Below are 55,343 nucleotides of genomic sequence, written 5' to 3'. Positions count from 1 at the left end.
GCCTTCAAATGCCAGATACCGCACCTCTACCGCTTCGAACTCATGGGGACGCCTGAAGACGTCCGCCTGGTAAACCAAGGATTGGACAAGTTTTGGACACTACTGTCGCAGACACAGAAGTAACCATGCCTGAGGGTCAGGGTCCCCGCGCGGGGGCCGCCGTCGAGAAGACCGCAGAGAAGCCCGCGCTGCCCGCCGCCTACAAGGGGCTGGGCTACCACGAACTGAACGCGATGCTGAACCTGTACGGACCGAACGGGGAGATCCAGTTCGAGGCGGACCGCGAGGCCGCGCACCAGTACTTCCTGCAGCACGTGAACAACAACACCGTGTTCTTCCACGACCTGGAAGAGAAGCTCGACTACCTGGTGAAGAACCAGTACTACGAGCGCGAGACCCTCGACCAGTACACGATGAACTTCATCCGTGAACTCTTCAACCGCGCCTACAAGAAGAAGTTCCGCTTTGAAACCTTCCTGGGCGCGTTCAAGTTCTACACGTCCTACACGCTGAAGACGTTTGACGGCAAGCGCTTCCTGGAGCGCTACGAGGACCGCGTCTGCATGGTTGCCCTGCACCTGGCCCGCGGCGACGAGCAGCTTGCCCTGCAGATGGTGGATGAGATCATTGAGGGCCGCTTCCAGCCGGCCACCCCCACGTTCCTGAACGCCGGCAAGAAGCAGCGCGGCGAGCTGGTCTCCTGCTTCCTGCTCCGCATCGAAGACAACATGGAGTCGATCGGCCGTTCCATCAACTCCGCCCTGCAGCTGTCCAAGCGCGGCGGCGGCGTGGCGTTCGCGCTGACCAACATCCGCGAAGTCGGCGCGCCGATCAAGCAGATCGAAAACCAGTCCTCGGGCGTCATCCCCGTGATGAAGCTCCTCGAGGACAGCTTCTCCTACGCCAACCAGCTCGGTGCCCGCCAGGGTGCCGGCGCGGTGTACCTGCACGCCCACCACCCGGACATCTACCGGTTCCTGGACACCAAGCGGGAAAACGCGGACGAAAAGATCCGCATTAAGACCCTCTCACTCGGCGTCGTGATCCCGGACATCACTTTCGAGCTGGCCAAGCGGGACGAGGACATGTACCTGTTCTCCCCGTACGACGTCGAACGCGTCTACGGCATGCCGTTCTCCGATGTCTCGGTCACCGAGAAGTACTACGAGATGGTGGACGATTCCCGGATCAAGAAGACCAAGATCAAGGCCCGCGAGTTCTTCCAGACCCTCGCCGAGATCCAGTTCGAATCCGGCTACCCGTACATCATGTTCGAGGACACCGTGAACCGGGAAAACCCGATCGACGGCAAGATCATCATGTCCAACCTGTGCTCCGAGATCCTCCAGGTTTCGCAGCCCACCACGTACCACGATGACCTGTCCTACGACCAGACCGGCAAGGACATCTCCTGCAACCTGGGCTCGCTGAACATCGCGAAGACCATGGATTCGCCGGACTTCGGCCTGACCATCGAGACGGCCATCCGCTCGCTCTCGGCCGTGTCGGACATGTCCAACATCACCTCGGTGCCGTCCATCGCCCGCGGCAACGACCAGAGCCACGCCATCGGCCTGGGCCAGATGAACCTGCACGGCTACCTGGCACGTGAGCGGGTGCACTACGGTTCCGAAGAGGGCCTGGACTTCACCAACATCTACTTCTACTCGGTGGTGTACCACGCGGTCCGCGCCTCCAATAAGCTGGCCATCCAGACCGGCCAGACCTTCGGCGGCTTCGAGAAGTCCAAGTACGCCTCGGGCGAGTTCTTCGACAAGTACACGGAGCAGGAGTGGGTGCCGCAGACCGAGAAGGTCGCGGAGCTGTTCAAGAACATCCACATCCCCACCCAGGATGACTGGCGCGAGCTGAAGGCGTCCGTCATGGAGAACGGCATCTACAACCAGAACCTGCAGGCCGTTCCGCCGACGGGCTCGATCAGCTACATCAACAACTCCACCTCCTCGATCCACCCGGTGGCGTCCAAGATCGAAATCCGCAAGGAAGGCAAGCTGGGCCGCGTGTACTACCCGGCGCCGTACCTGACGAACGACAACCTGGAGTACTACCAGGATGCGTACGAGATCGGCTACGAGAAGGTCATCGACACCTACGCCGCTGCCACGCAACACGTGGACCAGGGCCTGTCCCTGACGCTGTTCTTCAAGGACACCGCCACCACGCGCGACATCAACCGGGCCCAGATCTACGCCTGGAAGAAGGGCATCAAGACCATCTACTACATCCGTCTCCGCCAGCTCGCGCTGGAAGGGACCGAGGTGGAGGGCTGCGTCAGCTGCATGCTGTAACCCCGGTGGTCGAGCCTGTCGAGACCATAGCTTGAGTACGACGGCGGGCGCCCGCCCGCCGTCGTACGCTTTAACTTAGAGAAACCACCCAACGTTTAGGGGATGACATGACCGAGAAGGTCAAGCTGCTTAGCCACGTCGAGGCCATCAACTGGAACCGCATCCAGGACGACAAGGACGTGGATGTCTGGAACCGCCTGGTCAACAACTTCTGGCTGCCGGAGAAGGTGCCGCTGTCCAACGACGTCCAGTCGTGGGCGACGCTGACGCCGGACGAGCAGCAGCTCACCATGCGCGTATTCACCGGCCTGACCCTGCTGGACACCATCCAGGGCACCGTCGGCGCGGTCTCGCTGATCCCGGACGCGATCACCCCGCATGAAGAAGCCGTGTACACGAACATCGCCTTCATGGAATCCGTGCACGCGAAGAGCTACTCATCCATCTTCTCCACGCTGGCCTCCACCAAGGAGATCGACGAGGCGTTCCGCTGGTCCACCGAGAACGCGAACCTTCAGAAGAAGGCGCAGATCGTCATGGACTACTACCAGGGTGACGACCCCCTGAAGCGCAAGGTGGCTTCCACGCTGCTGGAGAGCTTCCTGTTCTACTCGGGCTTCTACCTGCCGATGTACTGGTCCTCACGGGCCAAGCTGACGAACACGGCAGACCTGATCCGCCTGATCATCCGCGATGAGGCCGTGCACGGCTACTACATCGGCTACAAGTTCCAGAAGGGCCTGGAAAAGGTCTCCGAGGAAAAGCGCCAGGAGATCAAGGACTACACCTTCGAACTGCTCTTCGAGCTGTACGAAAACGAAGTCCAGTACACGCACGACCTCTACGACTCCGTCGGCCTGGCCGAGGACGTCAAGAAGTTCCTGCACTACAACGCCAACAAGGCGCTGATGAACCTGGGCTACGAAGCCATGTTCCCGGCTTCCGTCACCGACGTGAACCCGGCCATCCTCTCGGCCCTGTCTCCGAACGCTGACGAGAACCACGACTTCTTCTCGGGTTCGGGTTCGTCTTATGTGATCGGCAAGGCTGTCAACACCGAGGATGAGGACTGGGACTTCTAAGTCTTCTTGTTCGGGGTTCAGCCGACCTCCCTTGAAAGCCGCGCCGCATCCTGTGGCGCGGCTTTCTTGCGCGACCGCACACCACAACGTGTCGAGGAGAGCATCCTTTTCGGGTCGCCGCCCACGCGCGTCTCCTGTTCCCGAGTCTCTCTTGTCGCTTGCCGGACTGGCCTTCGTTGCGTAAGCCGTGGTCTTCCTTGACATCAGCCATTTGCACATTGCGCTCAGCGGCTTCATCGCTGCGACCGGAGTGGCCATCGCGGGCATGTCCTGGTACGGGGTGCGCCGAGGTGAACGGTGGGCCTTCGCAACAGCCGTTATGGTCCCGACCGTCGGGATCGCAGTGGCCCTCCCCGCCCATTACCCGTGGGGTCTGGCCACGCTTGGGCACCTAGCCCGGTCTAACCTCACTGTCCTGATTTTCCTGGCTGGGGCCGGGGAGGCCTACAGGGGAATGCGAAGCCCTGCGATGAACACGACTGAGGGTCCGAACCGGGCTGCCGGCGATGGTGGAGGTGAGCCAGACATGACTGAACGGGCCTACCCGCAGGGCGTCCCATGTTGGATCGATACCGGGCAACCTGACGTCGAGGCCGCCGCAGGGTTCTACTCAGGACTCTTCGGCTGTACATTCGAGGACGTCATGAGGCCGGGAGGGCCAAGCCGTTACTTGATAGCAAAGCTCAACGGCCAGGACGTCGGCGGGTTGGCCAGCACCCAGGGCGGTGCCGCGGTGTGGAGCACCTACATAGCCGTCAAGGACGCGGATACCGCAGTGTAGCGCTTGGTTGCTGCCGGTGCCGCGGTGCGATCGGCGCCTGCCGATGCGGGCGAAGGCGGCCGAAGTGCGGTGCTGACCGATGCTGGCGACTGGGCGCCCAGGTCCTGAGCCAAGATGACACCGAGTGGACGCGTACGGCACTGATCCGGGACCCCCAGGGAGCGGAGTTCACTGCCAGCCAGTTCGCGCCCCCGTCGGGATGAACCGTCCTGCACAGGTGACGCAAGGAAGACCCGGCCCAGTCAGCCCGTGGAGTCCGTGTCGAGGACGGTGACGTCCAGGGGCATGCGCTTGGCGCGGCGGAGGCGTCCGGCGACTAAATTGCGCACCCCGCGCGACACCATGGTCGTCTTGGTCAGATACCGGAACTCGCCCGCGTCTGACGTTACGAGGTCCAGAAGCGGGCGCGCAGCTTCGTCGGGCGTCTGCCCCCATAGTCCGACGACGACCTGCAGGCCGCCCAGTCGATGCTCATACCCCGGCTGCGTCGTAACGTGCCCCAACATGTCTGTCACCACCAGGCCCGGATTCATGCCATGCACCCGGACGCCGGTGCCTCGGGTCTCCAGCCGCAACGTCTCGGTGAACTGGCGGACCCACCGCTTACTCGACGCATACGCGTTCTGTAGCGCCACCGGCCCCTGGTCGCCTTGGCCGTAGACGTTGACAAGGTCGCCGTGGCCTTGGCCGAGGAAAACCGGCAACGCAACCCTGGACCCGTGGAACGTGCCGAGGATGTTCGTACGAACCACCCGCGTGAAGTCGTCGACCGGCGTGGACGCCGTGGGCCCGAAGACACCGGAGACTCCGGCATTGTTGACCCAGATGTCAAGCGTCCCATGGTTTTGGGCCTCGTCGCGCAGGGCCTCGACGTCGGCCAGGTCAGCAGTGTCGCAGCGACGTCCGGACGCCGCGATCCCTTCCGCGTGCAGGATCTCGACGGCGGCCGCGACGTCGACGTCCGACCTGGATGCCAGCACCACAGTTGCGCCGTGATGGCCCAGCAGCCGGGCCATCGCAAACCCCAGACCGCGTGTCGAGCCCGTCACGACGGCTACGCGTCCGCGGAGGACTCGTCGTTGCAGGGACACTTCCGGGGTGCCGTTAGCGGTTCTCACTCGGTCACGGTGTCGGCGTGCCGATGCGCCACCTTCCATCCGCCGTCTTCACGGCGGTAGACCTGGGTGGCGCGCAGGGTGTAGCTGCGTGGCTGACCGTCCACGGAGGTGGAGACATGCTCCAGGCCGGCGGTGTATGCCATGGCGCCGGCCACGTCATAGGCCTGTAATTCGAAACTGTAGGACGTGCAGTTGGAGAAGGCCTTCTCCAGGGCGGCGAAGGCTTCTTCAATCTCCTCACGGCCGTACGCATTGCGCCATGCGCCCAGGATGCTTACGGGTTCATTCCGGGACCATAGTGCCCGCCGGGGTGTCGCATCGCCGTCATGAAGCGCCCGTTCCGCTTCGTACAGCGCGGACTTAACCCAGGCTAAGAAATCTTCGGCGTCGGTCATATCTCAGTATGCATCCGGCCCGGGGCATTGCACAGTGCGTCGAGGGGCGCGCAGAAACGGCACCAAGGTGGTCGATCAGACCCGTTGGAGCATGAGCTCTTCAGGGAGGAAGTGGTCCAAGGGCATTGGCCACGGCACATCGTCAACGGCTGGGGCGGGGAGCCGGTACGCGGACGTGAATAAGTACCATTCCGGGAAGGGATCCAGCGGTAGTGCCGAGTCGGATTCCGGGAGTGCGTCCCCGCTCATCAGGTTGTCCGGCCATCGTGGTGGCTCCCAGTCCTGGTGCTCACTGGGGTAGTGCCGCCCTGCCGGCGAAGTCCACCCGGGCGGGCTGTCCTTGCTGGCACCGGCTGGTGTCCAGGCAGAGCTGTGTTTGAGGCGGTGGTGCTTGCGGCACGGCTGGCCCAGGTTGGAGATGTCGGTGGTGCCGCCGTCGGCCCAGGCCAGGAGGTGGTCGGCTTCGTCGTCCAGTGACTGGTTGCTGCAGCCGGGGAACGGGCATCTGCCGTCGCGGAGGCGGAGCCACTGACGTTGGGCCTTCGTGAGCCGGTAGCTGGTCCGTCCGATTTCCAGCGGGGCACCGTCGCGGGGGTCGACCAGGACGCGGTAGAAGGAATCGGCGCCGTCGGCGATCAGGCGGCGGGCCGTGGACGGCGGGATCGGCCCGGACCCGTCCAGCATGGCCGGTTCATCCGTGGCGCCCAGCATTGACAAGACCGGGACAGTGATGAGGACCTGCGCCCTCGGGGACGGGACGTCTCCGGCCAGTTCCCCACCCAAGTCTGTGCCGCCGTCGGCCGTTCCGCCAGCGGTCCCGCCGCCGATGGCGTGGCCGCCGAGGAGCCACGTGGCGGCGATGTCGGCGCGGAGCTGGGTGAGGGTCCTGGCCTCGTCCGGGCTTTGCAGGGAGCGGGCGGCGGCGGTGGTCCGTTCCCAGATTCCCGCAGCTGTGTCGGCGGGAAGGTAGGCGGAGAGCCATGCCATGCCGTCCCGGTCCGGGTGGTACTCGACCCGCCGGTCCCCGGCACTCTTGGTGTGGCGTGTTTCGATGCTGACCGGGTGGTGGCGTTCCCGCCAGGTGCGTGCCTTGGCTCGGAAGCGGGACGGGACGAGGTCCCCGGCTGTGCATCCGCGGGCGGGGTTGGGGGCTTCGGGATTCAGGAAGTGCGCTTCCAGGGCGGCCGCTCCGCCAGGATCCAAGCTGGTGGTTTCGTCGACGATGATCCGGGCGTGCTGCCAGGAAATCTTCCCGGCCCCCAGTGCCGCCAGCGTCAGCGGGAGCGAGGTTGTCAGTGCCAGGGAGTCGGACAGGAGGGCTCCGGCGGAACGTTCGCTGACGGTCAGGACGCAGGCGACCTCGGCAACGGTGGCCATCTCCCGGGCGCTGCGGTCCTGCAGGGATGCCGTCGGTGATGCCAAAGCCCTGGTTGCCTCCACATAGAAGGCAGCCAGCCTGACTTTCAGCGCGGCGGTCCGGGCTTCCAGCCGGGCCAATTCGGCGAGTCCGTCCAGGCAGTCATCCGCCAGATCCCGCAGCGGATCGGTGCCGGGCGGGGGATCGGCGCAGGGCGAACCGGCCCGGTCCATGCCGGTTTCGATAATGGACGCAAGCGCAGCAGTGGAGGCCAGGACGGCCGCCATGGCCTCCCTGCTCTCCCCGCTCCAGGCTGTGCTGCTGTCCATACCCCCAGCATCTCAGGAGCCACTGACATTATTGATGCGGTTGCTGGAATCGCCATCAGCCGTTGCCGCCCTACGTGTTATTTTTCCTTCGGCCGGTAATAGGAGGACCCCGAAGGTGTCCGTTCCAACAGGCCGAAGTCGACCATGTAACGGCGCAGCAGCACGACATCGTCCGTATAACTGAGAAGCCGTTCATTGACCTGTCGTTCCGATAGGTCTTCGTCGAGCCTGATGGAATTGCTGACAATCCAGGCGAGGAGCTCCCGTCGTTCCGCCTTGTTGGCCGGATACCGCTCGATCCTGCCCAAGCGCAAAAACCGGTCCAATCCGGTCTGCGGCTGTCGCCGGGGTTGTTGCGTGAGAAGGCGGCGGAAGATCGCCCCGGACGCCTCCAGCTCGCCGGCAGCGTTGGGTTCGACGAGCCCGGACTCGAGCAGGGCAGTAACGGCCCGGTTTCGCCGCTGTTCGTTCAGATCAGCGATCGCTTCCGGGAGCTTGGCGCCGAGCACTACTTGAGCGTAAGCCGTCCGTGCATCATCGTTGCCGAGGGCTGCCAGCACCCGCCGCCAGTGCGGTCCGCCTTGCCTCGCTGGCCCGCTCCCGCCATCATCCCCGCTCTGCGTCTTGACCACCTGTACTCCTAGCCGCGTGCTTGGTTACCCTGCAAGATCGTAGCCTCCGTCCGACTGTGACCGACAGGGACTGCGGGCGGGCGCCGGCTGCGCCGCGTCGAAAGGCTGTTTCCCCGGCCCTGAACCGGTACGACGGCGGTCGTTGGGCAGGGAAATCAGCCCGCTCACGGTGTGAGCGGCCCCCGGAGGACGCGAAGCGCAAGGTCTGCGTCGCCGTCGATGATCGCCGCGTCTTTGAGGCTGGCCCTGCCCCAGAGGCCGAAGTACATGTCCGCTACCGACGCGGTGACAGACGCCGCCGCGGTACCGCTGCCCACGGTCCACGCGCCCGCCCCCGCCACATGGAACGCGATCGCCTGCTCCGGTGGCTGCATCCGCTCCAATCGCAGCTGTCGCGGGGTGAACATCGACAGGACCTCGTCGACGCCGTCGAGCATGAAATCCGCGGCGGGAACCGGCGCAGCAAGTCCGGACGCCCGGCTTGCGTCGATGAGGTGGATGGCATGCTCGTGCGCCTGGCGTCTAAGCCAGAAACCCGCCGTAGGTGGCGGAGGTCCAAAGTTCCAGCACGGTGCCGCGGGCTCAAGGGACGCCATCGTCTCTAAGAACGGTTCAGTGCCCTCGATGAACCACGCGGCGGCACCCGCGGCCGGGGGTGCCGGTTCGTCAACGTACTTCCCGCCACGAACCACAGCGGCGGCCCAGCGTTCGATGGAACCGACGTGCCCGAACAACTGGTCCAGGGTCCAGCCGGGGCACGCCGGAACGGAACGGGACAGCACATCGTCGGGCTGGCGGGCGAGTGCCGTGAGACTGTCCAGGAAACCGGCCAGTTCGGCGAGGTAGCGATCGGGCGACATGGCAAGAGCCTACGTGGCAACTGTTCTCCCCAAAAGCAGATCTTGCTGTCGTCTGAGGTGGACTGCCGGCCTGCGGTACAGCTGGCGATTGCCGAGGCCAGGGACCGCGCCCTGGCCTTACGGCCGCAGCTCCTCCTTTTTGACGAGCCGACCTCGGCGCTGGACTTTGAACTCGTAGGGGATGCCCTGACCGGCAGTTCGTGGACCGGCTGCTCAACCCGTTCTAGGCTGATAGATAGACGGCAGGAGGCCCGCCATGACAGTGCAGCTCGGCAAGTTTGAGAAATACCTGATCGAGGAGTTCTTCGAGACTACCGTGCCGGTGCCATGAGCCAACACACGTTCACGCGCCGGGATGCCCTAACGGGCTCTGAGGTCAGGCACGAGCTTAAGGTGTATCCCGGCGTCGACCACGCGTTCCACAACGACACCGGCGAGCGCTACAACGAGGCGCAGGCCACCGCAGCCTGGAACGACACGATTGCCTGGTTCGGCAAATATGTCTAGTCGTGCGCCCGCGGCCGGAACCAGCGTCCGCAACGGCCTGACGCTGAAGCTGATTCCCTCGGCCCTCGTGTCGCTCTCCGGCTTCGTCCTGTACGTCCTGGAACAGAAAGTTCCGGGGTACGGGCTGCTGGCGCTGGCCCTGGTGCTGGCGGGGTTCATTGACCGTGCGCTCCTCCGCGACCTCGCCCTGATCGCTGTCGGGCTCATAGCCATCAGCCTGGTTCCGATCACCACTGACATCAGCACCGGGCACATGGCGGTTATGGGCACGGCGATGATCATCGCGGTGGGAGTTCCTTACGCGATGTCCCGATGGGCCTTCAAGGAGCACGCTGTCAGGTTTCCCGTGCTGACCGGGCACCCATGGACGCGAACGGAAAAATGGTACCTCGCCGCCGTCGTGCTGATGGGGTACGCCCTGCTCCCGGCGTACATGGTCAATACCGGGGTATACAGTAACTGGCCCGCGGTATCGGACCCCGAAGGGATCTTCCGTCTCTTCCTGGGCACAAACGCGCTGGGCATCTGGGACGAGCTGTTCTTTATCTGCACCGTCTTTGCGCTCCTGCGCCGCCACCTGCCGCTCTCACAGGCCAACGTACTGCAGGCCGTCCTGTTTACCTCGTTCCTGTGGGAACTGGGTTTCCACGCGTGGGCACCAGTGTTTATCTTTCCCTTCGCCATGCTCCAGGCTGTCATCTTCACCCGGACGAAGTCACTGTCCTACATTGTGGCCGTCCACCTGCTGTTCGACTTTGTGCTGTTCCTGGTCCTGCTGCATGCCCACAACCGCGCCTGGATCGACATCTTCGTCTACTGATGCTGGAGCCCCGGGGCAGGAACCTCGCCAGCAAGCCGGGAATCCCGCTGCCTCCTGGGTAATGGAATTCTGTCCAGATCCTGTGCGGCGACGACGGCGGCCAGGCCCGCGCGGGCACGGGCCTGCTCCGCCAGCTCACTGACGTCGGTATAGCGGGACGAGAAATGCGTGAGGAGGAGCATTCCGGCCCCGGCGGTGGACGCCAGCGCGCCGGCCTGTCCGGCGGTGAGGTGAAGATACCGGGCGGCAAGCGCGGCGTCATCGTCGCTGAAGGTGGACTCCGTCACGAGGAGGTCCACACCGTCGGCGAGTTCCCCGGCGCCGTCGCATTCCGCGGTATCCATGACGAAGGCAAAACTCTGGCCGGGGCGAGGAACGCTCACGTCCGCCAGACGCACGCCGCGCACTGTCCCTTCACGCTGTAGCTGTGCGATCTCCGGCCCGGCGATGCCTGCCGCTGCGAGCTGATGGGGCAGGAGCGTTCGCCCCTCGGGCTCGACCAGCCGGTAGCCGAAAGTGTCGATGCGATGCCGCAGGGGCCGCACCTCCAGGCCGGGCGCGATCTGCCCCGGACCGTTGTGCGGATGCAGCCGCAGGTCCAGGCCGGGGGAGGCGATGGAGGCGAGGGCGCGGACCACGTCTCCGCCGGCGGCTGGAAAATGCAGGTCCACCGGGTGCTGCACGCCGTCGAGGACCATTCTCGAGAGCACGCCCGGAAGCCCGTAGCAGTGGTCCCCGTGAACATGCGTGAGGCAGATCCGCGTGATCTGGCTGGCTGAAACGCCGGCGTGGATCATCTGCCGCTGGGTGCCTTCGCCGGGATCGAAGAGCAGCCCTTGGCCGTCCCATCGAAGCAGGTAGCCGTTGTGGTTTCGGGTCCGGGTGGGAACCTGCGAGGCGGTTCCGAGGACGACCAGTTCACGCATGGGACTGAGTTTCTCACGTTGCCGCGGAACGCGCTCGCGGGCCGCACGCGGGCGCCGGCGCCCATGTGCGACACACGATATTAGGACAGAATAGTCGGGTGACCGATGCCTGTGACTTCGTGGATGCCTCGCTGCAGCGGGAGAGTTCCTGGCTCAGGGCAGAAGAGGCGCAGGCCAGGCTGGGCGACCGGCTTCAGTTCTACGGTGCATCCGTCGGCGCGGTGCGGGGGACCATCCGTGACATGCTGCGCCGCCACCGTGACCTCGTCCACGATGACGTCACTGCCCTCAGCACCGAGCTGTGGTCCGTGCCCGTCTTCGAGCGCCGCCTGGCGGCGGTTGTCCTGCTGCAGTCCAGGGTGGCCTTGCTCAACAACTCCGACCTCACCCGGATCGAGGGCTTTGTGCGGGAGGCGCAGCTGGGTGAGCTGGTGGACCCGCTCGCCGTCGACGTCGTCCGTCCCTTGGTGGCGGCGCTGGAAGGACAGGCGGGGACGCGGGCACATGCTGTGCTGGAGCGCTGGGCGCGGGATCCTGATCCGTGGCTGAGGCGCGCGGCCGCGCTGTCGCTTGCGGACGCCGCTCAGCCGCCGGCCCGACGCTCCACCACCGCGTAGGCCCTGCCCTCCAGGAACTCCCAGTCAGTAACCACCATGAACCCCAGGGCGCTGACGCGGTCGTTGAGGACCAGGACGTCGAAGCCACCGTCCCGCGGCTCGGCGTCCCACGTCGCCACATGCAGTTCCTTGCCCTCGAGGATCAAGAGCTCCGTGTTGACGTCGAAATCCTCCGGCGGCTGATCGCTCAGCTGGCAGATGGCCACGCAATAGTTTTTCACCTACGTATTCCGCTTCATGCGGGCACTTACGCAGGGAAGGCGTTGTTGTAGCGGTACATGAAGGCTGCCATGGCATCCCTGTGCACGGGCTGGACGGGACGGAAGGTCCTGGTGCCGTTCCCTTCGTCCCAGCCGGTGGAGATGTTCATCGACGCGAGCCAGTTGATTTCCTTGTAGAACTGCGTCTGCGGGACCACGTCAGTGAAGGGGGAGCCGCCCGGTGCGTTGTAGGCAGGGCTGCCGGCAAAGCGGTACATGAAGGCTGCCATCGCATCGCGGTTCACGGCCTGCAGCGGCCGGTACGATTTGGCGCCGTTTCCTTCGTCCCAGCCGGTGGAAATGCCCTTCGACGCGAGCCAGGCGATTTCCTTGTAGAACTGCGTCTGCGGTGTCACATCGATGAACGGGGAGGTGCTGGGCGGTGTGTAGGCCGGACTCCCGGCGAGCCGGTACATAAAGGCGGCCATGGCGTCGCGGTTGACGGCGAGCGCCGGACGATACGTGCTGGTGCCGTTGGCTTCAACCCAGCCGGTGGAAATCCCTTGCGAGGCGAGCCAGCTGATTTCGGTGTAGAACTGCGAGTTCGCGGGAACGTCCGTAAACGAGCCCGACGGCGACGGCGACGGGGACGGCGATGGTGAAGGTGAAGGCGACGGTGAGGGGGGCGGTGACGTTACGGGGGACTGGCCCAATGCCTGCGCCACTGTGCGGACCGACGTCGTACCGTTTGCTGTCCGCGCGGCCAGCCACGTGACGAACTCTTTGAACAGCGCGGGGCTGATGGACAGTGACGGATCAGTTCCGTTCGCAATTTCGTGGAACGTCAGCTGCAGCCAGCCGCCGGTTGTCTCGGCGTTCGTGACCGTCGCCTGCAGGTCCGCCAGGGTCCATGTGGCGGCCACCTGGTCCGGAGCCTTGGTGACCATGGGTTCCTGCGGCGGGAGCGTTTCGGCGACAGGGCAGTCGGCGCAGCTGGCGGGAGAGCGGATGTCGCCGAGGCCCCGGGAACTGCTGTACCCGCAGCCGCTGACTGCGTTCTGGGCTGTCTGGTTCACCGCCGCGAAGGGGTAGGCGAAGTTCCGGACGGTGAAGCCCCAGCCTTCGAGGGTGGACTTGCTGTTGCAGGCCTCCGCACTGGCGGCCGCTGCGCTGAGCGTTGTCATGTCCGGGTGGGTCACGCTGTGGCCGCCGATCTCGTTGCCGTCGGCCACGAGAGTGTTCAGGTTTGCCTGGGTGAGGAACCCGGACTGGCCCACAAAGGACGTGGTGATGAAGAAAGTTCCCACCAGCCCGTGGGCTTTCAGCTCCTGCGCTGCGGCCAACTGGCTGCCGAGTCCGTCGTCGAACGTCAGGCTGACGATGGTCGGCCCCGCGGCCTTCGAAGTGCCGGCCACGCCCGCCACTGTGCTGACAGCAAGCAGCAGCGCACCCAGGATTGCAACCCAGCGCCTGCCGTGCGGGCCTCCGGCCAAAGGTTCAGGGGGATCCGCCACGTGACGCGCGGGCTTGCGGACAGGCTGATTGGACCAACGCATGATGCCTCCAAGCGTGTGAGTCCCCCCGCAAGAACATGCACGTAGACTACGCCTCGTGGCGTCAAGGCAAAACACTCGACTTTGATTAACGCAGTACCCGAGTACACCGCAGCTACCTGCATTCCGCGCTTGGTTCGGCAGTGCGTTATCCGAATGTGACATCGGCCGAGGGGCGCGCGTACGGTGGGACAGTGCCGGTTATCTCCGATACGGGCACTCCCGGGCGGATTGCCTAACCCTGCCGCGGCCCGGGATCCGATCGAAACCATCCGGCAGGGACGGGGAAACCACTTTTGGCCTGCAGGATTGTTGTGCAGGTCTTCGGGGTGAAGCCGCAAGCCGTCTGCTGAGCGGACGGCAACTGCGGCCGGGTGTCTCCCATCCGAATCCGACAGCTAACCTCGCAGGCATCGGGAGAGGTTACTTCATGTCTTCACGCAAACTGCCCGCTCACCATCCGTCAACAGCGCCCGCAGGACGCTCCGGCGTCACAACGGCCCGCGGCAGAAGCAAGGTTGGCCGCCAGGCCGCGGCGATTGCGGCGGCTTCTGGCCTGGTCCTGTCCAGCGGGATGGCTGCGCAGGCCGCCGAGGCTCCCGCGGAACGCGATTCGGCACCGGCATCCGGCCTCGACGCCAAGGCCCAGGTGGGTGCCCCGCTCAGCGCGGACTCCCACGTCAGGATCAGCTTCGAGCGGCCGGACGTCAGCACCACCCCCGCTCCAGTGGAAGTGCCGGTTGAAGAGCCCGCCCCGGCAGAAGCGGTGGCCCCTGCTGCAGCGCCGGCACCGGTTGCCGCGCCGGCGGCTCCTGCCGTTTCCGTCCAGGTCCAGGCAGCTGCGCCGGCTCCGGCTCCTGCCCCGGCGGCCGGCGGTGTCAACGCCGCCATGGTTTCTGCCGCCTACGCGCAACTCGGCATCACCCAGGACTGCACCGCCATGGTGGAAAAGGCACTTGGCTCCGCCGGCATTCCCGTCGGCGACCTGGGACCCATGCAGTTCATGAACTACGGCTCAGTGGTGGGGGAACCCCAGCCCGGCGACATGGTGGTCCAGTCCGGCCACGTGGGCATCTACATCGGCGACGGACAGGTGATCAGCGGCGGCATGAACGGTGTCAACGCCACCGTCACGCACCCGCTGTCCTGGCTGACGGCCACCGGCGGCGTGACCTTCGTCCGCGCCGGAGCCTAGCTGCTGGTCCCGTTCTCCCCGAGGGGCCGGGAAACCGGATGACAGGCCGGTGATCAGCTGCCTTGGGGGCAGCCGGTCACCGGCCTTCCCTGTCGCCAGACATCTGCCCGGGGTTTCAGGGCGGGGAGATCGCGACCGGAACCGTGCTCTCGCCCTGTGCGAACTTGATGCGCAGGACGGCATCGCGGGTGTCCGCCGGGATAGTGAAGCGGACATCGCCCGTTTTGCTTGAATCGCCAGCCACCAGCTCGTTCAGGCCGGAATCGGGGGAGTGGCTGACTCCGCCGGCGCCGAGCCTGAACGCTGAGTCCCAGAAGTTGATGTCATACCTGCCGTGGTTGGTGCATCTGAGCGTGAACGTCAACGCGATCTTGCCGTACACGTCAGGGCGCGCACGGGCACCAAGAATTTCATATTCGACGTCGGCAGCCCTGTAGCGGCGCTCGGCCGGCAGTGCTACCGCCCACTCCGGGCTGTTACCGCCGCCGGACCCGGAACCCGACGGCGGGACAGCGCCGTCCGGCTGTGCGGAGGCGCCGGTGGCGGAGGAGCCCGCCGTTGAAGTGGCGGGCTTGCCGGCGTCGAACACCCCAAGCTGCCCCAGGCCAAGCAGCAGCCCCGTCACAGCGGTGATCACCGCTGCAGTGGCGGTCAGCAGACCGGGCAGCGTAGCCCACCAGCTGGTGGGTTTCTCCTCCGCCATAGGCGTTCCCCCTCGGTCCGGTGCCAAGGTCACGATCCGTTGTATCCCAATACTCCTGCCAGGCGGCCACCAGCGCCAGATCCCGGGTGGTGCCGCATGGAAGCCCGGCCGATACCCCGGCCTGCCAGTGCGGAACGGCCCTGTTATCCATGCCCCGACACTCGTACTCTGGTCTTTGGAGGTGATTGCCATGAAGGCAACCCAGGGAGACCGGATCACTATCCGGGGCAAGACGGTCGGATCGGCGGAGCGGCACGGCCAGATCATTGAGGTCCATGGCGCTGACGGAGCGCCGCCCTACGTGGTGCGTTTCGACGACGGCCATGAAACCACGGTCATTCCCGGCGGGGATTTCGTTATTGACAGGATCCACCCGCAGTAGCGAAGCCGCTGTGAACTGTGAAGCCGCTGTGAACCCGGGGGCTGGTTCGCTGCCTGGGCGCCAGACGCCGCCTGTCTGCTATTCGGGTGCCCTGGCGAACACTGCGGCGCTGACGAACTCGATGCCCGTAAAGGGCTCGTCTCCCTCGACCCATGCATCATGCCCTGGCGGGATGCTGTAGGAGTCGTCAGCGGCGATGGTGATCTGGCTGCCGTCAGAGGTCTTGACCGTGAGTTTGCCGGAAACGCAGAAACCAACGTGGCTGAGCTGGCATGAATCGGTCTGAGCGACGGGCTTGATGCATTCGGACCAACGCCAGCCGGGTTCAAAGGTGAATCTTCCGATGGTGTAGGCGTCGACGGATACAAGATCCACTTCCGTCTTGTCAGGGCGGCGCTTTTCGTCCGGAGAATTGTGCGACTTTACTGCGAGTTGAGCGACAACATTTGTGGTCATGGCTCTCTCCATCAATCGGAGTTGTGGATGGGGCTGTCCGGTCCCGCTAGCGCGACCGGACAGCGGAGTCGGTCTGCCTGGTCTGGATCGATGCGGCGAACCGATGATGTGATCGCTATACGATGCTCAGCTTCCTCCGATCCGGGATCCTTGTCGAGACCCGTCGGCGCCTAGAAACTGGACGAACTCCCGGACCCGGAAAAACTGCCTCCGCTGCCGCCATAGCCGGTGGTGCTGCCCCCGCCGCGGGCTGTGCTGACGCTGCCCACGCCGGTGCTGAACCCCGTGTTGAAGGCGGGGACTGAGAAGAAGTAGTACGACGGATAGACCGTGCCAAGGATGCTGGGCTCGTAGGTACGGCCGTGCTTGGCCTTGGTACCGGCCTGGGAGCTCTCCATTTCCTCGCGCATCAGCCTGGCTTCCCGGTCGGTCTTGGCGAAGCCTGCGATTACTGTGTCTGCGTGGTTTTTCAGGAGCTCAGTCAGGTGCGTCCGGGCATCCCGCAGCCGGTCCAGGGCCGTTTCCGGGCTGATGGTGCCCTCGGCGAGTTCGGCCGACCACCGTTCGATCTCCCGGTGGCTCTCGTCGCGGAAAGACCGCAGCGCCGCTGCGGTCGCTGAGTCGCCTGCGGCGTGCCGTTTGCTGAGCATTTGTTCCAGGGCTGCCAGGTCACTGCGGAACGGTGCGAGTTGCCGGTCCCACGCGGAAGCCCATGCTGATCCGCGGTTGAGCAATGCGTTGGTGTCCGCAATGACGTCATCCAGGGCATCCAGTTCAGCGGAAGCGTCGGCAAAATCCCGTACCAGCTTGAGGTTCGGCCGCCGGCTCATGGCCCGTGGAGTCAGCGCGTGCGCCCGGTTGGCCAGCTCGGTGGCTGTTTTGTACCTGGCCAGGAACGTGCGGTGCTTCTCCAGGACGGTGCTGCCGTACCGCGAGGACTCCGGAATGGTGCCGGCGTTCAGCTCGGTGACCTGAAGATCCATGCTGACGTTGGAGTAGCTGGCGTCCCCGCGGGCGAGCTCCTTGCGGCTGTCCGCCCTGGTCCGCCAGCGCACAATCAACCATGTCGCGGCACCGAGGACAGCCGCGGCCACAGAGCTCCATGCCGTCACCAGAAATGCCGTGGACCGGTACCAGGGCTGGTTGATCAGCTCCGCCCCGCGCCGGATGCCGGCGATGGTTCCGTCCGTCCATTGGGCATCCCGAAGCAAATCCTTTGAGGCGTCCTGGATGTCCTGGCGCTGTTCCAGGGAGACTTTACGGTCCTCGCCCATGTAGGTGCCCACATGGCGTCCCACCGGGTCCACGGCGAAAATGAACAGACCGTCCGCCCATTTCTGGCCGTCCCCGCTGATCCATTCCGGATGTTCGGCCCGGGCGAAGCGGAGGACTTCTTCATTGAGGTTGGCATCCGCCGAGCCCCGGTACGTGAATACGGCAACCCGGGTTGGTTCGTAGAAGTCGATGGCTTCCACCGCCGGGATCAGCCGGTTGAGGTCCAGGACTCCGGCACCGTCTTCCACCACAATCTCCACCGGCGGCTCCGCGAGGGCGGCGGCTGAACCGCAGAGCAGGCCGAGCAATACAAGCAACACGGCAGCCAGTGCTCTCCGCATGATTCCTTTCCCATGAGGCAACGATTGTCTTCAGCCTCGTTCATGCCAGCCACCGCTGATAGGGCCGAAAGTACCGTAGCTAGGGTGTGGGCAGTGCGACATACTGACCACATGGAAGCAGCGGCGGGAAGACCGAACAGGATCCTCGTGATTATCCTGGCAGTTATTGCCGTCCTGGCGGTGGCTGCCTTGGCTGTGGTCTTCTCGCGGGGCGAACCGGCCCTGCTGGACGAGTCCACGCCACAGGGCGTGGTGCAGCGCTACTCCGCAGCCGTCATCGACGGCGACGAGTCGGCGGCCACCGCCTACCTGACAGAATCCGCCCGGACGCAGTGTGTCGACTTTGAGCGGGCCTCCACGGACAACCTGCGGGTCACATTGGTGTCCACCACGGAGCGCGCCTCGTCTGCGGACGTACGGGTCCTGATCGTGGTGTCCAACGGGGGCGGACCCTTCGGGAACTCGGAGTACGAGACGGAGGACGTGTTTGACCTTGTCAAGACCGACGGAAAATGGTTGATCGATTCCGCGCCGTGGCAGCTCAGGGTCTGCACGAACCGGACGGTGAAGCAATGACCGCCGCCCGGACGGTGCCTGCTCCGGCGGCGGGTTCCGCCCAGCCGACGGTCCGCCGCCTCATCGTATACACTCTGCTTTTCGCCTTGGTTGTGGTGATGGCCATCGGCCTGAGCGGCCTGTTGGGCCGCCTCCTCGGCGCCGGCACGGTGCTTGTCGCAGGCGACGTGGCAGGCCTGGCCCGGTCGCTGGCGTTCACACTGATCGGCGGGCCCATGGCAGCCGCCCTCTGGTGGTTCGTGTGGCGGCGGCTCGACGACGCCGTTGAGCGGTCCTCCGCGGGCTGGGGGCTTTACCTGACCGGCATGTATGCGGTTTCGCTCATCACGTCTGCCACCGGGCTGCTCAGCGCCGCGGCATCCGTCATCGGAGGCGAACGTCTGGGGTGGCAGCTGTCACTGTCCCACGGGCTGGTCTGGGCAGGAGTGCTGGCCTGGCATCGCTGGATGTGGCGGCATCCGCGAAAGAGCCCCTCGCTGATTCCGGATGTTCCGACGGTGGTGGGGGCGGTCTTCGGACTCATCATCGGTGTGGGCGGCACTGTGACAGCGCTCGCAAATCTCCTCGACACTGCGATCCAGGGCTTTACGTCATCTGCGTCCATCGGGGATCCGTGGTGGAGGTTCGTGCTGCAGTCGCTCGCCTGGGGCGCCGGCGGTGCCGCCATCTGGTGGTGGCATTGGATCCACGACGGCGGGCGCCGGCTGAAAACGGACTTTGCCAACGTGGCGCTGGTGGTGGTCGGAATCCTCGGGGCCGTTCTCCTGACTGTGGGTGGCACCGGCACTGTCCTGTTCGTCCTGCTCCGGCTGGCCTTTGACCGCTCTGACCCGGTCGGCGAAATCCTGGAACCGCTTGGCGCGGCGATAGCTGCGGGCGCGGTGGGTTCCCTCATCTGGGCCTACCACCGGACCGTTTCCATGGGACGGTCAGACACCACCCTGCAGGCAGCAAAGCTAGTGACCTCCGGTGTCGGCCTGGTTGCTGCGGCCACCGGCATCGGCATCGTGGTCAACTCGGTTCTCAGCATCGCAGCGACGCCTCTGGCCGGCGACGGTATTCGTACCCTCCTGCTGGGCGGCATCAGTGCCCTGGCAGTCGGCGGCCCGCTGTGGTGGCTGACCTGGAAGCCCGGGGTGCCGCCGGAACCGACTGAACTTGGCCGCCGCGGCCGGCGCGTTTACCTCATCGCAGTCTTCGGCCTGAGCGCGATCGTCGCCGTCATCACGCTCCTGGTGATCGGGTACCGGGTCTTCGAATTCCTGCTCGACGACATCAGCGGCGGCAGCCTGGTGGACCGCCTCAGGGCGCCCTTGGGCCTGCTCGTGGCCACGGGACTCGCCGCCGGCTACCACTTCGCGGTATGGCGGCATGACCGTTCCCTCACCGCAGCCGCTGCGCCCCGCAAACGCACGGTCCGGAAAGTGATCCTGGTGGCCGGCGGTGACCCGGAGCCGCTGGTTCGCGTGGCGGCGGAGGTTACCGGTGCGACTGTCACCGTCTGGCGGAAGGCCGACGCCGGGACCTCCGACGCTGCGGACGCCGGTGCCGCGACTTCCGGTACTGCGACTTCCGGTACTGCGGAGGGTGCCGCGGGCGACTTGCCAGGACGGCTCGCCCAGGCACTGGAGGGTGTCGCGGCGGACCGCGTCCTCGTAGTCATAGGCCCGGGATCGCGGCTCGACGTGATCCCGCTGGGTTCGGACTGAGCAGGCTCACAACAGCGGCTAGATCCCGAACGTCCGCTTGTAGGTGCGCACCGCGTTGTTGACCGTGGGGAAGAAGTGGTCCGGTCCGAACCTGCTGCTGACGCCGAACTTGAGCAGGCGGTCCTTGACCGGTCCCTTCAACTCGGCAAAAACCAGGCTGATGCCCTGGCCGGCAAGTTCGTCGTCGAGCTCCACGAGGTCGTCCAAAGCGGTGGTGTCCAGGTCCGTGATGGCCTCGGCGGCCACAATGACCCATTTCACCGAGCCCGGGGCGTTCGCCACAAGATTGCGGATGTGTTCCGCGAAAACCGCTCCGTTGGCAAAGAAGAGCGGCGCATCGAAGCGGGCGATCACCAGGCCGGGGACGCGTTTGCCCTCCGGGTGCCGGCTGAGGTCGTGGTAGCCCGGGATGTCTTCCAGGCTCGCCAGTTCGGTGCGGTACGGATCCCACGCCCGCCGGATGAACGCGATCAGCGAGAGGGCAATGGCGATGACAATGCCCTGCAGCACCCCCACGAAAGCGACCCCAAGGAACGTGGCGATGAGCAGGACCGTTTCCATCTTGCTCATCCGGACCAGCCGGAGCAGGGTTTTGATATCCACCAGCGAGGCCGCTGCAACCATGACGACGGCGGCCAGTGTGGTGGTGGGGAGGAAGGCTGTCACCCCGGGGGCTGCCACCATGAACATCACTACCAGGGCCGCGGCCACGATGCCGCTGAAGGGGGTGCGCGCCCCTGCATCGAGCGCTATCGGTGTCCGGGATGAGCTGCCGCAGACCGGGAAGCCGCCCAGCATGCCGCTGGCCACGTTGGCGATCCCCAGCGCTCCCATCTCCTGGTTGCCGGTTGTGTGGATGCCGCGCCGTCCTGCGAGGCTCTTGGACAACGCCGAGGTATCGGCAAAGGCGATCAGGGCGATACCGGCAGCAGGGCCAATGAGACCGGCAACGTCGTCCATGGTGATGCCCTCAAGGGCCGGTGCGGGCAGGCCCGCCGGAAGCGCTCCGACCATGGGCATGGCATCCTTGAGGTCCAGGGCAGCGGCCGCTGCGATGGAGGCCGCCACAGCCAGGAGCACGCCGGGCACCTTACCGGGGAGGAAGCGGCCGGCCACGATGATTGCCACCGTCGCAGCCCCGAACAGCAGCGCCACGGGGTTGGTGGCTCCCCGCAGAACGGCTTCGGCCGTCTCCGCGGCCCGGGCCGGCAGCGAGTCTGCTGAGACCGTGATGCCGAGCAGCCTGGGAAATTGGCTGACCATGATGGCGAGCGCGATGCCATTGAGGTAGCCCACCCGGATCGGCTTGGACAGCAGTCCGGTGACGAAACCCAGCCTGAAGATCCGGCCGGCGACCAGGAAGATTCCAATGAGGATGGCCAGGACGCCTGCGAGCGCCACGGCATGGTCCGGATCCCGTCCTGCCAGGGGGAGCACAGCGGCGGCGATCATGGGCGCCAGCGAAGAATCAGGCCCCACGATGATCACCCGGGCTGGCCCGAAAACAGCGTAGAACAGCATGGGAACCACAGACGCGTACAGTCCCGTGATCGCGGGAAGACCGGCGGCTTCTGCGTAGGCCATTCCGGCCGGAATCAGGGCCGCGCTCAGGGCTGCTCCGGCGGCCAGATCCGATTGGAGCCAGGACCGCTGATATGTCCGTGCCAGCTGGATGCCCGGAACGGCTTTCAGGATCCAATCGCGGCGCACTGGGGGCCTCCCGGGCTGGTGGTCGGCGTCAGGGCTGCGGCGTTCCCTGGATGGGGCCGTAATCCTGGCCGTACTCCGCGGATACCAGGATGGGAAGGTGGTCCGAAGCACCGCGCGGCAGGGTTTCCACGCTCTCGATATCCAAGCCGAGTGACGTGGCAAAATCGAAATGGCCCTTGAAGACCTTGTACCGCGTGTAGGTCCGCCGGTCGCTGAGGGAGAGTTCGTAGCCGGAATTCTTCATGTGTTCGGTGAGGTTTTTGGTGAAGAACGGATAGTTGAAGTCGCCCACCATAAGCGTCATCAGGCCGCTGCCCATGCCCAGGAGCTCCGCGTGTGCCGCCTTGATCTGTTTGCGGCGCAACGAATTGGAGGCCGTCAGGGGCGCCGCATGGAATGAGGCGATCACCAGCTCATGGTCCGTTTCATTGTCCACCACCCGTGTGCCGATCAAACGCTCATGGGCCGGCGCCAGAACCCGGTCATGCAACGACTTCTTCAACGCGAACGTGTTGGTATCAAAGGCCGTGAATCGGTCCATCCGGTAGTAGATGGCGAGCCCCAGCCTGTTGCCCTTCGTTGAATCGGCCAGGTGAAGCGGGCCCAGCGTGTCCGGCAAATCCGTGGTGTCGCATTCCTGCAGGCACAAGGCATCTATCCCGAAGTCGCGGGCCAGATCCAGCAGTTCGCCGCGGGCCGCGTGCTTGCGAAGGTTGTAGCTGATGACTCGTATCAGGGGATTACCTCTTCCGAGCGTAGTTAGGAGAACCGACTCCTGAGTCTAGTCCGTGCATTGTGCTGAGCACAGGAAGACAGCACAGAAAGACACCACATAAACACTGCAGCATCAGGGCGGGGGACGCGGCCGTGCCGTCGTCCCCCGCCGTCCGGGCGGCCGTGCCGTCAGCGGCCGCCTGGACCGCGCACAGCCGTGTAATCGCCGGCTGTGACAGTGCCTTGCTTCCGGGCGCCGTCGAGCGTTCCTTCACCGAGGCCGGCGGTGACGCGGGCAGTGCCGCCGGTGTAAACGGTGTATTCCTGGCCGGCCGTGACAGCCGCGGAGGAGTAGACCAGCGAAGCTGCCTGCTTCGCCGTCACGAAGGTCGCCACCACAGCGCCGCCCCGCCGAAGCTGTTGTTCGCGAACGCGGACTGCAGCGTGGTGGCGTCATCCAGTACGACGTCGGCAACGTAGTAGGTGACGGTGCTGTCGCCGCTGCCGGTGGTCACCGTGGAGATGTTGATGGTGGAACTGTCCGAGTCATAGGAAGTGTCGGTGGTGACGGCGGAGGAGGTGCTGCCGGATTCGTTGGCGGTGTTTCCGGTGGCTGTGCCGGATTGGCTCGCCTGGTAGGCGGACACGTCCGAGATTTCCACGTGCTGGACCACAAAGCGGTCCAGCACCCATGCGGTGGCGCCACCGGCCGACAGGGTGAGGGCAACCGTCCCCGCCACGACGGCGCGCTGTACGCGGCTGCCCTTGCGCTGTTTGTTCTTGAGAGAAGTCATGCCCTTATTTCCAGGCTTCGGGCTTATGCCGGCCATGAGGCCCTGATATGAGGAAGCTGTGAGGATAAGGGGATGCTGCGGGCCGGCAGGCGATAGTGTGTTCTGGGATCATCACCAGCCATGCGAAAGGGTCGACGTTGACTGCTGCACTTCCGGAACTTGCCGAGGGCGGGTTCTATTACCAGTCATTGGGCGGCGGACGGTTCCGTTCCACGATTCACGCCCAGGGCGCCTGGAACGAGCATGAACAGCACATGGCGCCCGCCTCCGGGATCATGGCGGACTGCCTGGAGCGGCACTCCCCGCGGGACGACGTCAGGATGGCCCGCCTGAGTTACGAGATCCTGGGACTGATCCCGGGCGGCGACTTCGAAGTCGTGACCACCACGCTCCGGCCCGGACGCACCATTGAACTGCTGCAGGCCGAACTGGTTGCTGAGGGGCGGGTGGCCATCCGGGCCACCGCATGGCGGATGATCACCTCCGACACATCGGCCGTGGCCGCGGTGGAAGACACCCGTATTCCCGGGCCGGAGGAGTGCTCGCCATACGACGGCGCCAGCGTCTGGCCGGGCGGTTACATCCGGTCCCTGGAGATGCGCGTTGCGGACGGACACCGTCCGGGCTCCGGGACCGTCTGGTTGCGCACCTCGCATCCGCTCACTGACAAGGCGGACAGCGGCGACGTCGCACGGTTGATGGGGCTGGTTGATACTGCGAACGGAATAGCGGCGCGCGTGCCTCCGGGCAGGGACAGCTACGCATTCCCCAACCTGGACCTGCAGATCCACATGTACCGGAAACCCTCCGGTGACTGGCTGGGTCTGGACAATGCAGTTTCCTTCGGTGCGGATGGCATCGGCCTGACGTCAACAGTGCTCCACGACCTCGCCGGGCCTTTCGGCCGGGCAGAGCAGATCCTGACCCTCCGCAGGACGTAACTGCTGCGGAAGTGCGCCGGTGCGGCGCTGTTGTCGCTGTCCCTAGTTCTGGTGGAACACCAGCCAGCCGGCCAGTGTGGCCAGGCCGGTCAGCGCCGCGCCCCACAGAATGTCCACGATGATCAGCTGCAAGGGCCACGTTTTCAGCGTCGCGGCGTTGGTGAGGTCGTACGTGGCGTAGGCGAAGGTGCCCAGGGCGGCACCGTAGCCAACGGCGCTGAGCCAGCTGCCGCCGTCGAGCGCGGGGCGCAGGGCGAAGAAGACAATGCCGGCAATGTAGATCACGTAGAACACCACCGCGTACCCTAGATTGGGCTTGTCGGCCAGCAGCTCACCAATCTGTCGGCGGTAATAGGGGTTCATCGTCTTGAGCCAGATGGCGTCAATGACGGCGAACGCAGCGGCGACGACCAGGAATTGCAGAATGACCATGAGGGAGCTTAGCAAGATGCAGCATGCGGCCGGCGCACCCGCCACGCTGACCATTGTCCGGCAGGAGGAGTCGCTGGGTGCGGCGCGTGACCTCGAATTCGGCATCGAACTGTTGGGCCTGGCCAAGACCGGGCGGGTCGGCCCGACGCTCAGGCTCTACCGCCCCGCTCCCACCGTGGCCTTCGGCCAGCGCGACGCGCACCTTCCGGGCTTTGAGGCTGCCGCCCGGGCCTGCCGGGAACTGGGTTTTGAACCGCTGGTGCGGAAGGCCGGCGGCCGGGCCGCGGCGTATCACCAGGGAACGCTGATCGTCGACCACGTGGAACCGCATGCCGACGCCATTGCCGGTGCCAAGGGACGCTTCGCCGTCTTCGGCGAAATGCTGGCGGACGCGCTTCGAAGCGCCGGGGTCCACGCCGCCGTCGGCGAAATCCCGGGCGAGTACTGCCCCGGAGAGTTCAGCGTCCACGGCCTGGACCCGGCAGATCCGCAGCACAGGGTCAAACTGATCGGCACGGCCCAGCGGGTGGTCTCAGGCGGCTGGCTGTTCAGCTCGGTCATCGTGGTGCAGAATTCGGCACCGATCCGCCAAGTCCTGGAAGCCAGCTACGCGGCCCTGGGGCTCGACTGGGACCCTGCAACCGCCGGCGCGGTGGACGACCTGGTTCCTGGAATCGACGTTGCGGCCATCGAAGCGGCGGTCATCAACACTTACGGCGGATATGCGCAGCTGGACTACGCGGACTTCGCCAGCCTGCGGGGCTAGCCGGAGGCTGGGGGGTCTGCCCGGACGGCGGGCGGGCACGCAAAAGGCCGGGCACCCGCGGTGCCCGGCCTTATGAACTTCAAGAGATGGCGCCTAGGCCGCGAGCCGGCTCTTCACTTCAGCTGCCGACGGGTTGGTGGCGGCGGTACCGTCCGGGAAGAGTACGGTGGGGACGGTGCGGTTGCCTCCGTTGAGCTGTTCAACGAGGTCAGCGGTGCCTTCGACTTCTTCGATGTTGATCTCGGTGTAGCCGATGCCCTGGGCGTCCAGCTGCTTCTTCAGGCGGTTGCAGTATCCGCACCAAGTGGTCGAAAACATGGTGATGGTGCCGGATTCGGGGGTGAAATCCACGGAGTTCTCCTCAAGCTCGTTATTGCTCGTCGTTATCAAATCAGATGTCTTTGTCCTCAACCGTAACCCGGCTGCCGGTATTCCCCGGACGCCGGGCTGCCGAAGCCACGCCCGGGTTACGCCGGGTGACACTGCATGCGGGCGGTGGCATGCTGGTGCCATGTGTGGACGCTACGTGATGGCCAGGGCCGTCGGGGACCTGCTGGCAGAATTTGACGCTGAACTGGAAGAGGAGCTGGTGGTTCCGCCGTCGTGGAATGTTGCCCCGACCGCGGACGTGCCCATCCTGCTGGAGCGGCTGGTGGACGGCAGCCCGGTCCGGCAGCTGCACGTGGCCCGCTGGGGGCTGGTGCCGTCCTGGGCCAAGGACCCTTCCATCGGTTCGAAAATGATCAATGCGCGAAGCGAGAGCGTCCTGGAGAAGCCGGCCTTCCGCAAGGCGACCCGGTCCAGGCGTTGCGCGGTTCCGGCGGACGGCTACTACGAGTGGAAGGGTGAAGGCCGCAGCAAGCAGCCCTACTACGTGCACCCGAAGGACGGCCGGCCGCTGGTGTTCGCCGGTTTGTATGAATGGTGGAAAGATCCGTCCAAGCCCGAGGGAGACCCGCAGCGCTGGATGCTGTCCACCTCGATCATGACGACCGATTCGCCGCCGGACGGCTACGCCGGGGGAGTGCTGGCTGAACTCACCGCCCTGCACGACAGGGTGCCGTTGCCCATGGACCCGGGGACCATGCAGGCATGGCTGGATCCGCAGGCGGACGATGCCGCCGGGCTGGTGGATCTGGTCCGGGCCGGTGCGCACGACGTTGCCGAAGGCTGGACCATCGACGCCGTTGGCACCGCCGTCGGGAATGTAAAAAATGACTCGCCGGAACTTATCCGGCCGGTGGAAGGCCTGTTCTAGCCGGCTTTCAGACCGTGACGTTGCCGGCGGCGTCCACGGCCCAGGCGGGATTGAAAGCGATTTCCCAGCGGAATCCGTCCGGGTCCGCGAAGTATCCGGTGTACCCGCCCCATGGCTGGGTTTTTGGCGGGGCCACCACGGCGGCCCCGGCAGCCTCGGCATCGGCCATGACCCGGTCAACGTCCGCCGCGCTGCCCACGTTATGGCTCAATGTGATGCAGGGGACCCCGGCGGGGCTGTCCACGGCGGCCTCGGCCTGCATCTGGCCGGCATCCCACAGGGAAAGCATGAGGCCGTGGTTTGCCTGGATAAACACCACCTCGCCGGGGACTTCCCGGTGGACCGGCCAGCCGAGGCCGTTAACGTAAAAGTCGCGGGAGGCATCAACACTGCGGACGCCCAATGAAATGAAGTCGACTCGAGGCTGCATTCTTAGATACTGTCATGCACATGCCCACAAATCACGGACACGACAAAGACGCCCAGGCCGACAGGGAGCAGCTCGCAGCTGTCCGAGTGGCCGTCGATGAAGTTGATGAGCAGATTGTTACCCTGATTGCCCGCCGTGAACGCCTGATCCGGATTTCAGGCACGTTGAAGGGCGATGACGCGGAGGTCCGGGCTCCCGGACGGGTGGAGAAGGTCATCGAACATGTCCGCGCCGCCGCCGAGAAGAAGGACATCGACCCGGACATCGTGGAGAAGACCTACCGGGCGATGATCACGGCTTTCACCGAGCTTGAGATGAAAGTGCACAACGCCAGCAACTAGCTGCCGGCAATTAGCTGCTCAGAGGGATTCTTCCACGGGCACGTTGGCCTGATAGTCCCTGCCGTCGGCGTCGCTAAAGGCCGTCATCAGGTGACCCTTTTCCAGGCCCAGGACGGTACTCATGGGAAAGTTGCCGGTAATGGTGTTGCCTGAGTGCGTCACGCCGCTGAGGTCGAAATTCTCCTCTGTTCCGTCGTGGCTGAAGCAGTAGAAGGACACAGCCTCGCCGTTCATGAACTCAATGCCCATTCTTCGTTGATGGGAATGATCCGGCGTGGCCGCGACAAGCCCCACAACGTAGGCGCCCGCCCCGGGGATGTTTCCGTCTATATCAAAAGTCGCCACCAAGGTGGAGTCCTTGGCGGCGATGGCTACGTGCTTCAGGAGTGCGTCATGGGAGCTCATGGCTCCATCCTGCTCCCTGCGCTCCCGTCCGTCCACCCCTGATCGAGGTTTTGTCAGCGCTCCGGCACGGACCAATGATATTCGAATAAATATTCGAATATGAGCGCATGATGGAACGAGGTCGGGCCGGCGGTCCTCTGGCTTCAGGCCGGTGCCACCCGGACTCCATGACGCGCTACCCCGCGCCAGGTCTCAAACCGCCGTGAGGCCGGGCAGGAAGTTGATCCGCAGCGATTCGACTGAATGCTCACGGCCCATCCTTGAGCGCTATGGGTCCTCCGGGTGTCAACAACAACCCCTTATCGCTGGCACCGCTGAAGCCGGGAGACTGCGTGTAGGTTTTGTCCGGGCTCCGGCGTAGACTTGAATTATTCGAAGATATATTCGAACTAAGTATTTCAAATCGAATCAATTCAGTTTCTCCCTGCCAGCGGTGCGATCGCCCGTTCGGGGAGGGGGAGTGCAGTTTCGGGAGGCGCCGATGGGCTTGTTCAGCGAAGGTGTCGACGTCGTCTGCTCACCTGCCGGACAGCCGTCCGCACTCACCTGGGCAGGTCGTCATTACACGGTCTGCGCAGAGCCGGTGCACTGGTTTGAACGCCGCCAGTGGTGGGTCGAGGAAACCCGGGCGCCGCTGGGAACAGGCCCGGGGCTGGTGGATCACGAAATCTGGCGCGTCCAGGTCCGGCCAACCGGCGCCAAGGAACCCCCGCAACCCCATGAAACCCTCACCCTGGACCTGACAAGGAACATCGGAAACGGCCGGTGGAGGCTGCTGAAGATCCACGATGCCCTAAGGCCGCAATCAGCATGAGTTTCACCCATCTTCACGTTTCCACAGCCTTCAGCGCCCACTATGGTGTCTCCTGGCCGGAGGAGCTCGCCCAGGCGGCTGCCGCCGACGGCGCCACTGCGCTTGCCTGCACCGACAGGGACGGCCTGTACGGCACCGTCAAACACCTCAAGGCCTGCATGGCGGCCGGCCTGGATCCCGTCGTCGGGGTTGACCTTGCAGTCTTCGATGACGACGGCGACCTCCGCACCCAGCTCGCCGGCCGCGTCGTCGTACTTGCCCACGGACACAACAACGGCGCCGGCTACCGCGCCCTTTGCCGGCTGATTTCCGACGCCCATGCCCGTACCTCAGGCAAAGCCGGGGGAACGGTTCCCGTGGCGGTGACCCGCGCCGAAATTGCTTCCCGGGCACTGCACCCGGGAACCCTGGAGCCGGTGCTGACGGTGCTGGTGGGACCGGATTCCGACGTCGGGAGGGCTATGGGCGGACGCCGGTACCTTCGCCCCCGCACGCTGTTCAAACAATGGCTGGACGGCATGCCGAAGGGAACCGTGGCAGCCGAAGTGGTGTCGCACCTCAGTTCCCCCGGTGCGCCGCTGAGCACCGCCCATGCGGTGCGCATGCTCAAGCTTGCCGCCGAGCACGGGGTTCCGGCCGTTCTGACCAACGCGGTGCGGTACTGCGCGGAGGACGGCGCCGCCACGGCGGATGTGCTGGATTCGGCCCGCACCTTGAAATCGCTGCCCGAGCTGACAGCGGAGCCGTTGCTGCAGCCCAATGGGCGGGGGTGGCTGAAAACATCTGCCCAAATGCTCGAACTCGGGCAGGAAATCATCCATGCAGCCGGCTACGGCGCCACTGACCTCACGAGGCTGCTAGGCCAGACCGAGGCGCTCGCGGACCGCTGCCGGATGGATCCCGTCACAGATATGGGATGGAAGCGGCCGGTTGTACCTGAAGCATCCGTCATCGGCATCGAAGGCGACCCCCTGGTTGAGCTGACCCTGCGCTGCGAGGCGGGCATCGGCCGCCGGTTCCCGGGGATATCAGGGCGGCCCGAGGCGGAAATGCGGGCACGGCTGGAGCACGAACTGCGGATCATCGCCAACCTCGGATTTGCCTCCTACTTCCTGACAGTGGCCGAGGTTTCCCGGATGATCCTGGACATGGGGGTCAGGGCAGCGGCCAGGGGCTCCGGCGCCTCCAGCCTGGTTAACTACCTCATCGATGTCAGCCAGGTGAACCCACTGCAGCACGACCTCATCTTCGAGCGGTTCCTTTCCCGCGACAGGGCCACCCTTCCGGACATCGACATCGACGTTGAAAGTGCCGAACGGCACAATGTCTACCGGCGGATCTTTGACCGCTTCGGAGCGGAACGCGTCACCCTCATGAGCATGCAGAACGGCTACCGCGCTCGCGGTGCCGTCCGTGATGCCGGCATGGCGCTTGGCATGGACGACGGCGACATCGGCGAGATCGCCAAGCAGCTTTGGCGCTTCTCTGCAAGGAACTTCCGGGAAGCCCTGGTGGAAAAGCCGGAGCTTAGAGAGTTCGCGGGAAGGGTGGAGCAGCGGGATTTCGCGGAAAACCAGCAACTGGACCTGCTCGTAGACTTAACCGAGAGGCTCGACCGCCTGCCGAGGCACATCTCGATGCACCCTTGCGGGGTGATCCTCGGCGATGCCACCCTGCTGGACAGGACACCCGTCCAGCCCAGCGGACTTGGCCTGCCCATGAGCCAGTTCGACAAGCACGACATGGACCCGATGGGCATGCTCAAGCTGGACGTTCTCGGCGTCCGGATGCAAAGCGCCATGGCCTTTGCTGTCCGGGAAGTCATCAGGCTGCATCCCACGAAGGCCGAGGTGGTGGCAGCCGGTGCCCATGGTCCCGGCCCGGACGGAACAGGACCGGACTACATCGCGGCTGACGGGCGCATTGACCTCAACGCCGTGCCCCTGGATGACGAACCAACCTACGAGCTGATCCGGAGTACGCACACCCTGGGTTGCTTCCAGATCGAATCCCCCGGACAACGGGAACTGATCGGCAAGATGGCCCCGCGTGAATTCAACGACCTCATCATCGACATTTCGCTGTTCCGCCCGGGGCCCATGAAGTCGGACATGGTGCGTCCCTTCCTGGAACACCGCCACGGTTTTGCGCCGGAGGTTTATCCGCACCCGGACCTCAAGCCCGTGCTCCAGGAAACCCATGGCGTGACGGTGTTCCATGAACAAATCCTGAAGACCTTCGATGTCATGACCAAATGCGGGCTGGCCCGGGCTGACGAATTCCGCCGCGCCTTGGGGAACGAACTCCTGGAACCAAAGGTGGAGGAATTCTTCCGCAAGGAAGCCCGGGTGAGGGGTTACACCCCCGAGGTCGTGGACAAGGTCTGGGGGACGCTGAAGGCCTTTGGCAGTTTTGGCTTCTGCAAGGCACACGGGGCGGCCTTCGCCGTGCCCACCTATCAGTCGGCCTGGTTGAAAGCCCACCACCCTGAGGCTTTCCTTGCCGGGCTGTGGGAACACGATCCCGGAATGTACCCCAAGCGGCTCCTGGTGGCTGAAGCGCGGCGGCTGGGGATACCCATTCTTCCGCTGGACATCAACCGGAGTCAGGCTGAGTACCGCGTGGAACGGGTCGGGGCCGGTCCGGACCGCGGCAAGCTGGGCATCCGGTTGAGCCTGAACGGCATCTACGGGCTCTCGGGGGCTGAACTCAAAAGGATCGTTGCAGGGCAGCCTTACGACTCGCTGGCTGACCTGCGTGCCCGCTCCAGGCTGAGCAAACCCAGCATCAAGCGGCTTGCCCAGCTGGGAGCCTTCGATACCCTGCACCGCGAATCCGGCGGAGCCGCCAACCGGGCTGACCTTGTCCAGCACCTGCAGACCCTCCAGAACCGGCCCTCCAAAAAGGGCGTCGAGGTCATCGAGGGCCAGCTGTCCCTGCCCCTGGGCGATGTTGAACTCAGGAACCTGAAGGCCGAGCTGCCTGCTCCGAGCATGATCGAAAACGTCAGGGCAGAGCTTGACCTCATGGCCGTGGATGTCAGTGAACACCTGATGACCAGCCACCGGCCCCTGCTCGACAAGCTGGGCGTCACCACGGCGGATAAGCTCCTGGGGCTCAGGAACGGCACGGAAGTACTGGTGGCCGGAGTCCGGATTGCCACCCAGACGCCTCCGATGCGCGGAGGGCGCAGGGTGGTTTTCATCAGCATCGACGACGGCACCGGTTGCGTGGACTCGGTGTTCTTCCATGAGGCCCAGGAGCTGGCCGGCCCGTTGCTGTTCGGCACCCGGCTGCTCCTGATTCGCGGCAACACCCGCAGGACCGGGCCGCGGGGGATCAGCATCAGCGCCACCATGGCGTGGGACCTCAGCCGCACCGAGACCCTCCCGTACCCGGAAAAGCAAACCGCCGACTCCTGGGATCCGGCCCTCCAGTTGCAGGGGCCGCTGGACGGAATCAGCCGCAGCCTGGCCATCACGGGTCTCGGCGGCTGAGCTTCCCTCCGGAAGGGTCAGGCGCGTGGGCCGGACGCGCGCCGCTTTGGTCGGCCCATCTCTCAACCGATAGCATGGACGAGGCTGGCTGTGGTCCCCGTACGCCACAAGCTACGAAGCCTTAACTTTGAATAGGAGACACCCGTGTCAGATGCCCAGCAGATCACCCTCATCGTCGACGGCGAAGAGACCAAGGTGACTACCGGGACCACCGGCGCGGAACTCTTCTTTGAGCGCCGCGACGTTGTGGTTGCCCGAGTAAACGGCGAACTGAAGGACCTCGACCAGCCGCTCCCCGAGGGTGCGGACATCGAAGGCGTCACCATCGATTCGCCGGACGGGCTCAATGTCCTCCGGCACTCGACCGCACACGTGATGGCCCAGGCCGTGCAGCAGTTGCGTCCTGACGCCAAGCTGGGCATCGGCCCCTACATCACGGACGGGTTCTACTTCGACTTCGACGTCGCCGAGCCGTTCACCCCGGAAGACCTGAAGACCCTGGAAAAGATGATGCTCAAAATCATCAACCAGAACCAGAAGTTCGTCCGCCGCGTGGTGTCCGAGGATGAAGCACGCGAAGCCATGAAGAACGAGCCCTACAAGCTCGAACTCCTGGGCAAGAAGAACAACGCGGCCGACGCCGGAGAAGGCGTCAACGTCGAGGTGGGCGCCGGAGACATCACCATCTACGACAACGTGGACCGCAAGAGCGGGGACAGCGTCTGGTGCGACCTGTGCCGCGGACCCCACCTGCCCAACACCAAGCTCATCTCCAACGCGTTCGCCCTGACCCGGTCTTCAGCCGCTTACTGGCTCGGCAACCAGAACAACCAGCAGCTGCAGCGCATTTACGGGACCGCCTGGCCCACCAAGGACGCCCTCAAGGCCTACCAGGAGCGCATCGCGGAAGCCGAACGCCGCGACCACCGCAAACTCGGCGCCGAGCTGGACCTGTTCTCCTTCCCGGACGAGCTTGGCTCCGGCCTTCCCGTGTTCCACCCCAAGGGCGGCATCATCCGCAAGGCCATGGAGGACTACTCCCGCCAGCGCCACGTGGATGCCGGCTACGACTTCGTCTATACCCCGCACATCACCAAGGGGCACCTCTACGAAGTCTCGGGCCACCTGGACTGGTACAAGGAGGGCATGTTCCCGGCGATGCACATCGACGCGGAACTGAACGAGGACGGCACCGTGCGCAAGCCCGGCCAGGACTACTACCTGAAGCCGATGAACTGCCCCATGCACAACCTGATCTTCCGGTCCCGCGGACGGTCCTACCGGGAACTTCCCCTGCGGCTCTTCGAATTCGGTTCGGTGTACCGCTACGAAAAGTCGGGCGTGGTGCACGGCCTGACCCGGGTGCGCGGCATGACACAGGACGACGCCCACATCTACTGCACCCGCGAGCAGATGAAGGACGAGCTCACCACCACGTTGAACTTCGTGCTTGGCCTGCTCAAGGACTACGGCCTGGACGACTTCTACCTGGAACTCTCCACCAAGAACGAAGACAAGTTCGTGGGAGACGACGCCACCTGGGAGGAAGCCACCCGCACGCTGGCCGAGGTGGCTGAAGCGTCCGGCCTGGAGCTCGTCCCGGATCCGGGCGGAGCCGCGTTCTATGGCCCCAAGATTTCTGTCCAGGCAAAAGACGCACTCGGCCGGACCTGGCAGATGTCCACCATCCAGCTGGACTTCAACCTGCCTGAGCGCTTCGAGCTGGAGTTCCAGGCCGCCGACGGCACCCGCCAGCGTCCGGTCATGATCCACCGCGCCCTGTTCGGTTCCGTGGAACGGTTCATGGGCGTGCTGACGGAACACTACGCCGGCGCCTTCCCGGCGTGGCTGGCACCCGTGCAGGTTGTTGGCATCCCCGTGGCGGAAGCCTTCAACGACTACATGTTCGACGTCGTGGATCAGCTCAAGGCCGCAGGCATCCGGGCGGAAGTGGACATTTCTTCCGACCGCTTCCCGAAGAAGATCCGCACCGCCAGCAAGGACAAAATTCCGTTTGTCCTGATTGCCGGCGGCGAGGATGCCGAGGCCGGAGCAGTGTCCTTCCGGTTCCGCGACGGCAGCCAGGACAACGGTGTGCCGGTGGCCGAGGCCGTCCGGAGGATTGTCGAAGCCGTCCGCAACCGGACCAGCTAGCGAAAGCGGAATGGCAGGCGACGTGCAGGAGAACACAGGCGCTGGCGGGGGATATCCGGGCGACGGCGACGTGACCGATGAATTCGGTCTGGCCGGAGTCCCGGACGCTTTCCAGCGCCTGTGGACCCCGCACCGCATGGCCTACATCAAGGGCGGCCAGCACCAGTTCAAGAACAAGGACGACTGTCCGTTCTGTGTGGCCCCTGCCCGCAGCGACGAAGACTCACTGATTGTTTACCGCGGACGTACCGGCTACGTGGTGCTGAACCTCTTCCCGTATAACCCGGGCCACCTGCTGATCTGCCCTTACCGCCACATTCCGGATTACACGGACCTGACCGTGGAGGAAACGGCGGAATTCGCGGCACTGACGCAGACGTCCATGCGGGTCCTGCGGAAGGTGTCCAACCCCGGTGGCTTCAATCTCGGGATGAACCAGGGCGTGGTGGGCGGGGCCGGAATAGCCGGCCACCTGCACCAGCACGTGGTCCCGCGTTGGGGAGGGGACGGCAACTTCTTCCCCATCATCGCCCAGACAAAAGCGATCACCCAGACGCTGGGCGAGGTCCGCCAGCAGGTTGCCGAGGCCTGGCCGCAGGACGAACATGCTTAACCGGCATGCCCGCGGGTTCTTCACCGCCCTGTTCTCACCGCTTGCCCGCTGGCTGCTGAAGATCGGTGTTTCACCGGACGCCATCACCATTGTGGGCACGGCCGGCGTCGTGGTGGGCGCGCTGGTCCTCTACCCGCTGGGCGAGCTCTGGTGGGGAACGCTGTTTATAACGGCCTTTATCTTCTCGGACGTGCTCGACGGGATCATGGCCCGGATGCAGGAGCGCGGCGGCCGTTGGGGCAACTTCCTGGATTCCACCCTGGACAGGGTCGCCGACGGCGCCCTGTTTGCCGGCCTTGCCATCTGGTATTTCACCGGAGGCGCGGACCGTGCGATCGCCGTCGCTGCCGTCGTATGCCTGGTGCTGGGCATGGTGGTTTCCTATGCTCGGGCGAAGGCCGAAGCCCTGGGCTTCCACGCCAACGTGGGCATTGCCGAGCGCGCGGAACGGCTCGTGTCGGTGCTCGTGGTCACCGGATTCACCGGGATCGGCCTTCCCAGCGTGGTCCTGCTGGTGACGCTGATCCTCCTGGCCGCCGCCAGCCTGGTCACCGTGATCCAGCGGATCGCCACCGTGCACCGGCAGTCGCTGGAAGAGACGGGACTGCCGGGGTAACCCGAATTCAGCTGCGTCGCAGCGTGGGACTAGTATTAGCAGTACCTGGTCATTGGATCCGGTAATCCGGTGTGCGCGCGGCGTGGCTTATCCCGTCTATGCTGCCGCCTGCGCCGGAACCGAGAGACCGGATCTACGTAACATCTAGCTACCCATAGGGGTTTTTGTGTCTACACCTGATGTAAGCAGCGAAGCCGGCTCGTCCGCCAACAGCGTCACGGGCAGCAACCGCGTCAAGCGCGGCATGGCAGAGATGCTCAAGGGCGGCGTCATCATGGACGTCGTCAACGTCGAACAAGCCCGCATCGCCGAAGACGCCGGTGCCGTGGCCGTGATGGCGCTGGAACGCGTTCCGGCCGACATCCGGGCCCAGGGCGGCGTGTCCCGCATGTCCGATCCGGACATGATCGACAAGATCATCGAAGCCGTGTCCGTGCCGGTCATGGCCAAGGCCCGGATCGGCCACTTTGTCGAAGCCCAGGTCCTGCAGTCCCTCGGCGTGGACTACATCGACGAGTCCGAGGTCCTGACCCCGGCCGACTACGTCAACCACATCGACAAGTGGAACTTCAAGGTTCCCTTCGTCTGTGGCGCCACCAACCTCGGTGAGGCGCTTCGCCGCATCAACGAGGGCGCGGCCATGATCCGGTCCAAGGGCGAAGCCGGGACCGGCGACGTCTCCAACGCCACCGGGCACATGCGCCAGATCCGTTCCGAGATCGCCAAGCTCGCGGCCCTGCCCGAAGACGAGCTCTACGTCGCGGCCAAGGAACTGCAGGCCCCGTACGAACTGGTCAAGGAAGTTGCTGCCGCCGGCAAGCTCCCCGTGGTCCTGTTCACCGCCGGCGGCATCGCCACCCCGGCCGACGCCGCGATGATGATGCAGCTCGGCGCTGACGGCGTGTTCGTCGGCTCGGGCATCTTCAAGTCCGGCAACCCGGCCCAGCGTGCCGCCGCCGTCGTGAAGGCCACCACCTTCTTCGATGACCCCGACGTGATCGCCAAGGCCTCCCGCGGCCTGGGCGAAGCCATGGTGGGCATCAACGTCGACGAGATCCCGCAGCCGCACCGCCTCGCCGAGCGCGGCTGGTAACAGCTCAACAGCAGTACGACGGCGGCGGGTCACCCGGGAAGGTGGCCCGCCGCCGTCGTCAGTTAACCCAACTGACTAGCAGTTAACGTCGCGAAAGTCGCCTTTCACGACCTTAACTGCCAGTCAGTTGGGTGGGGAGGAAGCTATTCGAGACCGCGGCGTTTCAGCAGCGGCTCCAGCCGGGCGTCCCGGCCCCGGAAGGCCCGGAACGAATCCAGTGGTTCGCGGCTGTTGCCCCGGGACAGCAGTTCGTTCCGGAAGAAATCGCCGTTGGCCCGGCTGAGCCCGCCGTTTTCCTTGAACCATTCCACGGTGTCCGCATCAAGAACCTCGCTCCAGATGTAGGAGTAGTAGCCCGCAGCGTAGCCGTCCCCGGCGAAGATGTGCTGGAAGTAGCCGGTGCGATACCGCGGCGGGATCAGATGGTGCGCAACACCGGCCGCCGCCAGGGCCTTGGCTTCGAACGCCAGGACATCGGCCGGGACCCCGGATTCGTCCAGGACATGCCAGGCAAGGTCCAGGAGCGCAGCGCCCAGGTACTCCGTGGTGCCGAAACCTTCGCCCCACAGTTGCGATTCATTGAGCCTGTCCACGATGTCCTGGGCCAGGGGCTCGCCGGTGACGTGGTGGCGGGCGTAGTTGGCCAGCACCTCGGGCCACATGATCCACATTTCGTTGACCTGGGAGGGGTACTCCACAAAGTCCCGCGGAACGGCGGTACCGGAGAACCTCGGGAAGGTCACGCGGGAAAACAGTCCGTGCAGGGCATGCCCGAACTCGTGGAACGCAGTCCGGAGTTCGTCCAGGGTCAGCAGCGTGGGCTCTCCGGCCGGCGGCTTGGAAATGTTCAGGTTGTTGATCACTACCGGCTGTGTGCCCAGCAGTGCGGACTGGTCCACCAGCGAGTTCATCCAGGCGCCGCCGCGTTTGGATTCGCGTGAGTAGTAGTCCCCCAGGAACAAGCCCAGCTCTGATCCGTCCTCGTTGCGGACTTCCCAGACCCGGACGTCGGGGTGGTAGCCCTGGAGGTCGGTGCGTTCGTGGAAGGTGACGCCGTACAGGGATGTGGCGGCGAAGAAGACTCCGTCGCGCAGGACCCGGTCCAGTTCGAAGTACGGGCGCAACGCCTGCTCGTCCACGCTGTACCGCTCGCGCCGCACCTTCGCGGAATAGTAGGCCCAGTCCCAGGCCTCGAGCGGATGGCCTGCCACCTCTGCCAGGGCGGCCGCTTCGGCGTCGGCGTTCCGGACGGCGGCAGGCGCCAGCCGGTTCATCATGGTCTGCACAGCTTCGAAATCGGGAGCCGTCTGCCGGTCCACGGTGAGCTCGGCGTAGTTGGCGAACCCCAGCAGGCGGGCCTTCTCGGCGCGGAGCGCAACCATGGACTGCACCAACTCCAGGACATCGAGGCTGCCCCCGCTGCTTCCCCGGCTGATGGACGCCTGGTAGAGGCGGCGGCGGACGTCGCGGTTTTCCAGGGACGCCATGGCGGGCTGGTTGCTGGGCTGGATGAGCGCAAGCAGGAATTTTCCGTCGTGCCCGGCCGCGCGGGCTGCTTCGGCGGCGCTGGCGACGTCGTCCGCCGGCAGCCCTGACAGTTCCGCGCCGTCGTCGAGAAGCAGGGCCGAGGTCTTCATGGCTTCCTTGGTGCGCTGACCGAATTCAGTTCCGAGCCGGGACAGCTCCGCGTTTACCGTCCGGAGCCGTTCCTGCCCGGCGTCATCGAGCTGAATGCCCGACTGGCGGAACTCCTTGAGGTACTCCTCCACGAGCCTGGTGGATTCTACGTCGAGCCCGGTGACGTCCACGGCGGCGAACCGGTCAAACAGCCCCCGGTTCATGTAGATGGCGTCCTGATGGGCGGAAAACTCCGGGGACAGTTCCGTCTCGAGGGCGCGGATGCCGTCCGAGGCATGGGCAGAGACCAGCGTGTAGAACGACGCGGCGGCGCGCTGGAGGAGCTGCCCGGAACGCTCCATGGCCAGCACGGTGTTTTCGAAGGTTGCGGGTTCCGGATTGCCCACGATTGCCCGGATCTCAGCCAAGTGCCCGGCAAGGCCTGCGCGGACCGCCTCGGAATAGTGGAACTCTTCGATTTCGGCAAACGGGGGGAGCCCGAACGGCAAAGGGCTGGGGCTCAGGAGGGGGTTGGTCATGAAGCAACCCTTTCATGTAACCGGGCGGTTCTCAACGGTGAATTTTCGGTATTCCGGGATGGTCCGCCGTAGGATGGCGCCCATGGGGGAGTCGCACGGATGCTACCGAAAATCAATCGCGGGACGGGGAGTCGCGGCGTTGGCCGCTGTTGCCCTGCTGCTGAGCTTGTCGTCGTGCGGCGTTGTGGCCGAACAGGGCGCCGGGCAGCGTTCCGCCGAAGCGGCGGGCACGACGGCGGCGTCCGCGCCGCCGTCGTCAGCTGCACCTGAGGCGCCGGCCCCTTCTTCGGAACCGACAGCAGGCAAGGGCCCGGCGTGCGCGGCTGTCCGGTGCACGTCCGTGCTGGTGACCGGGGACATGCTGGTCCATGCCCAGTTGTGGGACCAGGCGCGTGCCGACGCGGCGGCGCTCGGAAAACCCGGGTTGGACTTCGCCCCGTTGCTCGAAGGCCAGCGTGAGTACATCAGGGCAAGCGACCTCGCCATCTGCCACCAGGAAACTCCGGTCGCGGAACCGGAGGGTCCCTTCTCGGCCTACCCCTCGTTCAACGTGCCGCCACAGATCGTCACCGCGTCGAAGAACGTTGGCTACCAGGCCTGCACCACCGCCAGCAACCACGCCATCGACCAAGGGACCAGCGGCCTCGTCCGGACCCTCGACGCGCTGGATGCCGCCGGCTTGAAACACACGGGCTCCTACCGGACCGAGGCCGACTCGCAGGGCATCCTGATCCTGCAGACCGATGCCGCCAGGATAGCGGTGATCGAAGCCGCCTACGGCCTGAACGGGCAATACCCCGAGCACGCCTGGCAGGTGGACATGCTTGATGCGCCGGCCATGATTGCCAAAGCGAAGAAGGCCAGGGCGCTCGGTGCGGACATCGTACTTGGAGTCATGCACGCCGGTGACGAATATGCCAGCACCCCGAACGCCCAGCAGCAGGACACGGCCCATGCCCTGGTGGACAGCGGCGAATTCACCATGATTTACGGCCATCACACACACTCCGTGCTGCCCATTGAAAACTACAAAGGGACGTGGATCGTTTACGGTCTGGGCAACGGCGTGACCGAGCTGTCCCCCTGGTATGTGGTGAACAACGAGGGCCTGCTGGTGCGGGCGCAGTTCAGCCAGGACGCAGCCGGAAAATGGCAGGCGTCGGACCTTGCCTGGGTGCCCTCGGTGATCGTCCGCGACCCCTACCGCTGGTGTTCCGTGGCTGCAGATGCGCCGCAGGGACCGTGCGCCGGCTCCGAAGCGGACGCTGCCACGCGGTTGAGGACCCGGACGGTAGTGGAATCCATGGGGGCCGCAGCGGCGGGTGCCCGGGAACTGATCATTTCCGCCGAACGATAGAGACGGCGCCAAGTGCTGGCTTGGAGAAGCGGGACCTGTGAGTTCGCGAACCTTGGGCAGCCGGCCATGGCTGCGGGACAGCGGTTCACTTGATCCTGCGGGCAACATGCCTGACAAACCAGTGTTGCCAGGGTGCCTCCACCGCCCGCCCGTACTGCTCCCTTACGAACGACACCGCCCGCCCGGGCGGGATGCCATCCATAACGGCGAGGCAGGCGAGGGCAGTGCCGGTCCTGCCGCGACCGCCCCGGCAGGCGATTTCAACCCGCTCCGCCTTCGATCGCAGCCATGCTTCCCGCAACGCATCCAGGGCATCTGTCTGGTCGACCGGCAGCCAGAAATCCGGCCAACGCACCCACCGTTGCTCCCATCCCGCTGGAGCCGGGCGCCTGCCGAGCAGGTACACGGCGAAGTCGGGGCGGGGACCCGGCGGTAGCGGCTGACGGAGCGCCCGAGCGCGGATCAGCCTGCCGGAGGGGAAGCTGACGACGCCGGCAGCCCGTGGGTCCCAGGTATTCATGGACTGACTCTCGCATTTGCTCGCCGGATCGGGAAGGGAGCGGTACTCCTGGAGAGGGGCATCGCCGGAAGCGATGCCCCTCACCTGGTGCCTCAGACCGGCGGCGCCTGAGACCGGCAACGCCTCAGACCGGCCGGTCAGGCGGCGGTTGGCAGCCTAGTGGTGGCCGCGACGATGGTCATCGTCACAGTAGCTGTGGAAGTGCCAGCCACCCCTGTGGTCCCTGTCACCCCTGTGGTGGTGCCAGTAGCCGTTCCGCTCACACCACCTGCGGTCGTGACGCCAGTCGCGCTTGTCATCGTCCCTCTTGTGGTCCGTGTAGCTCTGGTAGTTCTCAGCCGAAATCGTGACGGACTGCAGTCCCGTATCCGCTGCGGCAGGTCCGGCAGCCATTGCCGTTCCGCCAATACCGAGTCCTGCGGCCAGCAGGGTGGATGCGAGTAATCCCATTGACCTCTTCATGAGATCGTCCTAACTTGTGGTTAATTCCTGGTGGTTGGCCGCAGGCGGATCCGGGCAGGCGGAATCTCGGTGGTGAATCGCATGACCTCCGGTGCGCCCGCTGTGGGCGGTGCCGGACTCAAGATTCCTGTTCGAATGTTTGCCTGCGGTTTGTGGCCCCAAATTTATGCGGCGATACGTTCCGTGAATCGGCTTGTGCCCCATTTTTGGCGACTCGATTCATCGCGGCAACGCAGAGTCCTGCCGCTTTCGGGAAACCCCCGCGCCCCGCACCATGTATAATCGGCGTCGGTGCACGGTATCGATATGAGGGCACCCCCCGGTGCCTACCCCAATACCCCATAACCCGGGTCCAGGATCAATGGTCCGGCAACCCGGCTGTACTGCCGGGACATCGCCCGTCCGCCACGTCGCTGTGAACAGGGGGATATCCAATAACAACGATAGCGTTGTCACCCTGATCCGAATAGGCTCAAGGGTTTATTACAGTCGGGATTGCGGTATCCTCATCGCGGGACAGTCCCATCAGCTGCCTCTGTCCGGTTTGTGTGAAATTGGCAGCATTTCGGCCGTGCGGCATCGTTCCGCGCCCCGGCCGTCAGGAATGTTACGGCGCGCTCATTTCCTCCGGTACGGCCACAACGTGGAGTTCTGTTCCGTCGCGGAGCGCCGAAATGTCCAACGGTGCCCCGATAGCCTCCGAGAAGAGCAGCTTCTGGAGGCTCTCCGCGTTCGAAACGGACTTCCGCCCCACGCTCAACAGCACGTCTCCGGCGCGAAGGCCCGCCCGTTCGGCGGGCGATTCCGGAAGCACTTCAACAACCAGTAGGCCATCCCGGTGGCCGGTTCGGACCACAGAGCTGACCGGAAGCTGCACGGGAGTGTTCACGAGCCCCAGGTAGGCGCGCCGGACCCGCCCGTCCGAGAGGAGCGAGGCGATAATCCGGCGAGACGTGGCGTTGACAGGAACCGCCAAACCCAGTCCCGCTCCGGCGACCGCCGTGTTGATGCCTACGATCCTGCCCCGTGCGTCGGCCAGGGCGCCTCCGGAGTTGCCGGGGTTAAGCGCGGCGTCGGTCTGGATGACGTCCTCGATCACGCGCCGGTTGCGTCCGGACCACACGGGGATGGAACGGCCCAGGCCGCTGACCACTCCTGCGGTCACGGAGCCCGAGAGTCCCAGCGGATTACCCACCGCGATCACCAGCTGCCCGACCTTGAGGAGTTCGGCGTCGCCGAATTCGGCCGGCCGGACCATGGGTGCCTTACCGTGCACAATGGCGAGGTCGGACAGGGGATCGGCGCCCACCACTTCAACAGCCGTCCGGGTGCCGTCGGCGAACACGGCGTGTCCCTTTCCCGCAGAGCCCACCACATGGGCGTTGGTCACCAGGTAGCCGTCGGAGGTGAACAGGACAGCCGAGCCTGTGCCAACCCGGTATCTGCCGTTGCGGCCCGTGCCGGTCATTTCGACGGCGGCGACGTGCGGGGTGACGGTTTCCGCGACGCGGATGACTGTTGCGGAATAGGAATCGAGCGGGTCTTCAAGGGTGTGGGTTCCGTTGATCCCGCTGCTGGCTGCCGCCATGGTGTGCCTCCTGACATGGTGCCTACCTATGTCAACGGCTGTGCTCGCGCCACTAGTCCGGCCACTGCTACGCCGTCAGAGAAACCAGGCAGAAAAACCAGGGGATCAGCGGGGGTGCACCAGCCGGCGCCATAGCTCAGGCCAGGCCGTGGCGAACGCCGGGTGGAGTTCCCTGTCTTCAACGGAACCGGCCGGGACCCACTTCAGCTCGATGCTCTCCGGATCGTTGATGGCCGGTTCGAAGGATTCAACGACGCGCACCGCCACGGTGGTGTATGACCAGTATCCGACGTCGTACACGGACGTGAAGAGGACGCGCACGTTGTCCGGCGGGACGGCCGCTTCTTCGTGTGCTTCGCGCAGGGCGCCCGCAATGGCGTCTTCGCCCTGGTGCAACGCCCCGCCGGGCAGGCCCCAAGTGCCGCCATGGTGGCTCCAGGTGGCCCGGTGCTGCAGCAGGATGCCTTTGCCGGGATCCTGTACCAGGAGCCCGGCAGACCCGAAGCGGCCCCAGAACCTGCCCAGAGCGCCTTCGACCCAGGCGTCCCCTGGATCGCGGGGGCGGGACGGGTTGCGAAGGTGTTCCGGGAAGCTGGCAGCTGCGGTGTCCATGGGACCAGTTTCCCACGCCCGGTCTCCTGACGGTCACAAACCGTCACCGGCGTTCCGCGCGGAAAGGCAGGCGGAACTGAACCTGGCGTCCCTAGCGTGGCCGCCGTGAGGCGTGTTCACGCGCCAGCACGGCATAGCGGTCATCCGGCGCACCCGGTGTGAAGCTGCCGTATTTGCGTTCGACGGCGGTGCGGATCAGGAAGTCGGCAATGGCAGGGTTCTTCGGCAGGAGCGATCCATGGAGGTAGCTGGCCACGATGTTCCGGTAGCGCGCCCCTTCCTGACAGTCCTTGCTGTTATTGCCGATGCCCTTCGGGGTGCTGCCAAGGGGCTGCACCCCGGGGCCGAGCGTCGTTTGTCCGCTGTGGTTTTCGTAACCGAGGATGTCGCCGAACTCGGGAGAAGACACCGTAACGTTCCCGATCAGGCGTTCGTCGGTTCCGTGGGTTTCCACATCCAACACGCCGATACCGGGAATGACCGATCCCGTGCGGGTCTTGAAGAACTTTCCGAAGAGCTGGTACATGCCGCAGATCAGCAGCATGGGCGTACCTGCTTCTGCCAGTTCCTTCAGCGTCGATTCGCGGGAGAGCAGGTCGTCCTGAATGACCAGCTGGCCGCTGTCCTGGCCGCCTCCGCCCACGATCAGGTCGACGCCGGCCGGGAACTCGTCGCCGACGTTGTATTCGAGGAGTTCCGGGGTGTAGCCGTGCCAGCGCAGCCTCTGCTGGATCACCAGCGCGTTGCCCCAGTCGCCGTAGATGTTCATGTCGCGCGGGTACAGCTGCAGGACACGGATGGTTCCCTTGCTCATGAGACCACCTCCACGGTAGTGATTTTGGAGAGCTCGCGGCGGATGGCGAGCATTGCGGTGTAGGTGCAGAAGATGCGTTTGGGTTTCCCTTTCGCGCCTTCGATAAAGGCCGCGAGGGCCGGCGCGATCTCCGGGTTGACGGCACCGACGGCAACGTCGTCGTATTGCAGCCGCAGGGCCATGTCGTAGGCCCGGGAACCGGTCAACTGGTCCACGCCGCCTTCACGCAGAGAATCGAACTCCACATCCCAGAGCCAGGACATGTCGCGGCCATCGGCATAGTTGTCGTTGATCGCCACCATCGTGGCGTAGCCGCCGGCCGGGAAGGACTTCAGGCCCAGGCGGAAACCGCTGGGGTTCTTGACCAGCACCAGGTCCAGGGGCAGTCCGTCGACCACCAGGCTCTCACCCCGGCCGAAGGCCGGTGCTACCTGTGACAGGGCCTTGAGGAGGCCATCATGATCCGTCGGGGTGTCGCCGTTCCCGGCGATGCAGCGGGCAAGTGCAAGCGCGGCCGCCGCGTTGAAGATGTTGTAGACCCCCCGGAGCTTCATCCCGGTGGTGACCGTGGCGCCGTCGTACTCAAAATCGGCGTCGTCCGCCCCCACCCGGCTGAGCACGACGTCGGCGTGCGGCTTTTCGGGCATTGCCGGCACAGGGCTGCCCGGGCCGGCGCGGAGGTCGTCGTCGTTCGGGAAAGTGCTGAGCAGGGAATCGTCGAGCCCGAAGTAGCGGACGTCCGGTCCGTGCAGGGTGTCGGCGATCCGGGCGACGCGGGGATCCTCGCGGTTCAGGACCACCGTTCCGGTGGTTTTTGAAGCGATGTGCTGCAGGAGTTGGGCGGTCTTGTCGATCTCGCCGAAGCGGTCCAACTGGTCGCGGAGGACGTTGAGCAGCAGGCTGTAGCGCGGCGGAACCCTGTTGACGAAGTGGACGGCGTGCGCCTCATCCAGCTCCAGAACCGCGATGTCCGCGTTCAGCCGGCCCCGCCAGTCGACGTCGCCCAGCAAAGCCGCAGCCACACCGCGGGTGAAGTTGCTTCCGGTGCGGTTCGTAAAGACCTTCAGCCCCTGGCTCTCGAGCAGTTCCACCACCATTTTGGTGGTGGTTGTTTTGCCGTTCGTTCCGCTCACGACGGCGACGCCCAACGGGAGCGTGGACAGTGTCCGCTGCATGAATCCGGGGTCGATTTTCTCCACCACAAGGCCGGGGAGGGCGGAGCCTCCGCCCCTGAGCCGGGAGACCCGGCGGACGAGCTTGCCGAGCGGAACGCTGATGTAAAGCATGCTCAGTAATATATCCCAGTCGCAGCATGGAACCGGGCCGGCCGGCCTGTTCCGGCAAGCCTCCGACCGCGGGGGCCACTATGCTGATTGGATGACCAACCCCCCTTCCACGGACTATTCCCGCGCGGGTTCAGGCCTGCGAATCGGTGTCCTGGCCCTTCAGGGCGACTTCCGGGAGCACCTGCGCGCCGCAGAAGCGACCGGCGCCGCCGGCATCGGAATCAGGCGCCCGTCCGAACTTGACGGCATCGACGGCCTGATCATTCCCGGTGGCGAATCCACTGCGATCGACAAACTGGCCAGGGCCTTCGAACTCGCGGATCCGTTGCGTAAGCTCATCGCCGAAGGACTGCCCGTATACGGCTCCTGCGCCGGCATGATCCTGCTCGCCGACGAGATCGCGGACCCCGCCACGGACCTGGCCGGCAATCCACAGCAGACGTTCGGCGGACTGGACATCACCGTCCGACGCAACGCGTTCGGCCGACAGCGGGAATCCTTTGAAACCGACCTCGAATTCAAGGGGCTCGGCTTCAGCGACACCGGTTCGGGTGTCGCGCCGGTACACGCGGTGTTCATCCGCGGCCCCTGGGTGGAGCGCGTAGGCCCGGGCGTGGAGGTCCTGGCACAGGTGGAACCCGCGGATCCGGCGCACGCTTCGCATGCGGCCGCGCTGCAGGGGACGGCTAGAATTGTTGCAGTGCGTTCAGGCCACCTGCTGGCCACCTCCTTCCACCCGGAAGTGACGGGGGAGAAGCGCGTGCATGAACTGTTTATTCGAATGATCAGAGGAGAAGCGTAAAGCATGTCAGGCCACTCCAAATGGGCGACGACCAAGCACAAAAAGGCCATCCTTGATAGCCGCCGGGCAAAATCGTTCGCCAAACTGATCAAGAACATCGAAGTCGCCGCCCGGATGGGCGGCCCGGACCTCGCGGGCAACCCGAGCCTGGAACTGGCCGTCACAAAGGCCAAGAAGACCTCAGTTCCCGCTGACAACATTGACCGCGCCATCAAGCGCGGTGCCGGCCTCACCGGCGAGGTCGTGGACTATACGGAGATCATGTACGAGTGCCGCGGCCCGCAGGGCTCGGCCTTGCTCATCGAGTGCCTCACGGACAACAAGAACCGCGCCGCGTCCGAGGTCCGCCTCGCCATCTCCCGCAACGGCGGCACCATCGCCGATCCCGGCTCCGTCAGCTACCTTTTCTCCCGCAAGGGCGTAGTCACCCTGCCCAAGAACGGCCTCAGCGAGGACGACGTCCTGATGGCTGTCCTGGACGCCGGCGCCGAGGAAGTCAAGGACAACGGCGAAACCTTCGAGATCCACTCTGACCCGAAGGATCTCCAGGCCATCCGCGACGCCCTCAAGGAAGCCGGGATCGAATACGACACCGACGAAGCGGAGTTCGTCCCGTCCATGGAGGTCCCGCTGGACCTCGACGCCGCCAAGAAGTTCATGAAGCTGGTGGACGCACTGGAGGAGCTCGACGACGTGCAGAACGTCTACAGCAATGCCGACCTCAGCGACGAAGTGCAGGCCGCACTGGAAGCCGAGTGATCCCGCAGCCCTGCTGTGAAACTGAGGCCCGGCCTTGACCCTCCGAGTATTGGGAGTCGACCCGGGCCTCACCCGTTGCGGCATCGGCGTCGTGGACGTCGAGAAGAACCGGCGGGCCACCATGGTGGCTGTCGGTGTGGTGGGTACGTCCCCGGATGAGAGCCTGGACCAGAGGCTGCTGCTTATCGCCACGTCCATCGACGACTGGCTGGACCGCTACGAACCCCACGTCCTTGCCGTGGAGCGGGTGTTCTCCCAGCTCAACGTCAGCACGGTTATGGGGGTCGCACAGGCATCCGGTGTGGTGATTGCCGCCGCCGCCCGGCGCGGCATCCCGGTTGCCCTGCATACCCCGTCGGAGGTCAAGGCGGCCGTCACCGGCAGCGGAACGTCCAACAAGGACGCCGTCACGAAACTCGTCACCAAGATCCTCCGTCTGGATGCCCCGCCCCGCCCGGCGGACGCCGCCGATGCGCTGGCACTGGCCATCACGCATGCGTGGCGGGCCGGGAGCGGAGCCGCCATAGCGACCACCGGACCGGGCAGCCAGTCGCTGACCCCGGCCCAGCGCGCGTGGGCCGAGGCGGAAGCCAAGGCGCGCCGTGCACGGTGAATGTCCGGACCCCTTGCTAGGGTATTCGTAGATATGTTCGGATAGCCGGTTTAGCGCCGGCTGCATTTTGCTGTAGACCCAGGAGCCCGGCCTTGATCAGTTTTCTCCGCGGAACCGTAGCGCACGTCGGGTTGTCCTCCGCCGTGATCGACCTCAACGGCGCCGGCATGAGCGTTAACGCCACACCGCAAACCCTCAGCGGGTTGCGCACCGGCGAAGAGGGCAAGCTCTTTACCTCCCTCATCGTGCGTGAGGATTCACTGACGCTGTTCGGGTTCTCCAGCGACGACGAACGCGAGGTCTTCGATGTCCTGCTCAGCGTGAGCGGCGTGGGGCCGCGCCTTGCCCTGGCCGTGCTGGCCGTCCATGATCCCGAGGCAATCCGGGTGGCCGCGCACACCAGGGACGGAAAGGCCTTCACCAAAGTCCCCGGGATCGGACCCAAGGTTGCCGGCAGAATTGTGCTGGAGCTGGCCGGCAAACTCGTGCCGCACGGGACCGGTACAGCGGCGGCTCCGGCAGCATCCGCGCCCGCGCCCTGGAAGCCGCAGGTGGTGGCGGCAATGACGAGTCTTGGCTGGTCCGAAAAGGACGCGGCGTCCAGCATCGACAAAGCACTCTCTGATTCCCCCGAACTCGAAGCCGGCGGCCAGGTGGCCGAAATCCTGCGGGCCACGCTGCGCTGGCTGGGGCAGGACGGCGCGCGTGCCGGTAACAGGGTAGGCAGCCGTGGCTGATTCTTCCCTGGTGGGCGGGGGAGAGGAGCCCGAGGAAAGGGTTATCGAGGCGGCCCTTCGTCCCAAGAACCTGCACGACTTCGTAGGCCAGCACCGTGTTCGCAAGCAATTGTCGCTGGTGCTGGAAGCATCGCGGATGCGCGGACGCAGTGCCGACCACGTCCTGCTCTCCGGCCCGCCCGGCCTCGGCAAGACCACTTTGTCCATGATCATCGCCGCAGAGATGAATGCTCCGCTGCGGATCAGCAGTGGTCCGGCCATCCAGCACGCCGGCGACCTTGCCGCCATCCTTTCCTCGCTGTCGGAGGGGGAGGTCCTGTTCCTGGACGAGATCCACCGGATGTCGCGTCCTGCGGAGGAAATGCTGTACATGGCCATGGAGGATTTCCGTGTGGACATCGTGGTGGGCAAAGGCGCAGGCGCCACGGCAATTCCCCTCGAGCTGCCTCCGTTTACCCTCGTGGGCGCCACCACCCGCGCCGGGCTCCTTCCGGGACCGCTGCGGGACAGGTTCGGGTTCACGGGCCACCTGGAGTTCTACTCCGTGGAGGAGCTGGAGCTCGTCCTGAGGCGTTCGGCCGGGCTGCTGGACCTCAAGGTCAATTCGGCAGGCTTCAGCGAAATCGCGGGCCGTTCCCGGGGCACGCCCCGCATTGCGAACCGCCTGCTCCGTCGAGTCCGCGACTGGGCGCTGGTCCACGGGATCGAGCAAATCGATGCCCGGGCAGCGTCGGCCGCGCTGGACATGTACGAAGTGGACAAAAGGGGCCTGGACCGGCTGGACCGCTCCGTCCTCGAAGCCCTCATCACCAAGTTCGGCGGCGGCCCGGTGGGACTTTCCACGCTGGCTATTGCGGTGGGGGAGGAACCGGAAACGGTGGAAACCGTGGCTGAGCCCTATCTTGTCCGCGAGGGCCTGCTGGGACGGACGCCGCGTGGGCGGATCGCCATGGCTCCCGCCTGGACGCACCTTGGCTACGCGGTTCCGGAAGGGGTGTTCGGCCAGGAGGCGCTGGCGCTTTTTGAGGTGGAAGACCTCGGCGTCGAGCCGGTGGCGGAGTGGCTGCCCAACGGGCAATAGCAGCGTCCGGCTGACTTTCCCTTTAGACTGGTATGACGCTCGGCACGTTCGGGTCTTTGTTTCTGTGGGCGGCTTCGGCCGCCGTTGGCTGGGCATGGTTTTCTGCCGGGTGGGCCGAAACGAAGCCGACGTTGCTGTAAATCAGCTACGCAAGTACAGAACGGAAACTTCCTGTGTTCGGACACATTACTGCCCAGACCCAGCCGCAGGCCGGCGGCGGCATCGACATCATGACCATCCTGCTCTTCGTGATGCTCGGACTCTTCATCTTCATGATGTTCCGCCGCAACAAGAAGACCCAGCAGCAGCAGGCAACGCTGCAGTCCCAGTTCGCGCCCGGCGTTGAGGTCATGACCAGCTTCGGCCTCTTCGGCCGCATTGTCTCCATCGATGAGGCCGAGAACAAGGTTGTGATCGAACTTTCCCCGGGCAACCTGGCCACGGTACACCGCCAGGCGGTGACCAAGATCGTCGAGCCGGTTGCAGCCCCCGCCGAGTCCGCCGTCGTTCCGGACGACGCCTCCTCACTGACGGGCCACGACGCCGACCGCGCCGACGCCGTCAACCGCACCGAGACTGTTAACGAGACGCCGGAAGAATCGCTGAAGCGTCTCAACGACGAAGGCAAGAAAGACAGCTAGTCTGGCGTTTCCGCCAAGTCCCGCTAAGTAGAACTAACGACGGCCGCGGGCTGCCGCCGGTGTGTGAGCCCAGCTCACCCCGGCGGCTCCTCCGTAAACAATAGAAAGATCGACAATGGCACGTACTGGCCCCAAAAACTCAGCACTCAGGGTGCTGGTCTGGCTCGGCGTTATCCTCGCCGTCATGACTGCCGTGCTCGCCGGCGGCTCCATTTCCGGCCAGGCCAGCTGGGCACCAAAGCTTGCACTCGACCTTGAAGGCGGAACCCAGATGATCCTGGCGCCCAAGGTCGAGGGCGGTTCGGACATCAACGAGGATCAGCTCAACCAGGCCGTTGCGATCATTCGCCAGCGCGTCGACGGCTCAGGCGTGGCGGAAGCTGAAATCAGCACGCAGTCCGGCCGCAATGTGGTGGTCAGCCTCCCGGGTACGCCTTCCAAGGAGACCCGCGCCCTCATCCAGGCCTCGGCCGACATGAACTTCCGGCCCGTTCTCCAGGCCGGTCCCGGCGCCGCAGTGCCCGCGGAATCCCAGACGCCCGAGGACAAGCTGCCCAAGCCGACGGCCGCGCCGACCAACAGCAGCGACGTCAACTGGGTCACGGCTGAGGTGTACAAGAAATTCGAGACCCTGGACTGTGACAACCCCTCGCAGGACAAGCAGGAGCGCTCGGACCCCGCCAAGCCGCTGGTGACGTGTGAGCCTGCTACGGCCACTTCCCCGGCCATCAAGTACATCCTGGGTCCGGTGGAAGTAAAGGGCTCGAACATCAAGTCCTCCTCCTTCCAGCTGCAGCAGGGTGCACAGGGTGCTGTCACCAACGAGTGGGCAGTGAACATCCAGTTTGATGAGGCAGGGACCGCCAAGTTCAAGGAAGTCACCGAACGCCTGTACCAGTTCTTCGTGGCTGCCGGCGGCGAGTCCGGCAACGATCCCAAGGCCCAGTTCGCAATCGTCCTCGATGACCAGGTCATCTCCGCCCCGCGTTCCCTCGCCGTGATCACCGACGGCCGCCCCCAGATCACGGGCGGATTCACGGAGGACTCCGCGAAGGCACTCTCCGATCAGCTCCGGTTCGGTGCGCTCCCCATCAGCTTCGACATCCAGAGCGAGCAGCAGATTTCCGCGACCCTGGGCGGAGAGCAGCTCCGGATGGGCCTGCTCGCAGGCGTGATTGGTTTGCTCCTGGTGGTGGTTTACTCGCTCTTCCAGTACCGGGCGCTGGGCTTTGTCACCATTTTCTCCCTCGTGGTAGCCGGAGCGTTGACTTATCTGGCGATTGCCATCCTGGGGTGGACTGAAAACTACCGGCTGTCCCTTGCCGGTGTTGCCGGCCTCATCGTGGCCATCGGCCAGACAGCCGACTCCTTCATCGTCTACTTCGAACGAATCCGTGACGAACTGCGCGAGGGCCGGGGTCTGGTCTCTGCCGTGGAGAACGGCTGGAAGCGCGCCAAGCGCACGGTCCTGGCATCGAAGGCCGTGAACCTGCTGGCGGCACTGGTCCTCTACTTCGTGGCCGTGGGCAACGTGCGCGGATTTGCTTTCACCCTGGGCCTGACGGCCATCGCCGACCTCATCGTCGTCTTCATGTTCACCCACCCGACCCTGCAGCTCCTTGCCCGCACCAAGTTCTTCGGCGAGGGCCACAAGTTCTCCGGCCTTGACCCGAAGCGCCTCGGCGCAGTGCCGCTCTACCGTGGTGCAGGCAGGCTCCGCACGCCGGAAGACAAGCCGGCCGTGGTGCGCGCCAAAAACACCGGAGCAGCCGCCGAAGCGGAGCGCAGGATGACCATCGCAGAACGCCGCCTCGCGGAAAAGCAGGAGCAGCTTGCCGGTTCCTCCAAGAGCACGACCAAGGAGGGCAAGTAAATGACCACGAATTTTGCCACGTTCGGCAATGAGCTCTACACGGGTAAGCGCTCGTACAATTTTGTCAGCGCCAAGAAGATCTGGTTCCTGATTGCGGCCGTCGCCGTGGCGCTTTCCATCCTCCTCCCGGTGGCCAAGGGCGGGTTCAACCTGGGCATCGAGTTCCGGGGCGGTTCGGAATTCACCGTGTCCAACGTGAAGACCACGGATGCGTCCCTCGGTGAGAAGGCCGTCCAGGACGTGGTGGAGGGCAGTATTCCTCGCGTGGCCAACGTTGCCGGCAACACCATGCGGATCCAGACAGACAAGCTCACTGATGAGGAAACCCTCCGCATCAAGGAAGGGCTGACCACCGCTTACGGTGTCACGGACAACGAGGTGACCTCCACGTTCGTTGGCCCCACCTGGGGTGCCGACGTCACCAAGCAGGCACTCCTTGGCCTGGTGATCTTCGTCGTCATCGCGGCGGTCCTGATGGCGCTCTACTTCCGCACCTGGAAGATGTCGCTTTCGGCGCTCGTGGGCATGCTCGTCACCATGTTCGTCACGGCGGGCGTTTACGCACTCAGCGACTTCGAAGTCACGCCGTCCGCCATCATCGGGTTCCTGACGGTGCTCAGCTACTCTCTGTACGACACCGTGGTGGTCTTCGACAAGATCCGTGAGAACACGGCCGACATTGACGCCTCCACCCGCCGAACTTTTGCGGAAGAGGTCAACCTTGCCGTCAACCAGACGCTGGTCCGGTCCATCAACACCATGATGGTTGCCATCCTTCCCGTGGGTGCCATCCTCTTCATCGGCGCCGGCCTCCTGGGCGCAGGCACCCTGCGTGATCTGTCGCTTGCACTTTTCGTCGGCATCCTGATCGGCACAGCGGCGACGATCTTCATCGCGGCCCCGCTGTATGCCTGGCTGCGCCAGGGCGAACCGCAGCTGGTGAAGCAGGCTGAGCGTGTGGAACGCCGCCGGGCCGAGTCCGCTGCCAGGGAATCGGCCGCGAAGGAATCGGCTGCGCCGGAGACTGCAACAACCTAGCTGTCCGTGCCTGAAGGGCCGGGCTCCGTCATCCGTGACGGGGTCCGGCCCTTCGCATCTGCGTTCCGGTTACGGAAGTGCGCTGCCGCGGGAATAGACTGGGATAATTAACGGGTCGTGAGGGGTGCTTCATTGGAAGAACGTTCGACGTCGGCGCCAACGGCCGACGGTGGTGAAGGTCCGGGCCAGGGTCCGCAGACCGGTCTGGTAGCGTCCGGGCGCCCGGACGCAGGCGTGCCGGTTGACAGTTCCGGGTTCCGTCCGACCTTCCCCGGACGCCGCGAACGCACAAGGTCCAGGCTCGCCCGCCTGACCGGCCGCGGCACGGCGACGTATTCACCCATACTCGAACCGTTGCTCCGCACCGTCAGGGCAAACAATCCCAAAGAGGACTTCGACCTCATCCAGCGTGCCTTCGTCGTGGCGGAACAGAGCCACCGGGGGCAGAAGCGCAAGAGCGGCGATCCGTACATCACCCACCCCGTCGCGGTGGCCACCATCCTGGCGGAACTGGGCCTGAGCGGCACGACGCTGGCAGCCGCCCTCCTGCACGACACCGTTGAAGATACGCCGTACACGCTGGCGGACCTCAAGAGGGACTTCGGCCCCGAGGTGGCCATGCTCGTCGACGGCGTCACAAAGCTGGACAAGGTGAGCTTCGGTGAAGCCGCACAGTCCGAAACGGTACGCAAGATGGTCGTGGCGATGGCCAAGGACATCCGGGTGCTCATGATCAAGCTCGCCGACCGGCTGCATAATGCCCGCACCTGGCGCTTCGTATCGGCTGAGTCTTCGGCGCGCAAAGCCCGCGAGACGCTGGAAATTTTCGCGCCGCTGGCACACCGGCTCGGCATGAACACCATCAAGTGGGAACTCGAAGACCTGTCCTTCGCAGCGCTTTACCCGAAGGTGTACGAGGAAATAGTGCGCATGGTGGGGGACCGGACGCCGGAGCGTGAGAAGAGCCTGAGCGTTATCCGGAACCAGATCACCGAAGATCTCCGGACCGCGAAGATCAAGGCCACCATCACGGGCCGGCCCAAGCACTACTACTCGATCTACCAGAAGATGATTGTCCGCGACAAGGACTTCGACGACATCAACGACCTCATGGGCGTCCGGGTCCTGGTGGACTCCGTCCGTGACTGTTACGCAGCCCTTGGCACGCTGCATTCGCGCTGGAACCCGCTCCCGGGGCGGTTCAAGGACTACATCGCGATGCCCAAGTTCAATATGTACCAGTCCCTGCATACCACGGTGATCGGGCCTGGCGGCAAGCCGGTGGAGATCCAGATCCGCACCCATGAGATGCACCGCCGCGCCGAGTACGGTGTCGCGGCGCACTGGAAGTACAAGGACCAGCCGAACAGGACGGCCGCCGGACCCGGAAGCCCCCGTGACGGCGACATGGGGTGGCTGCGATCCCTCGTTGACTGGCAGCAGGAAACGTCCGATCCCGGCGAATTCCTGGACTCCCTGCGGTTCGAAATCAACGCCCGCGAAGTTTTTGTGTTTACGCCGAAGGGCGAGGTCATGGCACTGCCGGCAGGGTCGACCCCCGTGGACTTCGCTTACGCCGTCCATACTGAAGTGGGCCACCGGACCATCGGCGCCAGGGTCAACGGCAAGCTGGTTCCGCTTAACAGTGAACTCAACCATGGCGACTGGGTGGAAATCTTCACCTCCAAGGCTGAAGGCGCCGGCCCCAGCCAGGACTGGCAGCATTTTGTTAAGAGCGCCCGCGCGCGCAACAAGATCAGGCAGTGGTTCAGCAAGGAGCGCCGCGAAGAGGCCATTGACCGCGGCAAGGAACTCCTCACAAAGGCGATGCGCAAGCAGAACCTTCCCCTGCAGCGGCTGATGACCCATGACGCCCTCGCCGAAGTGGCCGAGCACTTCAAGTACGTGGACATCTCCGGGCTCTACGCCGGTGTGGGCGACGGGCACACCTCGGCACAGTCCGTGATGGAACGACTTGTGGAGACCCTTGGCGGCAATGAGGGCCCGGAGGATGACCTGACAGAGGTCAGCATCCCCACGCAGGTCAGCAAAACGAAGTACTCCGACTCCGGCGTGATTGTCCGGGGCGTGGGCGACGTGTGGGTCAAGCTTGCCCGTTGCTGCACGCCGGTACCCCCGGATCCCATCCTGGGGTTCGTGACCAGGGGATCCGGAGTATCGGTTCACCGCACGGACTGCACGAACGTTTCGGACCTGAAAGACCAGCCGGACCGGATCGTAGAGGTGGAATGGGCGCCCACCCAGTCCAGCGTCTTCCTTGTGGAGATCCAGGTGGAGGCGCT

General features: G+C 65.0%; 57 protein-coding genes, 1 pseudogene and 1 riboswitch (2 of these 59 running past the window's edge). Of the genes and pseudogenes, 32 read left to right on the top strand and 26 right to left on the bottom strand.

All coding sequences use genetic code 11. From position 1 onward, the window contains the following. From nrdI to ACSQ12_RS12220, 4 genes are all read left to right on the top strand, one after another. Positions 1-123 carry the final stretch of a class Ib ribonucleoside-diphosphate reductase assembly flavoprotein NrdI gene (nrdI, locus tag ACSQ12_RS12235; protein WP_209744259.1) on the top strand. 366 nt of this gene lie to the left of the window's left edge, so 123 of the gene's 489 nt are visible here — the last part of the coding sequence; the start codon falls outside the window, past its left edge; it ends in the stop codon at positions 121-123. Positions 124-125: 2 nt separating this feature from the next. After that, positions 126-2,309 carry a class 1b ribonucleoside-diphosphate reductase subunit alpha gene (gene nrdE / locus ACSQ12_RS12230; RefSeq protein ID WP_436065574.1) on the top strand — a complete coding sequence of 728 codons (2,184 nt, stop codon included), beginning with the start codon at positions 126-128 and terminating at the stop codon, positions 2,307-2,309. 107 nt (positions 2,310-2,416) lie between these two features. Next, the gene (gene nrdF / locus ACSQ12_RS12225) at positions 2,417-3,391 is read left to right on the top strand and encodes a class 1b ribonucleoside-diphosphate reductase subunit beta (protein ID WP_011692198.1); all 975 of its coding nucleotides are present in this window, start codon (positions 2,417-2,419) and stop codon (positions 3,389-3,391) included. A gap of 526 nt (positions 3,392-3,917) precedes the next feature. Further along, a complete protein-coding gene (locus tag ACSQ12_RS12220; RefSeq protein ID WP_436065573.1) occupies positions 3,918-4,172 on the top strand; it encodes a hypothetical protein in 255 nt (84 codons plus the stop codon). 242 nt (positions 4,173-4,414) lie between these two features. On the opposite strand, the gene ACSQ12_RS12215 is transcribed toward ACSQ12_RS12220, so the two are convergent. The 5 genes from ACSQ12_RS12215 to ACSQ12_RS12195 all read right to left on the bottom strand — a co-directional run bounded on the left by ACSQ12_RS12215 (position 4,415) and on the right by ACSQ12_RS12195 (position 8,863). After that, positions 4,415-5,290, bottom strand: a complete 876-nt coding sequence (locus tag ACSQ12_RS12215; RefSeq protein ID WP_436065572.1) for an SDR family oxidoreductase — start codon at positions 5,288-5,290, stop codon at positions 4,415-4,417. Then, positions 5,287-5,685, bottom strand: a complete 399-nt coding sequence (locus ACSQ12_RS12210; RefSeq protein ID WP_436065571.1) for a YybH family protein — start codon at positions 5,683-5,685, stop codon at positions 5,287-5,289. The genes ACSQ12_RS12215 and ACSQ12_RS12210 overlap by 4 nt, the downstream gene beginning before the upstream one ends. Before the next feature lie 75 nt (positions 5,686-5,760). Continuing rightward, a complete protein-coding gene (locus tag ACSQ12_RS12205; RefSeq protein WP_436065570.1) occupies positions 5,761-7,371 on the bottom strand; it encodes a DUF222 domain-containing protein in 1,611 nt (536 codons plus the stop codon). Between the two features lie 77 nt (positions 7,372-7,448). Next, on the bottom strand, positions 7,449-8,003 hold the full coding sequence (locus ACSQ12_RS12200; RefSeq protein WP_436065569.1) for a DUF2087 domain-containing protein: 555 nt from the start codon (positions 8,001-8,003) through the stop codon (positions 7,449-7,451). Between the two features lie 164 nt (positions 8,004-8,167). Continuing rightward, positions 8,168-8,863 carry a maleylpyruvate isomerase family mycothiol-dependent enzyme gene (locus ACSQ12_RS12195; protein WP_436065568.1) on the bottom strand — a complete coding sequence of 232 codons (696 nt, stop codon included), beginning with the start codon at positions 8,861-8,863 and terminating at the stop codon, positions 8,168-8,170. Between the two features lie 105 nt (positions 8,864-8,968). On the opposite strand from ACSQ12_RS12195, the pseudogene glnQ reads away from it, so the two are divergent. The 3 genes and pseudogenes from glnQ to ACSQ12_RS12180 all read left to right on the top strand — a co-directional run. Further along, positions 8,969-9,052: pseudogene (gene glnQ / locus ACSQ12_RS12190) on the top strand (glutamine ABC transporter ATP-binding protein GlnQ); the annotation flags it as partial. Positions 9,053-9,190: 138 nt separating this feature from the next. Continuing rightward, positions 9,191-9,370: a dienelactone hydrolase family protein gene (locus ACSQ12_RS12185; RefSeq protein WP_436065567.1), complete on the top strand. Its 180-nt coding sequence runs from the start codon at positions 9,191-9,193 to the stop codon at positions 9,368-9,370. Continuing rightward, positions 9,363-10,190 (top strand): CPBP family intramembrane glutamic endopeptidase, encoded by an 828-nt coding sequence (locus ACSQ12_RS12180; RefSeq protein WP_436065566.1) that lies wholly within the window; start codon positions 9,363-9,365, stop codon positions 10,188-10,190. Before ACSQ12_RS12185 ends, ACSQ12_RS12180 begins: the two co-directional genes overlap by 8 nt. Here ACSQ12_RS12180 and ACSQ12_RS12175 read toward each other — a convergent pair. After that, on the bottom strand, positions 10,184-11,116 hold the full coding sequence (locus tag ACSQ12_RS12175; protein WP_436065565.1) for a ribonuclease Z: 933 nt from the start codon (positions 11,114-11,116) through the stop codon (positions 10,184-10,186). The genes ACSQ12_RS12180 and ACSQ12_RS12175 overlap by 7 nt on opposite strands. Positions 11,117-11,214: 98 nt before the next feature. Here ACSQ12_RS12175 and ACSQ12_RS12170 point away from each other — a divergent pair, with 98 nt between their 5' ends. Further along, positions 11,215-11,733, top strand: coding sequence for a DNA alkylation repair protein (locus ACSQ12_RS12170; protein WP_436065564.1), 519 nt, complete (start codon positions 11,215-11,217; stop codon positions 11,731-11,733). Here ACSQ12_RS12170 and ACSQ12_RS12165 read toward each other — a convergent pair. Together ACSQ12_RS12165 and ACSQ12_RS12160 are read right to left on the bottom strand one after the other, a co-directional pair. Further along, the gene (locus ACSQ12_RS12165; RefSeq protein WP_209744286.1) at positions 11,700-11,954 is read right to left on the bottom strand and encodes a hypothetical protein; all 255 of its coding nucleotides are present in this window, start codon (positions 11,952-11,954) and stop codon (positions 11,700-11,702) included. The two genes, ACSQ12_RS12170 and ACSQ12_RS12165, sit on opposite strands and share 34 nt — an antisense overlap. Positions 11,955-11,980: 26 nt before the next feature. Next, positions 11,981-13,489 (bottom strand): polysaccharide deacetylase family protein, encoded by a 1,509-nt coding sequence (locus ACSQ12_RS12160; protein ID WP_436065563.1) that lies wholly within the window; start codon positions 13,487-13,489, stop codon positions 11,981-11,983. A gap of 229 nt (positions 13,490-13,718) precedes the next feature. Continuing rightward, a riboswitch (cyclic di-AMP (ydaO/yuaA leader) is annotated at positions 13,719-13,913 on the top strand. Positions 13,914-13,916: 3 nt separating this feature from the next. Here ACSQ12_RS12160 and ACSQ12_RS12155 point away from each other — a divergent pair. Further along, positions 13,917-14,681, top strand: coding sequence for an NlpC/P60 family protein (locus tag ACSQ12_RS12155; RefSeq protein WP_436065562.1), 765 nt, complete (start codon positions 13,917-13,919; stop codon positions 14,679-14,681). A gap of 115 nt (positions 14,682-14,796) precedes the next feature. Here ACSQ12_RS12155 and ACSQ12_RS12150 read toward each other — a convergent pair whose 3' ends face one another. Continuing rightward, positions 14,797-15,384 carry a hypothetical protein gene (locus ACSQ12_RS12150; RefSeq protein ID WP_436065561.1) on the bottom strand — a complete coding sequence of 196 codons (588 nt, stop codon included), beginning with the start codon at positions 15,382-15,384 and terminating at the stop codon, positions 14,797-14,799. A 190-nt stretch (positions 15,385-15,574) separates the two neighbouring features. Here ACSQ12_RS12150 and ACSQ12_RS12145 point away from each other — a divergent pair, with 190 nt between their 5' ends. After that, positions 15,575-15,766: a DUF1918 domain-containing protein gene (locus tag ACSQ12_RS12145; RefSeq protein ID WP_209744297.1), complete on the top strand. Its 192-nt coding sequence runs from the start codon at positions 15,575-15,577 to the stop codon at positions 15,764-15,766. Positions 15,767-15,844: 78 nt separating this feature from the next. Here ACSQ12_RS12145 and ACSQ12_RS12140 read toward each other — a convergent pair whose 3' ends face one another. Further along, positions 15,845-16,222 carry a cupin domain-containing protein gene (locus ACSQ12_RS12140; protein ID WP_209744299.1) on the bottom strand — a complete coding sequence of 126 codons (378 nt, stop codon included), beginning with the start codon at positions 16,220-16,222 and terminating at the stop codon, positions 15,845-15,847. A 170-nt stretch (positions 16,223-16,392) separates the two neighbouring features. Then, positions 16,393-17,838: a DUF5129 domain-containing protein gene (locus ACSQ12_RS12135; RefSeq protein ID WP_436065560.1), complete on the bottom strand. Its 1,446-nt coding sequence runs from the start codon at positions 17,836-17,838 to the stop codon at positions 16,393-16,395. A 147-nt stretch (positions 17,839-17,985) separates the two neighbouring features. Between ACSQ12_RS12135 and ACSQ12_RS12130 the strand changes: the two genes are divergently transcribed. After that, a complete protein-coding gene (locus ACSQ12_RS12130) occupies positions 17,986-18,414 on the top strand; it encodes a hypothetical protein (RefSeq protein WP_307864405.1) in 429 nt (142 codons plus the stop codon). After that, the gene (locus ACSQ12_RS12125; protein WP_436065559.1) at positions 18,351-20,123 is read left to right on the top strand and encodes a DUF5671 domain-containing protein; all 1,773 of its coding nucleotides are present in this window, start codon (positions 18,351-18,353) and stop codon (positions 20,121-20,123) included. Before ACSQ12_RS12130 ends, ACSQ12_RS12125 begins: the two co-directional genes overlap by 64 nt. A gap of 18 nt (positions 20,124-20,141) precedes the next feature. Here the strand turns inward: ACSQ12_RS12125 and ACSQ12_RS12120 are convergent, their stop codons facing one another. The 4 genes from ACSQ12_RS12120 to ACSQ12_RS12105 form a co-directional block, all read right to left on the bottom strand. Beyond that, the gene (locus tag ACSQ12_RS12120; protein ID WP_436065558.1) at positions 20,142-21,833 is read right to left on the bottom strand and encodes a SulP family inorganic anion transporter; all 1,692 of its coding nucleotides are present in this window, start codon (positions 21,831-21,833) and stop codon (positions 20,142-20,144) included. Positions 21,834-21,861: 28 nt separating this feature from the next. Further along, positions 21,862-22,566, bottom strand: coding sequence for an endonuclease/exonuclease/phosphatase family protein (locus tag ACSQ12_RS12115; RefSeq protein ID WP_043429816.1), 705 nt, complete (start codon positions 22,564-22,566; stop codon positions 21,862-21,864). Positions 22,567-22,736: 170 nt separating this feature from the next. Beyond that, positions 22,737-22,931 (bottom strand): hypothetical protein, encoded by a 195-nt coding sequence (locus tag ACSQ12_RS12110; protein WP_436065557.1) that lies wholly within the window; start codon positions 22,929-22,931, stop codon positions 22,737-22,739. After that, complete coding sequence (locus tag ACSQ12_RS12105; RefSeq protein WP_436065556.1) at positions 22,928-23,341, bottom strand: hypothetical protein; 414 nt, start codon at positions 23,339-23,341, stop codon at positions 22,928-22,930. Before ACSQ12_RS12105 ends, ACSQ12_RS12110 begins: the two co-directional genes overlap by 4 nt. Positions 23,342-23,478: 137 nt before the next feature. On the opposite strand from ACSQ12_RS12105, the gene ACSQ12_RS12100 reads away from it, so the two are divergent. After that, on the top strand, positions 23,479-24,282 hold the full coding sequence (locus ACSQ12_RS12100; protein WP_436065555.1) for a thioesterase family protein: 804 nt from the start codon (positions 23,479-23,481) through the stop codon (positions 24,280-24,282). 42 nt (positions 24,283-24,324) lie between these two features. Here the strand turns inward: ACSQ12_RS12100 and ACSQ12_RS12095 are convergent, their stop codons facing one another. Beyond that, positions 24,325-24,714, bottom strand: a complete 390-nt coding sequence (locus ACSQ12_RS12095) for a DUF2177 family protein (RefSeq protein ID WP_436065554.1) — start codon at positions 24,712-24,714, stop codon at positions 24,325-24,327. A 16-nt stretch (positions 24,715-24,730) separates the two neighbouring features. On the opposite strand from ACSQ12_RS12095, the gene ACSQ12_RS12090 reads away from it, so the two are divergent. After that, positions 24,731-25,480 carry a lipoate--protein ligase family protein gene (locus ACSQ12_RS12090; RefSeq protein ID WP_436066994.1) on the top strand — a complete coding sequence of 250 codons (750 nt, stop codon included), beginning with the start codon at positions 24,731-24,733 and terminating at the stop codon, positions 25,478-25,480. Between the two features lie 93 nt (positions 25,481-25,573). On the opposite strand, the gene ACSQ12_RS12085 is transcribed toward ACSQ12_RS12090, so the two are convergent. After that, positions 25,574-25,831: a mycoredoxin gene (locus tag ACSQ12_RS12085; RefSeq protein ID WP_011692168.1), complete on the bottom strand. Its 258-nt coding sequence runs from the start codon at positions 25,829-25,831 to the stop codon at positions 25,574-25,576. Positions 25,832-26,009: 178 nt separating this feature from the next. Here ACSQ12_RS12085 and ACSQ12_RS12080 point away from each other — a divergent pair, with 178 nt between their 5' ends. Then, complete coding sequence (locus ACSQ12_RS12080) at positions 26,010-26,738, top strand: SOS response-associated peptidase (RefSeq protein WP_436066993.1); 729 nt, start codon at positions 26,010-26,012, stop codon at positions 26,736-26,738. Positions 26,739-26,745: 7 nt separating this feature from the next. Here ACSQ12_RS12080 and ACSQ12_RS12075 read toward each other — a convergent pair whose 3' ends face one another. Continuing rightward, positions 26,746-27,168 carry a VOC family protein gene (locus ACSQ12_RS12075; protein ID WP_436065553.1) on the bottom strand — a complete coding sequence of 141 codons (423 nt, stop codon included), beginning with the start codon at positions 27,166-27,168 and terminating at the stop codon, positions 26,746-26,748. Between the two features lie 14 nt (positions 27,169-27,182). Between ACSQ12_RS12075 and ACSQ12_RS12070 the strand changes: the two genes are divergently transcribed. Next, positions 27,183-27,509, top strand: a complete 327-nt coding sequence (locus tag ACSQ12_RS12070) for a chorismate mutase (protein ID WP_011692165.1) — start codon at positions 27,183-27,185, stop codon at positions 27,507-27,509. A gap of 18 nt (positions 27,510-27,527) precedes the next feature. On the opposite strand, the gene ACSQ12_RS12065 is transcribed toward ACSQ12_RS12070, so the two are convergent. Further along, the gene (locus ACSQ12_RS12065) at positions 27,528-27,914 is read right to left on the bottom strand and encodes a hypothetical protein (RefSeq protein WP_209744337.1); all 387 of its coding nucleotides are present in this window, start codon (positions 27,912-27,914) and stop codon (positions 27,528-27,530) included. Positions 27,915-28,395: 481 nt separating this feature from the next. On the opposite strand from ACSQ12_RS12065, the gene ACSQ12_RS12060 reads away from it, so the two are divergent. The 6 genes from ACSQ12_RS12060 (at position 28,396) to pdxS (ending at position 36,701) form a co-directional block, all read left to right on the top strand. Continuing rightward, positions 28,396-28,728 carry a DUF6504 family protein gene (locus ACSQ12_RS12060; RefSeq protein WP_436065552.1) on the top strand — a complete coding sequence of 111 codons (333 nt, stop codon included), beginning with the start codon at positions 28,396-28,398 and terminating at the stop codon, positions 28,726-28,728. Continuing rightward, complete coding sequence (locus tag ACSQ12_RS12055) at positions 28,725-32,225, top strand: DNA polymerase III subunit alpha (RefSeq protein ID WP_436065551.1); 3,501 nt, start codon at positions 28,725-28,727, stop codon at positions 32,223-32,225. Before ACSQ12_RS12060 ends, ACSQ12_RS12055 begins: the two co-directional genes overlap by 4 nt. 144 nt (positions 32,226-32,369) lie before the next feature. Continuing rightward, a complete protein-coding gene (gene thrS / locus ACSQ12_RS12050; protein ID WP_436065550.1) occupies positions 32,370-34,379 on the top strand; it encodes a threonine--tRNA ligase in 2,010 nt (669 codons plus the stop codon). Positions 34,380-34,401: 22 nt separating this feature from the next. After that, complete coding sequence (locus ACSQ12_RS12045; RefSeq protein WP_209748352.1) at positions 34,402-34,992, top strand: HIT family protein; 591 nt, start codon at positions 34,402-34,404, stop codon at positions 34,990-34,992. Then, positions 34,985-35,608 carry a phosphatidylinositol phosphate synthase gene (gene pgsA / locus ACSQ12_RS12040; RefSeq protein WP_436065549.1) on the top strand — a complete coding sequence of 208 codons (624 nt, stop codon included), beginning with the start codon at positions 34,985-34,987 and terminating at the stop codon, positions 35,606-35,608. The genes ACSQ12_RS12045 and pgsA overlap by 8 nt, the downstream gene beginning before the upstream one ends. 166 nt (positions 35,609-35,774) lie before the next feature. Beyond that, the gene (gene pdxS / locus ACSQ12_RS12035; RefSeq protein WP_011692158.1) at positions 35,775-36,701 is read left to right on the top strand and encodes a pyridoxal 5'-phosphate synthase lyase subunit PdxS; all 927 of its coding nucleotides are present in this window, start codon (positions 35,775-35,777) and stop codon (positions 36,699-36,701) included. 143 nt (positions 36,702-36,844) lie between these two features. Here the strand turns inward: pdxS and ACSQ12_RS12030 are convergent, their stop codons facing one another. Further along, on the bottom strand, positions 36,845-38,857 hold the full coding sequence (locus ACSQ12_RS12030) for a M3 family metallopeptidase (protein ID WP_436065548.1): 2,013 nt from the start codon (positions 38,855-38,857) through the stop codon (positions 36,845-36,847). Positions 38,858-38,939: 82 nt separating this feature from the next. On the opposite strand from ACSQ12_RS12030, the gene ACSQ12_RS12025 reads away from it, so the two are divergent. Next, complete coding sequence (locus tag ACSQ12_RS12025; protein ID WP_436065547.1) at positions 38,940-40,214, top strand: CapA family protein; 1,275 nt, start codon at positions 38,940-38,942, stop codon at positions 40,212-40,214. An 85-nt stretch (positions 40,215-40,299) separates the two neighbouring features. Here the strand turns inward: ACSQ12_RS12025 and ACSQ12_RS12020 are convergent, their stop codons facing one another. The 6 genes from ACSQ12_RS12020 to ACSQ12_RS11995 form a co-directional block, all read right to left on the bottom strand. After that, positions 40,300-40,734: a protein-tyrosine phosphatase family protein gene (locus ACSQ12_RS12020; protein WP_436065546.1), complete on the bottom strand. Its 435-nt coding sequence runs from the start codon at positions 40,732-40,734 to the stop codon at positions 40,300-40,302. 156 nt (positions 40,735-40,890) lie between these two features. Further along, positions 40,891-41,184, bottom strand: a complete 294-nt coding sequence (locus ACSQ12_RS12015; RefSeq protein ID WP_436065545.1) for a hypothetical protein — start codon at positions 41,182-41,184, stop codon at positions 40,891-40,893. A 619-nt stretch (positions 41,185-41,803) separates the two neighbouring features. Continuing rightward, entirely contained in the window at positions 41,804-42,784 is a 981-nt protein-coding gene (locus tag ACSQ12_RS12010; RefSeq protein WP_436065544.1) for a S1C family serine protease, read from the bottom strand. 105 nt (positions 42,785-42,889) lie between these two features. Then, positions 42,890-43,396 carry an NUDIX domain-containing protein gene (locus ACSQ12_RS12005; protein WP_436065543.1) on the bottom strand — a complete coding sequence of 169 codons (507 nt, stop codon included), beginning with the start codon at positions 43,394-43,396 and terminating at the stop codon, positions 42,890-42,892. 91 nt (positions 43,397-43,487) lie between these two features. Continuing rightward, complete coding sequence (locus ACSQ12_RS12000) at positions 43,488-44,210, bottom strand: type 1 glutamine amidotransferase (RefSeq protein ID WP_436065542.1); 723 nt, start codon at positions 44,208-44,210, stop codon at positions 43,488-43,490. Then, positions 44,207-45,496 (bottom strand): MurT ligase domain-containing protein, encoded by a 1,290-nt coding sequence (locus tag ACSQ12_RS11995; protein WP_436065541.1) that lies wholly within the window; start codon positions 45,494-45,496, stop codon positions 44,207-44,209. Before ACSQ12_RS11995 ends, ACSQ12_RS12000 begins: the two co-directional genes overlap by 4 nt. 91 nt (positions 45,497-45,587) lie before the next feature. On the opposite strand from ACSQ12_RS11995, the gene pdxT reads away from it, so the two are divergent. The 9 genes from pdxT to ACSQ12_RS11950 form a co-directional block, all read left to right on the top strand. Then, a complete protein-coding gene (pdxT, locus tag ACSQ12_RS11990; RefSeq protein ID WP_436065540.1) occupies positions 45,588-46,298 on the top strand; it encodes a pyridoxal 5'-phosphate synthase glutaminase subunit PdxT in 711 nt (236 codons plus the stop codon). A 3-nt stretch (positions 46,299-46,301) separates the two neighbouring features. Next, positions 46,302-47,057, top strand: a complete 756-nt coding sequence (locus tag ACSQ12_RS11985) for a YebC/PmpR family DNA-binding transcriptional regulator (protein ID WP_209744377.1) — start codon at positions 46,302-46,304, stop codon at positions 47,055-47,057. 34 nt (positions 47,058-47,091) lie between these two features. Beyond that, on the top strand, positions 47,092-47,670 hold the full coding sequence (ruvC, locus tag ACSQ12_RS11980; RefSeq protein ID WP_011692147.1) for a crossover junction endodeoxyribonuclease RuvC: 579 nt from the start codon (positions 47,092-47,094) through the stop codon (positions 47,668-47,670). Between the two features lie 92 nt (positions 47,671-47,762). Continuing rightward, positions 47,763-48,407 (top strand): Holliday junction branch migration protein RuvA, encoded by a 645-nt coding sequence (gene ruvA / locus ACSQ12_RS11975; protein WP_436065539.1) that lies wholly within the window; start codon positions 47,763-47,765, stop codon positions 48,405-48,407. Then, positions 48,400-49,488, top strand: a complete 1,089-nt coding sequence (gene ruvB / locus ACSQ12_RS11970; protein ID WP_209744383.1) for a Holliday junction branch migration DNA helicase RuvB — start codon at positions 48,400-48,402, stop codon at positions 49,486-49,488. The genes ruvA and ruvB overlap by 8 nt, the downstream gene beginning before the upstream one ends. A 230-nt stretch (positions 49,489-49,718) precedes the next feature. Further along, positions 49,719-50,129: a preprotein translocase subunit YajC gene (yajC, locus tag ACSQ12_RS11965; RefSeq protein ID WP_436066992.1), complete on the top strand. Its 411-nt coding sequence runs from the start codon at positions 49,719-49,721 to the stop codon at positions 50,127-50,129. Positions 50,130-50,244: 115 nt separating this feature from the next. Continuing rightward, complete coding sequence (gene secD, locus ACSQ12_RS11960; protein WP_209744385.1) at positions 50,245-52,002, top strand: protein translocase subunit SecD; 1,758 nt, start codon at positions 50,245-50,247, stop codon at positions 52,000-52,002. Next, complete coding sequence (secF, locus tag ACSQ12_RS11955; RefSeq protein WP_209744387.1) at positions 52,003-53,040, top strand: protein translocase subunit SecF; 1,038 nt, start codon at positions 52,003-52,005, stop codon at positions 53,038-53,040. A 132-nt stretch (positions 53,041-53,172) separates the two neighbouring features. Beyond that, positions 53,173-55,343, top strand: partial view of a RelA/SpoT family protein gene (locus tag ACSQ12_RS11950; protein ID WP_011692141.1) — the 5' portion only. 223 nt of this gene lie beyond the right edge of the window; only the first 2,171 of its 2,394 coding nucleotides appear in the window; it begins with the start codon at positions 53,173-53,175; its stop codon lies beyond the right edge, outside the window.

It is taken from the genome of Arthrobacter sp. LjRoot14, assembly GCF_964253905.1.
GTDB lineage: Bacteria > Actinomycetota > Actinomycetes > Actinomycetales > Micrococcaceae > Arthrobacter.
Note: the sequence above shows the minus strand (reverse complement) of the source record. Positions and strands in the feature narration are given on the sequence as shown.

Excerpts from the sequence above, each read along its gene's own strand:
- ACSQ12_RS12095 (WP_436065554.1), bottom strand. The coding sequence starts at position 24,714 with ATGGTCATTCTGCAATTCCTGGTCGTCGCCGCTGCGTTCGCCGTCATT.
- ACSQ12_RS12145 (WP_209744297.1), top strand. The coding sequence starts at position 15,575 with ATGAAGGCAACCCAGGGAGACCGGATCACTATCCGGGGCAAGACGGTC.
- ACSQ12_RS12005 (WP_436065543.1), bottom strand. The coding sequence starts at position 43,396 with ATGGACACCGCAGCTGCCAGCTTCCCGGAACACCTTCGCAACCCGTCC.
- ACSQ12_RS12210 (WP_436065571.1), bottom strand. The coding sequence starts at position 5,685 with ATGACCGACGCCGAAGATTTCTTAGCCTGGGTTAAGTCCGCGCTGTAC.
- ACSQ12_RS12090 (WP_436066994.1), top strand. The coding sequence starts at position 24,731 with ATGCAGCATGCGGCCGGCGCACCCGCCACGCTGACCATTGTCCGGCAG.
- ACSQ12_RS12025 (WP_436065547.1), top strand. The coding sequence starts at position 38,940 with ATGGGGGAGTCGCACGGATGCTACCGAAAATCAATCGCGGGACGGGGA.
- pgsA (WP_436065549.1), top strand. The coding sequence starts at position 34,985 with ATGCTTAACCGGCATGCCCGCGGGTTCTTCACCGCCCTGTTCTCACCG.
- nrdF (WP_011692198.1), top strand. The coding sequence starts at position 2,417 with ATGACCGAGAAGGTCAAGCTGCTTAGCCACGTCGAGGCCATCAACTGG.
- ACSQ12_RS12070 (WP_011692165.1), top strand. The coding sequence starts at position 27,183 with ATGCACATGCCCACAAATCACGGACACGACAAAGACGCCCAGGCCGAC.
- ACSQ12_RS12150 (WP_436065561.1), bottom strand. The coding sequence starts at position 15,384 with ATGGCGGAGGAGAAACCCACCAGCTGGTGGGCTACGCTGCCCGGTCTG.
- ACSQ12_RS11985 (WP_209744377.1), top strand. The coding sequence starts at position 46,302 with ATGTCAGGCCACTCCAAATGGGCGACGACCAAGCACAAAAAGGCCATC.
- pdxT (WP_436065540.1), top strand. The coding sequence starts at position 45,588 with ATGACCAACCCCCCTTCCACGGACTATTCCCGCGCGGGTTCAGGCCTG.
- ACSQ12_RS12155 (WP_436065562.1), top strand. The coding sequence starts at position 13,917 with ATGTCTTCACGCAAACTGCCCGCTCACCATCCGTCAACAGCGCCCGCA.
- ACSQ12_RS12220 (WP_436065573.1), top strand. The coding sequence starts at position 3,918 with ATGACTGAACGGGCCTACCCGCAGGGCGTCCCATGTTGGATCGATACC.
- ACSQ12_RS12140 (WP_209744299.1), bottom strand. The coding sequence starts at position 16,222 with ATGACCACAAATGTTGTCGCTCAACTCGCAGTAAAGTCGCACAATTCT.
- ACSQ12_RS12175 (WP_436065565.1), bottom strand. The coding sequence starts at position 11,116 with ATGCGTGAACTGGTCGTCCTCGGAACCGCCTCGCAGGTTCCCACCCGG.
- ACSQ12_RS12000 (WP_436065542.1), bottom strand. The coding sequence starts at position 44,210 with ATGAGCAAGGGAACCATCCGTGTCCTGCAGCTGTACCCGCGCGACATG.
- ACSQ12_RS12160 (WP_436065563.1), bottom strand. The coding sequence starts at position 13,489 with ATGCGTTGGTCCAATCAGCCTGTCCGCAAGCCCGCGCGTCACGTGGCG.
- secD (WP_209744385.1), top strand. The coding sequence starts at position 50,245 with ATGGCACGTACTGGCCCCAAAAACTCAGCACTCAGGGTGCTGGTCTGG.
- ACSQ12_RS12030 (WP_436065548.1), bottom strand. The coding sequence starts at position 38,857 with ATGACCAACCCCCTCCTGAGCCCCAGCCCTTTGCCGTTCGGGCTCCCC.
- ACSQ12_RS12015 (WP_436065545.1), bottom strand. The coding sequence starts at position 41,184 with ATGGGATTACTCGCATCCACCCTGCTGGCCGCAGGACTCGGTATTGGC.
- ACSQ12_RS11995 (WP_436065541.1), bottom strand. The coding sequence starts at position 45,496 with ATGCTTTACATCAGCGTTCCGCTCGGCAAGCTCGTCCGCCGGGTCTCC.
- ACSQ12_RS12065 (WP_209744337.1), bottom strand. The coding sequence starts at position 27,914 with ATGAGCTCCCATGACGCACTCCTGAAGCACGTAGCCATCGCCGCCAAG.
- ACSQ12_RS12135 (WP_436065560.1), bottom strand. The coding sequence starts at position 17,838 with ATGCGGAGAGCACTGGCTGCCGTGTTGCTTGTATTGCTCGGCCTGCTC.
- yajC (WP_436066992.1), top strand. The coding sequence starts at position 49,719 with ATGACCATCCTGCTCTTCGTGATGCTCGGACTCTTCATCTTCATGATG.
- ACSQ12_RS12195 (WP_436065568.1), bottom strand. The coding sequence starts at position 8,863 with ATGTCGCCCGATCGCTACCTCGCCGAACTGGCCGGTTTCCTGGACAGT.
- ACSQ12_RS12180 (WP_436065566.1), top strand. The coding sequence starts at position 9,363 with ATGTCTAGTCGTGCGCCCGCGGCCGGAACCAGCGTCCGCAACGGCCTG.
- ACSQ12_RS12060 (WP_436065552.1), top strand. The coding sequence starts at position 28,396 with ATGGGCTTGTTCAGCGAAGGTGTCGACGTCGTCTGCTCACCTGCCGGA.
- ACSQ12_RS12075 (WP_436065553.1), bottom strand. The coding sequence starts at position 27,168 with ATGCAGCCTCGAGTCGACTTCATTTCATTGGGCGTCCGCAGTGTTGAT.
- secF (WP_209744387.1), top strand. The coding sequence starts at position 52,003 with ATGACCACGAATTTTGCCACGTTCGGCAATGAGCTCTACACGGGTAAG.
- ACSQ12_RS12105 (WP_436065556.1), bottom strand. The coding sequence starts at position 23,341 with ATGACTTCTCTCAAGAACAAACAGCGCAAGGGCAGCCGCGTACAGCGC.
- ACSQ12_RS12185 (WP_436065567.1), top strand. The coding sequence starts at position 9,191 with ATGAGCCAACACACGTTCACGCGCCGGGATGCCCTAACGGGCTCTGAG.
- nrdE (WP_436065574.1), top strand. The coding sequence starts at position 126 with ATGCCTGAGGGTCAGGGTCCCCGCGCGGGGGCCGCCGTCGAGAAGACC.
- ACSQ12_RS12205 (WP_436065570.1), bottom strand. The coding sequence starts at position 7,371 with ATGGACAGCAGCACAGCCTGGAGCGGGGAGAGCAGGGAGGCCATGGCG.
- ACSQ12_RS12080 (WP_436066993.1), top strand. The coding sequence starts at position 26,010 with ATGGCCAGGGCCGTCGGGGACCTGCTGGCAGAATTTGACGCTGAACTG.
- ACSQ12_RS12020 (WP_436065546.1), bottom strand. The coding sequence starts at position 40,734 with ATGAATACCTGGGACCCACGGGCTGCCGGCGTCGTCAGCTTCCCCTCC.
- ACSQ12_RS12010 (WP_436065544.1), bottom strand. The coding sequence starts at position 42,784 with ATGGCGGCAGCCAGCAGCGGGATCAACGGAACCCACACCCTTGAAGAC.
- ACSQ12_RS12055 (WP_436065551.1), top strand. The coding sequence starts at position 28,725 with ATGAGTTTCACCCATCTTCACGTTTCCACAGCCTTCAGCGCCCACTAT.
- ACSQ12_RS12125 (WP_436065559.1), top strand. The coding sequence starts at position 18,351 with ATGGTTGATCGATTCCGCGCCGTGGCAGCTCAGGGTCTGCACGAACCG.